General features: G+C 59.8%; 48 protein-coding genes and 2 tRNA genes (1 of these 50 cut by a window edge). 34 read left to right on the top strand and 16 right to left on the bottom strand.

The genetic code is table 11. The features are described 5' to 3' along the window. The 3 genes from ACESMZ_RS13555 to ACESMZ_RS13545 form a co-directional block, all read right to left on the bottom strand. Positions 1–63, bottom strand: a tRNA-Glu gene (locus ACESMZ_RS13555) (it extends 13 nt beyond the left edge of the window). Between the two features lie 108 nt (positions 64–171). After that, entirely contained in the window at positions 172–1086 is a 915-nt protein-coding gene (locus ACESMZ_RS13550) for a TIGR01777 family oxidoreductase (protein ID WP_372972776.1), read from the bottom strand. Further along, positions 1076–1456: a sirohydrochlorin chelatase gene (locus ACESMZ_RS13545; RefSeq protein ID WP_372957219.1), complete on the bottom strand. Its 381-nt coding sequence runs from the start codon at positions 1454–1456 to the stop codon at positions 1076–1078. Before ACESMZ_RS13545 ends, ACESMZ_RS13550 begins: the two co-directional genes overlap by 11 nt. 82 nt (positions 1457–1538) lie before the next feature. On the opposite strand from ACESMZ_RS13545, the gene ACESMZ_RS13540 reads away from it, so the two are divergent. The 4 genes from ACESMZ_RS13540 (at position 1539) to abc-f (ending at position 5204) form a co-directional block, all read left to right on the top strand. Then, positions 1539–2147, top strand: a complete 609-nt coding sequence (locus ACESMZ_RS13540; RefSeq protein WP_372957220.1) for a DUF924 family protein — start codon at positions 1539–1541, stop codon at positions 2145–2147. Between the two features lie 105 nt (positions 2148–2252). Next, a tRNA-Gly gene (locus ACESMZ_RS13535) sits at positions 2253–2328 on the top strand. 108 nt (positions 2329–2436) lie between these two features. After that, positions 2437–3237: an MOSC domain-containing protein gene (locus ACESMZ_RS13530; RefSeq protein ID WP_372957221.1), complete on the top strand. Its 801-nt coding sequence runs from the start codon at positions 2437–2439 to the stop codon at positions 3235–3237. A gap of 8 nt (positions 3238–3245) precedes the next feature. Then, entirely contained in the window at positions 3246–5204 is a 1959-nt protein-coding gene (gene abc-f, locus ACESMZ_RS13525) for a ribosomal protection-like ABC-F family protein (protein ID WP_372972775.1), read from the top strand. A 106-nt stretch (positions 5205–5310) separates the two neighbouring features. Here abc-f and ACESMZ_RS13520 read toward each other — a convergent pair whose 3' ends face one another. Together ACESMZ_RS13520 and ACESMZ_RS13515 are read right to left on the bottom strand one after the other, a co-directional pair. Further along, entirely contained in the window at positions 5311–5742 is a 432-nt protein-coding gene (locus tag ACESMZ_RS13520; protein WP_372957223.1) for a universal stress protein, read from the bottom strand. A 179-nt stretch (positions 5743–5921) separates the two neighbouring features. Further along, positions 5922–6734, bottom strand: a complete 813-nt coding sequence (locus tag ACESMZ_RS13515) for a hypothetical protein (protein ID WP_372957224.1) — start codon at positions 6732–6734, stop codon at positions 5922–5924. Positions 6735–7124: 390 nt separating this feature from the next. On the opposite strand from ACESMZ_RS13515, the gene fadB reads away from it, so the two are divergent. The 3 genes from fadB to topA all read left to right on the top strand — a co-directional run bounded on the left by fadB (position 7125) and on the right by topA (position 13423). Continuing rightward, positions 7125–9272: a fatty acid oxidation complex subunit alpha FadB gene (gene fadB, locus ACESMZ_RS13510; RefSeq protein WP_372957225.1), complete on the top strand. Its 2148-nt coding sequence runs from the start codon at positions 7125–7127 to the stop codon at positions 9270–9272. 82 nt (positions 9273–9354) lie between these two features. Next, the gene (gene fadA / locus ACESMZ_RS13505) at positions 9355–10530 is read left to right on the top strand and encodes an acetyl-CoA C-acyltransferase FadA (RefSeq protein WP_372957226.1); all 1176 of its coding nucleotides are present in this window, start codon (positions 9355–9357) and stop codon (positions 10528–10530) included. Between the two features lie 259 nt (positions 10531–10789). Continuing rightward, positions 10790–13423, top strand: coding sequence for a type I DNA topoisomerase (gene topA, locus ACESMZ_RS13500; RefSeq protein ID WP_372957227.1), 2634 nt, complete (start codon positions 10790–10792; stop codon positions 13421–13423). Positions 13424–13749: 326 nt separating this feature from the next. Here the strand turns inward: topA and ACESMZ_RS13495 are convergent, their stop codons facing one another. Together ACESMZ_RS13495 and gltA are read right to left on the bottom strand one after the other, a co-directional pair. Beyond that, complete coding sequence (locus ACESMZ_RS13495) at positions 13750–14619, bottom strand: NAD(P)-dependent oxidoreductase (RefSeq protein ID WP_372972774.1); 870 nt, start codon at positions 14617–14619, stop codon at positions 13750–13752. 430 nt (positions 14620–15049) lie between these two features. Continuing rightward, positions 15050–16324 carry a citrate synthase gene (gene gltA / locus ACESMZ_RS13490; RefSeq protein WP_372957229.1) on the bottom strand — a complete coding sequence of 425 codons (1275 nt, stop codon included), beginning with the start codon at positions 16322–16324 and terminating at the stop codon, positions 15050–15052. Between the two features lie 510 nt (positions 16325–16834). Between gltA and sdhC the strand changes: the two genes are divergently transcribed. The 13 genes from sdhC (at position 16835) to rluB (ending at position 32211) form a co-directional block, all read left to right on the top strand. Further along, positions 16835–17212, top strand: coding sequence for a succinate dehydrogenase, cytochrome b556 subunit (gene sdhC / locus ACESMZ_RS13485; protein ID WP_091848249.1), 378 nt, complete (start codon positions 16835–16837; stop codon positions 17210–17212). Further along, on the top strand, positions 17197–17550 hold the full coding sequence (gene sdhD / locus ACESMZ_RS13480; RefSeq protein WP_091848248.1) for a succinate dehydrogenase, hydrophobic membrane anchor protein: 354 nt from the start codon (positions 17197–17199) through the stop codon (positions 17548–17550). The genes sdhC and sdhD overlap by 16 nt, the downstream gene beginning before the upstream one ends. Positions 17551–17553: 3 nt before the next feature. Next, entirely contained in the window at positions 17554–19326 is a 1773-nt protein-coding gene (gene sdhA, locus ACESMZ_RS13475; RefSeq protein ID WP_372957230.1) for a succinate dehydrogenase flavoprotein subunit, read from the top strand. Positions 19327–19341: 15 nt separating this feature from the next. Beyond that, the gene (locus ACESMZ_RS13470) at positions 19342–20046 is read left to right on the top strand and encodes a succinate dehydrogenase iron-sulfur subunit (RefSeq protein ID WP_372957231.1); all 705 of its coding nucleotides are present in this window, start codon (positions 19342–19344) and stop codon (positions 20044–20046) included. Between the two features lie 316 nt (positions 20047–20362). Beyond that, positions 20363–23197, top strand: a complete 2835-nt coding sequence (locus tag ACESMZ_RS13465; protein WP_372957232.1) for a 2-oxoglutarate dehydrogenase E1 component — start codon at positions 20363–20365, stop codon at positions 23195–23197. A gap of 26 nt (positions 23198–23223) precedes the next feature. Further along, positions 23224–24480: a 2-oxoglutarate dehydrogenase complex dihydrolipoyllysine-residue succinyltransferase gene (odhB, locus tag ACESMZ_RS13460; protein WP_372957233.1), complete on the top strand. Its 1257-nt coding sequence runs from the start codon at positions 23224–23226 to the stop codon at positions 24478–24480. Between the two features lie 73 nt (positions 24481–24553). After that, positions 24554–25996 carry a dihydrolipoyl dehydrogenase gene (gene lpdA / locus ACESMZ_RS13455; RefSeq protein ID WP_372957234.1) on the top strand — a complete coding sequence of 481 codons (1443 nt, stop codon included), beginning with the start codon at positions 24554–24556 and terminating at the stop codon, positions 25994–25996. A 237-nt stretch (positions 25997–26233) separates the two neighbouring features. After that, positions 26234–27400 (top strand): ADP-forming succinate--CoA ligase subunit beta, encoded by a 1167-nt coding sequence (gene sucC / locus ACESMZ_RS13450; RefSeq protein WP_372957235.1) that lies wholly within the window; start codon positions 26234–26236, stop codon positions 27398–27400. Further along, positions 27400–28272 (top strand): succinate--CoA ligase subunit alpha, encoded by an 873-nt coding sequence (gene sucD / locus ACESMZ_RS13445; RefSeq protein ID WP_372957236.1) that lies wholly within the window; start codon positions 27400–27402, stop codon positions 28270–28272. Before sucC ends, sucD begins: the two co-directional genes overlap by 1 nt. Positions 28273–28419: 147 nt before the next feature. Beyond that, positions 28420–29634: a tryptophan--tRNA ligase gene (locus ACESMZ_RS13440; RefSeq protein WP_372957237.1), complete on the top strand. Its 1215-nt coding sequence runs from the start codon at positions 28420–28422 to the stop codon at positions 29632–29634. A 20-nt stretch (positions 29635–29654) separates the two neighbouring features. Continuing rightward, entirely contained in the window at positions 29655–30497 is an 843-nt protein-coding gene (locus ACESMZ_RS13435; protein WP_372972773.1) for a segregation and condensation protein A, read from the top strand. Between the two features lie 11 nt (positions 30498–30508). Then, positions 30509–31228 (top strand): SMC-Scp complex subunit ScpB, encoded by a 720-nt coding sequence (scpB, locus tag ACESMZ_RS13430; RefSeq protein ID WP_372957239.1) that lies wholly within the window; start codon positions 30509–30511, stop codon positions 31226–31228. Between the two features lie 17 nt (positions 31229–31245). Further along, positions 31246–32211: a 23S rRNA pseudouridine(2605) synthase RluB gene (rluB, locus tag ACESMZ_RS13425; protein ID WP_372957240.1), complete on the top strand. Its 966-nt coding sequence runs from the start codon at positions 31246–31248 to the stop codon at positions 32209–32211. Positions 32212–32225: 14 nt separating this feature from the next. Here rluB and ACESMZ_RS13420 read toward each other — a convergent pair whose 3' ends face one another. Next, the gene (locus ACESMZ_RS13420) at positions 32226–33158 is read right to left on the bottom strand and encodes a GGDEF domain-containing protein (protein ID WP_372957241.1); all 933 of its coding nucleotides are present in this window, start codon (positions 33156–33158) and stop codon (positions 32226–32228) included. Between the two features lie 266 nt (positions 33159–33424). Between ACESMZ_RS13420 and smc the strand changes: the two genes are divergently transcribed. From smc to ligA, 3 genes are all read left to right on the top strand, one after another. Continuing rightward, on the top strand, positions 33425–36922 hold the full coding sequence (gene smc, locus ACESMZ_RS13415; protein WP_372957242.1) for a chromosome segregation protein SMC: 3498 nt from the start codon (positions 33425–33427) through the stop codon (positions 36920–36922). Between the two features lie 122 nt (positions 36923–37044). Further along, on the top strand, positions 37045–38118 hold the full coding sequence (gene zipA / locus ACESMZ_RS13410) for a cell division protein ZipA (protein ID WP_372957243.1): 1074 nt from the start codon (positions 37045–37047) through the stop codon (positions 38116–38118). A gap of 75 nt (positions 38119–38193) precedes the next feature. Beyond that, positions 38194–40209, top strand: a complete 2016-nt coding sequence (ligA, locus tag ACESMZ_RS13405) for an NAD-dependent DNA ligase LigA (RefSeq protein ID WP_372972772.1) — start codon at positions 38194–38196, stop codon at positions 40207–40209. A 220-nt stretch (positions 40210–40429) separates the two neighbouring features. Here ligA and ACESMZ_RS13400 read toward each other — a convergent pair whose 3' ends face one another. The 6 genes from ACESMZ_RS13400 to flgA all read right to left on the bottom strand — a co-directional run bounded on the left by ACESMZ_RS13400 (position 40430) and on the right by flgA (position 45512). Continuing rightward, entirely contained in the window at positions 40430–41062 is a 633-nt protein-coding gene (locus tag ACESMZ_RS13400) for a CBS domain-containing protein (RefSeq protein ID WP_372957245.1), read from the bottom strand. Between the two features lie 80 nt (positions 41063–41142). After that, entirely contained in the window at positions 41143–43038 is a 1896-nt protein-coding gene (mnmC, locus tag ACESMZ_RS13395) for a bifunctional tRNA (5-methylaminomethyl-2-thiouridine)(34)-methyltransferase MnmD/FAD-dependent 5-carboxymethylaminomethyl-2-thiouridine(34) oxidoreductase MnmC (RefSeq protein WP_372972771.1), read from the bottom strand. Between the two features lie 3 nt (positions 43039–43041). Next, positions 43042–43674 carry a peptidylprolyl isomerase gene (locus ACESMZ_RS13390; RefSeq protein WP_372957247.1) on the bottom strand — a complete coding sequence of 211 codons (633 nt, stop codon included), beginning with the start codon at positions 43672–43674 and terminating at the stop codon, positions 43042–43044. Positions 43675–43826: 152 nt separating this feature from the next. Then, positions 43827–44297 (bottom strand): flagella synthesis protein FlgN, encoded by a 471-nt coding sequence (locus ACESMZ_RS13385; protein WP_372957248.1) that lies wholly within the window; start codon positions 44295–44297, stop codon positions 43827–43829. 8 nt (positions 44298–44305) lie between these two features. Beyond that, positions 44306–44635 carry a flagellar biosynthesis anti-sigma factor FlgM gene (gene flgM, locus ACESMZ_RS13380; protein ID WP_372957249.1) on the bottom strand — a complete coding sequence of 110 codons (330 nt, stop codon included), beginning with the start codon at positions 44633–44635 and terminating at the stop codon, positions 44306–44308. A 172-nt stretch (positions 44636–44807) separates the two neighbouring features. Continuing rightward, positions 44808–45512, bottom strand: coding sequence for a flagellar basal body P-ring formation chaperone FlgA (flgA, locus tag ACESMZ_RS13375; protein ID WP_372957250.1), 705 nt, complete (start codon positions 45510–45512; stop codon positions 44808–44810). Positions 45513–45805: 293 nt separating this feature from the next. Here flgA and ACESMZ_RS13370 point away from each other — a divergent pair, with 293 nt between their 5' ends. From ACESMZ_RS13370 to ACESMZ_RS13330, 9 genes are all read left to right on the top strand, one after another. After that, entirely contained in the window at positions 45806–46735 is a 930-nt protein-coding gene (locus ACESMZ_RS13370) for a chemotaxis protein CheV (protein WP_372972770.1), read from the top strand. Between the two features lie 51 nt (positions 46736–46786). Continuing rightward, positions 46787–47617: a CheR family methyltransferase gene (locus ACESMZ_RS13365; protein ID WP_372957252.1), complete on the top strand. Its 831-nt coding sequence runs from the start codon at positions 46787–46789 to the stop codon at positions 47615–47617. An 82-nt stretch (positions 47618–47699) separates the two neighbouring features. Beyond that, positions 47700–48599, top strand: coding sequence for a LysR family transcriptional regulator (locus tag ACESMZ_RS13360; protein ID WP_372957253.1), 900 nt, complete (start codon positions 47700–47702; stop codon positions 48597–48599). 116 nt (positions 48600–48715) lie between these two features. After that, entirely contained in the window at positions 48716–49087 is a 372-nt protein-coding gene (locus tag ACESMZ_RS13355) for a hypothetical protein (RefSeq protein WP_372957254.1), read from the top strand. A 100-nt stretch (positions 49088–49187) separates the two neighbouring features. After that, positions 49188–50132 (top strand): sodium-dependent bicarbonate transport family permease, encoded by a 945-nt coding sequence (locus tag ACESMZ_RS13350; protein ID WP_372958615.1) that lies wholly within the window; start codon positions 49188–49190, stop codon positions 50130–50132. Between the two features lie 133 nt (positions 50133–50265). Further along, positions 50266–51327, top strand: a complete 1062-nt coding sequence (locus ACESMZ_RS13345; protein ID WP_372958616.1) for an endonuclease/exonuclease/phosphatase family protein — start codon at positions 50266–50268, stop codon at positions 51325–51327. Between the two features lie 53 nt (positions 51328–51380). Continuing rightward, positions 51381–51923, top strand: a complete 543-nt coding sequence (locus ACESMZ_RS13340) for a lipocalin family protein (protein WP_372958617.1) — start codon at positions 51381–51383, stop codon at positions 51921–51923. A gap of 11 nt (positions 51924–51934) precedes the next feature. After that, the gene (locus ACESMZ_RS13335; RefSeq protein WP_372958618.1) at positions 51935–52141 is read left to right on the top strand and encodes a DUF2905 domain-containing protein; all 207 of its coding nucleotides are present in this window, start codon (positions 51935–51937) and stop codon (positions 52139–52141) included. Between the two features lie 4 nt (positions 52142–52145). After that, positions 52146–53063, top strand: coding sequence for an ROK family protein (locus ACESMZ_RS13330; protein ID WP_372972769.1), 918 nt, complete (start codon positions 52146–52148; stop codon positions 53061–53063). A 6-nt stretch (positions 53064–53069) separates the two neighbouring features. On the opposite strand, the gene ACESMZ_RS13325 is transcribed toward ACESMZ_RS13330, so the two are convergent. Further along, positions 53070–54020, bottom strand: coding sequence for an AEC family transporter (locus ACESMZ_RS13325; protein ID WP_372958620.1), 951 nt, complete (start codon positions 54018–54020; stop codon positions 53070–53072). A 178-nt stretch (positions 54021–54198) separates the two neighbouring features. Between ACESMZ_RS13325 and ACESMZ_RS13320 the strand changes: the two genes are divergently transcribed. Next, positions 54199–54981 carry a fructosamine kinase family protein gene (locus ACESMZ_RS13320; RefSeq protein ID WP_372958621.1) on the top strand — a complete coding sequence of 261 codons (783 nt, stop codon included), beginning with the start codon at positions 54199–54201 and terminating at the stop codon, positions 54979–54981. A 5-nt stretch (positions 54982–54986) separates the two neighbouring features. On the opposite strand, the gene ACESMZ_RS13315 is transcribed toward ACESMZ_RS13320, so the two are convergent. After that, positions 54987–56003, bottom strand: a complete 1017-nt coding sequence (locus ACESMZ_RS13315) for an acyltransferase family protein (protein ID WP_372958622.1) — start codon at positions 56001–56003, stop codon at positions 54987–54989. Between the two features lie 138 nt (positions 56004–56141). Between ACESMZ_RS13315 and ACESMZ_RS13310 the strand changes: the two genes are divergently transcribed. Next, positions 56142–57038: an alpha/beta hydrolase gene (locus ACESMZ_RS13310; protein WP_372972768.1), complete on the top strand. Its 897-nt coding sequence runs from the start codon at positions 56142–56144 to the stop codon at positions 57036–57038. The last annotated feature ends 251 nt before the right edge of the window (positions 57039–57289 follow it).

Raw genomic sequence — 57289 nt, 5'->3', positions numbered from 1 at the left:
GGGGTTCGAACCCCTGTTGCCGCCGTGAAAGGGCGGAGTCCTAGGCCACTAGACGAAGGGGACGCATTTCTCGAAAACCTTGCCTCGTCGAGGTGGCGCGTATATTAAGAATGCGCCCTGCGGGTGTCAACTGTTGCCTGCAAAAAAATTCTGCCGGATATCCGGTAACGTTCAGGCCGGCCGGGCCAGCGCCTCCCGAAGTGCTTCCTCGAGATCCGGGAGATCGAATTCAAAGCCTTCTGTCTGCAGCCGCTCTGGCAGGGCCCTCTGGCCTGTCAGCAGCAAGCGGGACATTTCCCCCAGGGCCAGTTTGAGGACGGGAGCGGGTACCGGGAACAGTGCCGGCCGTCCCAGTACCTTCGCCAGGGTCCGGGTGAACTCCCGGTTGGTGACCGGATTGGGGCTGACCACGTTGTAGGCTCCACGGGCGTTGCCGTTCTCTGCCATCCACCGGATGGCCCTCACCACATCCCGCCGGTGTACCCAGGGCATATACTGTTGGCCAGAGCCGATCCGGCCGCCAAGACCGAGGCGGAAAGGCAAAACCATCCGCTCCAGGAAACCGCCGTCACGACCGGCTACAACGCCGGTGCGGGAATAGCAGACCCGGACCCCCTTTTCGGCGAGGGGCGAAGCCGCTTTCTCCCAGTCGGCACAGAGCCGGTGACTGAATTCGTCGTTCGGTGGTGTGGTTTCCGTAACCGGCTGGTCTCCCTGGTCCCCGTAAAAGCCAACGGCTGAACCGGAGACCATCACTTCCGGCAGTCGCTCGCAGCTCAGAAGGCTGGTAACCAGTTCCCGGGTCAGGGCGATCCGGCTGTCCCGTAGCGCCTGTTTGCGCGCCTCGGTCCAGCGCTTCTCCGCAATACCTTCGCCGGCCAGGTTGATGACCATGTCATACCCCGGGCCACCGCTGATGGCCGTCAGATCACCAATGGGCGTGACCCGGCCACACAGCGCGCGAACAGCTTCCGGGCTTTGCCGGCTCAGTACGTCCAGCTTGTACCCCGCCTGCAGCAACTCCGGACATAGCACCTGGCCGATAAATCCGGTACCACCGGTTACCAGTATGGATTTATCGGCCATGGGACGCCTCCAGTGAATCCGTGACAATCTCCTTCAGTGCCTGACCCAGACGAGGGTCTTCACCGATCGGTGGCAACAGGGTGACTTCCACACCAAACCGTTCCCGGTAGGCATCGAGCATGGCGGGCACGTCCTTGCGGAGGTGGCGACCGGCGGCCAGGAACAGGGGTACTACCCGAATATCGGTTATTCCGTCCTCAGCGGCCTGTTCCACTTCCGCTTCCAGTGATGGCTCGGCCAGCTCCATATAGGCCACCCTGGCCTCCGGAAGGCTGTTCAGGGTCGGCCGGGCGAGGGCTTCGAAGGTTTCACACCAGCGGCGGTCACTACTGCCGTGGGCGAGTAACAGAATCCGTGTTTTGGCCGTCATGGATCAAGGCTCCTTTGGGTATGATCAGAATCAGTGTATAACTGCGCAATCCTGACTGCGAATCTCAACAGCCGGAGACGTTATGTTCGCTTGGCATGAACTTCTGGATTTCTGGTTTGGCCCGCTGGATGAACATGGACTGCCTGACAGGGACCACCGGGAGCGATGGTTCCGTTCTTCCAGGGCCTTCGACCAGGAGATCCGGCGACGTTTTATTTCCATGGTCCTGTTCGCCTCCGAGAACGGACTGGATCACTGGCGCCAGGAGCCCGGTGGGCGGCTCGCGGAAATTATCCTGTTGGACCAGTTTACCCGTCATATTCACCGGGGCGGCGAGCTGGCTTTCTCTAACGATCGTCAGGCGGTCACGCTATGCCTTGAGGGCCTCGAAGCGGGGGCCGATACAAGGCTGGTGCCGATTCACCGCGCGTTCTTCTATATGCCTCTGCAGCACTCAGAAAAGCTGGTACACCAGGATCGTTCCGTGGCGCTCTACGAGCAACTCGCCGCAACCGGGGATGGTCCATTGGGAGAATTCCTGGCCAGCTTCCTTGAGTCAGCCCGGGATCACCGATCGGTTATCGGCCGGTTTGGCCGCTTTCCCCATCGAAATCGGGCACTGAAGCGTCGCCCGACCCCGGAAGAGGAAGCCTATCTGGGAGGCGGCGGCAAGACCTATGGTCAGGGGTGAGCCGCCAGCGCCGGTGAGGCTTCGAAATTTTTTCACAAAACGGTTGACGGTTCCGGTCCGATCAGTAGAATACGCAGCCGTTGAGAGGCCAAGTGCCTTTGACAAGCGGGAATAGCTCAGTTGGTAGAGCACAACCTTGCCAAGGTTGGGGTCGCGAGTTCGAATCTCGTTTCCCGCTCCAGATTCCGAAAACCCGGTCCGAAACGACCGGGTTTTTTCGTCTCAGGCCCCTCACTGTGGCCGAACTTCAGTATACTGGCGCGGTTCCTGTACCCAGGCCCGGAAGCCCATGAAGATCAGATCCCTGTTTTACTATCCCGTCAAATCCCTGGCCGGCATCGCCACCGATACCCTGCCGCTGGACCGTTTCGGGCCGGCAGCCGACCGTCGCTGGATGCTGGTGGATGATCAGGGCCAGTTTGTAACCCAGCGGAAACACCCGGCCCTCGTGCGCATCAGGCCGTCCCTTGCTGGTGATCAGCTGCTGCTGGATATACCCGGGCATGGAGCTGTCGCCGTTACTGCGGGTAGCCGTGAGCGGGAAGTGACTGTCTGGCGTGACCATGTGGCCGGCGTGCTGGAGGCTCAGGGCGGCGCATCTGCAGCGATATCGGCATTCCTTGGAAAGCCGGTTTCGCTGGTTTACATGCCTGAGAGCGTCACCCGACCGACCAGGCACCAGGACCTTGCCGGGATTCATCCAGTCAGCTTCGCCGACGGTTTCCCGTTTCTGGTGACCAATCAGGCGTCGCTGGATGACCTGGCCCTGCGATTGCCGGGTTATGGTGATATGCGTCGTTTCCGGCCGAATGTGGTGATCGAGGGCGCCGCAGCGTGGCAAGAGGATGACTGGCAGACGCTGCTGCTGGGCGAGGTCAGGGTTCGCATGGTCAAGCCCTGTAGCCGCTGCATCATGACAACGGTGGACCCGGACACCGGTGAACGCTGTTCTGGCGGCGAGCCCCTGAAAACCCTGGCAGGCTTCCGGCGCACCGGTGACGGCGTGATGTTCGGCGTTAATGGTGTGCACGATAACACGGGTACCCTGCGTGTCGGGGATCCGGTTACGCTAATTGATTCAAAGGAGTAACACCGGCGATGCCATTGCTGACCCTTGAAAATATCTCCCTGGCGTTCGGCATGCAGCCACTGCTGGACCAGGCGTCCCTGGTTATCGAGCCCGGCGAGCGAGTCTGCCTGCTGGGGCGCAACGGTGAAGGCAAGTCCACGCTGCTGAAGATCATAGCCGGTGACGTGACTCCCGATGGCGGGGTGGTACGTCTCGACAGCGGTGCGAAGCTAGCGGTACTGCCCCAGATGCTGCCCTCGGATGATACCCGTACGGCCTACGACGTGGTTTCCGGTGCCTTTCCGGAAACCGGCGAACTCCTGGCGAGGTTTCACCACCTTTCCCATCAGGCGGATGAAGCCTCCCTCGATGAGATGATGAAGGTGCAGGAACGACTGGAAGCTCTGGATGGCTGGCGCCTGGACCAGAAAGTAACGGCGATTCTGCAACAGTATCGCATCGATCCCGACCAGACCCTGGACACATTGTCGGGTGGCTGGCAGCGCCGGGTACTGCTGGCAAAGGCATTGGTGGCCGAGCCTGATATCCTGTTACTGGACGAGCCCACGAACCACCTGGATGTACCGGCCATTGCCTGGCTTGAGGATGCACTGGCCCAGTTCCGCGGCGCCATTGTGTTTGTCTCCCATGACCGCGCCTTTATCCGTCGCATGGCTACCCGGGTGGTGGAGCTGGACCGGGGGCACCTGGTCAGCTTTGCGGCCAGCTACGACAAGTATCTGGAACTTAAAGAGAAGGCCCTGGAGGAGGAAGAACGCCAGAACGCCCTGTTTGACAAGCGCCTGAAACAGGAAGAAGCCTGGATTCGCCAGGGCATCAAGGCTCGCCGTACCCGCAACATGGGTCGGGTGAGGGCGCTCAGGGCCATGCGGGAGGAGCGTCGCCAACGCCGTGAGCGGGTTGGTACCGCGAGCTTCTCGGTGGAAGATGCATCCCGATCCGGCAAACTGGTGGTCGACGCCGCCCATGCCGGTTTCCGGTACCAGGATGGCAAGGAAGTTATCCGCGACCTTACCCTGACCATCCTCCGGGGCGACAAAATCGGTCTGGTGGGTGAAAACGGCACCGGCAAGACCACACTGGTTCGACTTCTGCTTGGCGATCTCGAACCCACGGTGGGGCGCATTCGTCTGGGCACAAACCGCCAGGTAGCCTACTTTGACCAGCTTCGTGGTGAACTGGACCTGGACCGGAACGCGCTGGATAACCTCTCGGAGGGCCGGGAGTTTATCGAGATCAATGGCCAGCAGAAGCATGTGCTGGGTTATCTGCAGGAGTTTCTGTTCTCCCCGGAACGGGCCCGGTCTCCGGTGCGGGTTTTCTCGGGCGGCGAACGGGCCCGCCTGCTACTGGCAAAGCTGTTCAGCAAGCCTGCCAACATCCTGGTGCTTGATGAGCCGACCAACGACCTGGACGTGGAAACCCTGGAGCTTCTTGAAGCCCGCCTGGTGGAGTTCGCCGGCACGGTGATCGTCATCAGCCACGACCGGGAATTCCTCGATAACATCGCGACCGACACCCTGTTCCTGGACGGCTCCGGACGGGTGCGGGAATACGTTGGCGGGTATTCGGACTGGCGCCGGCAGGGCGGTCGTTTTCCGGCAGAAGTGGAACCGGCAGGTTCTCGGGACGCCGGAAAAAAGGGCGACAGCAAGGGTGGCGGTGCACGGACGGCCACCGCTCCGGACTCCGGCAAGGCCGCCGCACAGCCGCCAGCATCTGCTGACAAGCGCGCGGTCAAGCTCAGTTACAAGCACAAGCGTGAGCTCGAGCAGCTGCCAGGGCAGATTGAGGAACTGGAATCGAGGCTGGAATCCCTGAACGAGAGGGTTTCGGCACCGGATTTCTATCAGCAGGGCACCGATGGGGTAAACGCGGTGCTGAAGGAGTTGGCGGATACGGAGGCGAGCCTGGAGCAGGCCATGGAACGCTGGATGGAACTCGAAGAAATGCAGAACGGTGGCTGACCTCCGCTGACGCCATTCCGAAGTTCAGCCACTGAGCCGGGATCAGGCCACCGGCGCCCGGAACAGCTTGGTTCCGGACGCCGGCAAGAGGCTGGCAACCGGAGCGTCAGTGAATGCGCACTGCCAGTACGTCACACTTGGCGCCGTGCAGCACGCCATTGGCCGTGGAGCCGAGCAGTAACTGGATGCCGCTGCGGCCATGGCTGCCTACCACAACAAGGTCCACCTCCTTGTCTTCAGACAGGTGGTGAATCTCGGACTCGGGCCGGCCCACGGTCACGATCTGGTTTTCCTCGGAGATACCGTACTCCTTGCCGTAGGCAGCCAGTTGTTCCCGTGCGGCCTTGTCGAGCTGGTCCTGCAGTTCGCTCAGGTCCATCGGGATATCGCCCCCATAGGCATAGCCAACCGGTTCCACCACGTGAGCCAACAACAGTTGGGCATTGTGCTGTTCACTCAGGGCGACGGCTTTCTTGAGCACCTGGGGAGCTTCCTCGGTAAGGTCGATCGCTACCATGATTTTGCTGTAGACAGACATAGACACTACTCCTTGTTCACTGGGGAGTGGGGCACGGGTTTAGCGTTGCTCACTCCGGGATAATTACCAACACTTTAGGCAAGTTTACACCACTGTAAACTGACTGGGGTCAAATAACGAAAAACGGGCCACCCGAAGATGGCCCGTTTATCATCAAACTGTGCCGGCAAAGAGCGTGGTCAGGCGTTTTCCAGCGACGAAACGGCTGAATCCAGTTCGTCCAGGATGGACCGGGAGTACCGTTCGATCACGAATACCACGTTCTGTTTGTTGTAATTGATGTAGGAATCGCGGATAAAACCCCACTTGGTCTTGATTTCTACGGCGGTGCCCCTCAGGTCTCCTTCACCGGTGGACATGACGAAGTCGCCGAGCAGGTCGTCGAGTTCGCGGGCCTGCTCATCCAGTGGCGCAAGGCCGGAGGCGCCTTGGAACGTCTGGGTAACAGGGCTGTATGAGCGTGCGGCATAGCGCGAAAGCATCTGGGCCATGAGCACGGATGCTGAGCGGGCGGTTTCCACTTCCGGCTTGACCGGGGTCTGGGAACTGTCGCGGGCCTGGGCGTAAAGCTCCTGGGCAACGTTGCTCAGGGCGACCGCCTGGTTGGCCATCTCACCCACCAGACGCAGGTCCGGGTAGCCGATTTCGGTAACGTCGCTGACGTTCTGGGCCATCAGTTCACTAAAGGTGCCGAACTCGGAGCGCAGGGAGGCAATCTGCTCGTCGGTCAGTACGTTGGCACCGCTTTCGGAAACGGCCTGCAGGTTACGGGTGGCTTCACCCATGAGTTCCCTGATGGTGTCCCTGGCGGCGGAGTCATTTGTCGCGCTGTAACGGTAGTAGTTACTGAGCGCCATAAAGTTGTTCACGCGGAACTCGTGGAGGTTACGCAGAAAGGCAGCACCTTCGTCGGCATGGACCGGGAACGAGCTGGCCAGCAGCAGAACCAGCGCTGCCAGCACAGAAGGTAAGCGGAGGTGAGTGTTATTCATCGGGGCAGTACTCCATGGCGATGCGCTTTCTTGTTGGAATGGACTGGATCCGGTTCACAAAGCTAAATTAAGGCTTACGGCCGATCAAGCGCTACGTTACAGATTGCGACGCTGTTCCGCGATTTTACGGAATTTTGCAGTTTCCCCATTGGGTTTCAGCCCGGCCCCAAGGCCGGCGTGACGGGCCGTCGTCACAAACTCATTGACAAAATCGCCGTTTTTTCACAAGGTGTGCCCTCGGGATTCAAACGACTGTATGAATTTTTGGTCCTGACGCTGACGCCCTGCTGTCACAGGGGTGTCAGGGCAGTGACCGACAATCCGCTGTCAGACCGGTTCCGCGGACTGCGGAGCAGGGCACAGCAATCAACACAGACTGGAGATCAGTTGATGATTTACGAAGGTAAAGCCATCACCGTAAAAGAGATCGAAGGCGGAATTGCGCAGCTGAACTTTGACTTGCAGGGCGAGTCAGTCAACAAGTTCAATCGCCTCACCATTGAGGAACTGCGTGCTGCCACCGACAAGCTGAAGGCGCAGGACAACCTCAAGGGGCTGGTGGTCACCAGCAGCAAGGACAGTTTCATCGTCGGTGCAGATATCACCGAGTTTACCGACCTGTTCGCCGGCCCTGAGGAAGAGCTGATCAACAATAACCTCACGGCCAACGCCGTTTTCAACGACATTGAGGATCTGCCGTTCCCGACGGTCACCTGCATTAACGGCATGGCCCTGGGTGGCGGCTTCGAGATGGGCCTGGCCACCGATTACCGGGTCATGGACAGCAAGGCAAAGGTTGGCCTGCCGGAAGTGAAGCTGGGTATTTTCCCGGGTTTCGGCGGTACCGTTCGCCTGTCCCGCCTGGTGGGTGTGGACTACGCCATCGAATGGATCTGCATGGGCTCCGAGAACCGTGCTGACAAGGCCCTGAATGTGGGCGCTGTAGATGCGGTCGTGGAAGCGGACAAGCTGGTTGACGCCGCCCGTGCCATTATCGACCAGTGCAATGAAGGCAAGCTGGACTACCAGGCCCGCCGTGAAGAAAAGAAGGGCAAGATCCAGCTGAACAATATGGAAAGCATGATGGCCTTCGAGACCGCCAAGGGTTTCGTGGCTGGCCAGGCCGGCAAGAACTACCCGGCACCGGTAGAAGCCATCAAGGTCATGCAGAAACATGCCAGCCTGCCCCGTGACAAGGCCATTGAAGTGGAAGCGAAAGGCTTCGCCAAAATGGCCAAGACCAATGTAGCGGCCTGCCTGGTGGGTCTCTTCCTGAACGATCAGAAGCTCAAGGCCAAGTCCAAGCAGTGGGAAAAGGAGGCCGCAGACGTAAAACAGGCAGCCGTGCTGGGTGCGGGCATTATGGGTGGCGGTATTGCCTACCAGTCTGCCTATAAAGGCACACCCATCCTGATGAAGGATATTAATGAAGACGGCATCAGCCTGGGTCTGAAAGAGGCCAAGAAGCTGCTGTCCAAGCGTGTTGCCAAGGGCAAGATGAAGCCCGAGCAGATGGCTGACGCCCTCAACAACATCCGTCCGACCCTGAGCTATGGCGATTTCGGCAACGTGGACATCGTTGTGGAAGCCGTGGTGGAGAACGTCAAGGTCAAGGATTCGGTGCTGCGTGAAGTGGAAGACCAGGTGGCTGAGGATGCAATCATCACCTCCAACACCTCGACCATTTCCATCGATACCCTGGCACAGAACCTCAAGCGCCCGGAAAATTTCTGCGGTATGCACTTCTTCAACCCGGTACCGATGATGCCGCTGGTGGAGGTTATCCGTGGTGAGAAGTCCAGTGACCGCGCTATCGCCACCACCGTGGCCTACGCCAAGGCCATGGGCAAGACCCCCATCGTGGTCAACAACTGCCCGGGCTTCCTGGTGAACCGTGTGCTGTTCCCGTACTTCGGTGGCTTTGCCGGCCTGGTTCGCGATGGCGCCGACTTCCAGCGCGTCGACAAGGTAATGGAAAATTTTGGCTGGCCCATGGGCCCGGCCTACCTGCTGGACGTGGTGGGCATGGACACCGGCAAGCATGCCAATGAGGTGATGGCAGAAGGTTTCCCGGACCGTATGAAGACCGACTGGAAATCCGGCATCGACGTGATGTACGAGAACAACCGTTACGGTCAGAAGAACGGCAAGGGCTTCTACGCCTACGAGGAAGACCGCAAGGGCAAGCAGAAGAAGGTGGTCGACGAAGAGGCCTACAAGCTGCTTGAGCCGGTCGTCCAGGGCAAGAAGGAGTTTACCGACGAGGACATCATTGCCCGCATGATGATTCCCCTGTGCATGGAAACCGTTCGCTGCCTGGAAGACGGCATTGTCGAAGAGCCTGCAGATGCGGATATGGGCCTGATCTATGGTATCGGCTTCCCGCCGTTCCGTGGTGGTGCCCTGCGCTACATCGATGACATGGGCGTCGACAAGTTCGTCGAGCTGGCAGACAAGTATGCAGACCTGGGTCCGCTCTACCACCCGACCAAGAAGCTGCGTGAAATGGCGAAGAACGGCGACAAGTTCTTCGGCTGAACCCGGTAGCCTCTGAGCGCCAGACATTATCCGGCGCGGGTTCAGAGGCACCTGAACGAGATTTCCGAACGGAGAAAGATCTATGAGCCTTAATCCGAGAGACGTTGTCGTAGTGGATTGCGTGCGGACTCCGATGGGTCGTGCCAAGAACGGCTGCTTCCGCAACGTTCGCGCCGAGAACCTGTCTGCCGCGCTGATTGATGCACTGCTGGACCGTAATCCCAAGCTGAACCCCAAGGACGTGGAAGACGTGATCTGGGGCGCGGTCAACCAGACCAAGGAGCAGGGCTTCAACGTGGCCCGTCACATTTCGCTGTTGACCCGCGTGCCCCACGAAGCTGGCGCCCAGACGGTGAACCGCCTGTGCGGTTCTTCCATGACCGCGATCCATACCGCCGCCCAGGCCATTCAGACCGGCAACGGTGACGTGTTCGTGATTGGTGGTGTCGAACACATGGGCCACATCCCCATGACCGAAGGTTTTGACCATAACCCGGCGTCGTCCAAGTATTCCGCCAAGGCCTCCAATATGATGGGTCTGACTGCGGAAATGCTTGCCAAGATGCACGGCATCAGCCGCGAGCAGCAGGACGAGTTTGGTGCCCGGTCTCACCGCCTGGCCCATGAAGCGACCCAGGAAGGCCGGTTCAAGAATGAAATTGTGCCCATCGAAGGCCACGACGAGAACGGCTTCGTCAAGCTGATCGAAGAGGACGAGACCATTCGCCCGGAAACCACCGCGGAGTCCCTGGGCCAGCTGAAGCCGGCGTTTGATCCGAAAAACGGCACCGTGACCGCGGGTACTTCCTCTCAGCTCACGGATGGCGCTTCCGCCATGCTGATGATGTCTGCCGAGAAGGCCCAGTCACTGGGGCTGACCCCGATCGCGAAGATTCGTGGTATGGCGGTGGCCGGTGTGGATCCGGCCATTATGGGCTATGGCCCGGTACCGGCTACCAAAAAGGCCCTGAAGCGTGCCGGCCTGACCGTCGATGACATCGATTTCTGGGAGCTCAACGAAGCCTTCGCCGGGCAGTCCCTGCCGGTGCTGAAGGATCTCAAGCTGCTGGATGTGATGGACCAGAAGGTCAACCTTAATGGCGGTGCTATCGCCCTAGGCCACCCACTGGGTTGTTCCGGTGCGCGGATTTCCACCACCCTGCTGAACATCATGCAGGCCCGTGGCGGTAACCTGGGCGTTTCCACCATGTGTATCGGCCTCGGCCAGGGCATCGCAACGGTCTGGGAACGGGTATAACCCCGCACTGAAAGCAAGCCCGATAGAGCCCGGCCCAGTGCCGGGCTTTTTTGATGGTGGTGCTGCCAGGGCGATCTTTCGAGATATGCTATAGCTTTACCAAAAATCAAAGTATGGGTTGTCTTGACTTTGCTGACACTGTAAAACAGTGCACCTATGCGCTCCGGCCAGCCACCGCAGGCACTCCAGTTGGCTGATTTTTCTTGCGGTTTGAAGTCTGGCTGTTTATTGAACTGTTTCCAGGGGTAATGTCTCTGATATGGGTAAAAGTCTCGTTATCGTCGAGTCGCCAGCCAAAGCGAAGACCATCAACAAGTATCTGGGCAACGATTTCATTGTAAAGTCCAGTGTTGGTCATATTCGCGACCTGCCCGTCAGTGGCAGTGGCTCCACCTCAGACCCCAAGGAGCGTGCCCGCCAGGCCGCCCAGACCCGGAAGATGAATCCGGACGAAAAGGCTGCCTACAAGAAGCGTAAGGCCCGGGAACAGCTGATTGCCCGTATGGGCGTCGACCCCGACCATGACTGGCAGGCCCGCTACGAGATCCTGCCGGGCAAGGAAAAGGTGGTGAGCGAGCTCAAGCGGCTGGCGAAGAATGCCGACCACGTCTACCTCGCAACGGATCTGGACCGCGAAGGGGAGGCCATTGCCTGGCACCTGCGGGAAACCATTGGCGGAGAGCCAGACAAATACCGTCGCGTGGTGTTCAACGAGATCACCAAGCGGGCCATCCAGGCAGCCTTTGAAGACCCCGGCAGCCTCGACACCAACCGTGTAAATGCCCAGCAGGCGCGCCGGTTCCTGGACCGGGTAGTGGGTTACATGGTCTCGCCCTTGCTGTGGTCCAAGATTGCCCGTGGACTTTCTGCGGGCCGGGTCCAGTCGGTCGCCGTGCGCCTGATCGTGGAGCGGGAGAAAGAGATTCGCAGCTTTGTACCGGAAGAGTACTGGCAGCTGCATGCGGACCTGAAGAAAAAGGACACTCCGGTCCGGTTCGAGGTCACCCGCTACCAGGACAAGGCCTACCGACCGGAAAACGAAAAGCAGAGTAGTGAGCATGTCGCCCGCCTGAAGCAGGGCGAGTTCCGGGTGGCGAAGCGTGAAGACAAGCCCACCCGCTCGCGGCCGTCTGCCCCTTTTATTACCTCGACCCTGCAGCAGGCGGCCAGTAACCGCATGGGCTTCAGTGTCAAGAAAACCATGATGCTGGCACAACGCCTGTACGAGGCCGGCTACATCACCTATATGCGGACTGACTCCACCAACCTGAGTCAGGATGCGGTCAGTGGTGCCCGGGACTATATCGCCAAACAGTTTGGTGACCGGTACCTGCCTGACTCGCCGCGGGTGTACGGCAGCAAGGAAGGCGCCCAGGAGGCCCACGAGGCTATCCGGCCTACTGAGGTTACCCGGAAGCCAAGTGATATCAGTGGTCTGGAGAAGGATGCTGAGAAGTTGTATGAACTGATCTGGCGGCAGTTCCTGGCCTGCCAGATGGCTGACGCAGAGTTCCTGAGCACGTCCATCGTGGTCGCCAATGGCGACTACGAGCTGCGCACCCGTGGTCGTATTATCAAGTTTGAGGGTTTCCTGAAGGCGGCGCCCCAGTCTGCCAAGAAAGACGAAGACGTGGCCCTGCCCGACATCAAGGTGGACGAGGTGCTGGACCTCGCGAAACTGGACCCGACCCAGCACTTCACCAAGCCGGCCCCCCGATATACGGAAGCGAGCCTAGTCAAGGAGCTGGAGAAGCAGGGTATCGGCCGGCCGTCTACATACGCGTCTATTATTTCCACCATTCAGGACCGTGGGTATGTCCGGCTGCAGAATCGTCGTTTCTACGCGGAGAAAATGGGTGACATCGTCACCGAGCGGTTGACCGAGTCCTTCCCGAATCTGATGGACTTCGATTTCACGGCCCGCATGGAAGACGAGCTGGATGACATTGCCGAGGGCGAAGAGGACTGGAAAAAAGTCCTCAACGACTTCTACGCCCGCTTCCGCAAGCAGCTGGAAGAGGCGGAAAAGCCTGATGGTGGTATGCGCACCAATGCGCCCACGGAGACGGATATTCCCTGTCCAACCTGTGGTCGCAATATGCAGATCCGGGTGGCCAGCACCGGGGTCTTCCTGGGCTGCTCCGGCTACTCATTGCCACCGAAGGAACGCTGCAAGACCACCATCAACCTGGTTTCCGGGGACGAAGTGGTCAGCGCCGATGATGATGTGGAAGGTGAGGGCGAGAGCCGTCTGCTGCGCAAGAAGCGCAGGTGCCCGAAATGCGGTACGGCCATGGACAGCTACCTGATCGATGAGAAGCGCAAGCTGCACATCTGTGGTAACAATCCGGATTGCCCCGGCTACGAGGTGGAAGAGGGCACGTTCCGCATCAAGGGCTATGACGGACCCACCCTCGAATGCGACAAGTGTGGTTCTGAAATGCAGCTGAAGACCGGTCGTTTCGGCAAGTACTTTGGCTGCACCAACCCGGATTGCAAGAATACCCGCAAGCTGCTCAAGAGCGGCGAGCCGGCGCCCCCCAAGATGGACCCGGTGCCCATGCCGGAACTTAAGTGCCAGAAGGTGGACGACACCTATGTGCTGAGGGACGGGGCCTCCGGCCTGTTCCTGGCGGCCAGCAAGTTCCCCAAGAACCGGGAAACCCGTCCGCCCCTGGTGATGGAGCTCAAGCCCCATCGCAAGGAAATCGACCCCAAGTACGATTACCTGATGGACGCGCCGGAGAAGGACCCCGAGGGCAACCCCACCGTGATCCGCTATAGCCGCAAGAGCAAGGAGCAGTACGTCATGTCCGAGAAGGACGGCAAGGCAACCGGCTGGTCAGCCTGGTACGAGAACGGCCGCTGGGTGCCTCGGGACAAGAAGAAGTAGGTCGTATTGCCGCTGGAGGCACGGCCCCTCCGACAGACGCCCTTCGACAGGCTCAGGGCGATCGGTAGTTTGTGAGAGGTTCCCTTCGACAGGCTCAGGGCGATCGGTAGTTTGTGAGAGGTTCCCTTCGACAGGCTCAGGGCGATCGGTAGTTTGTGAGAGGTTCCCTTCGACAGGCTCAGGGCGTTCGGTAGTTTGTGGGAGGCTCCCTTCGACAGGGTCAGGGTGATCGGTCCAAAGATGCCTGCTCGCGGCTTTAGCGACTAAAGACCTTTTTTCCGTTCGCCCTGAGCTTGTCGAAGGGCCGTGGATTCTGTGGCTAAAAATCAGTTCTTCCGCAGTCTTTGTACCAGTGACGAGGTATCCCAGCGCCGTCCGCCCATCTCCTGTACATCTCCGTAGAACTGGTCCACCAGCGCCGCCACTGGCAGCTTGGCGCCGTTGCGGCGGGCCTCTTCCAGGCAGATGGCCAGGTCCTTGCGCATCCAGTCTACGGCAAATCCATGGTCGAACTTGCCGGCGATCATGGTGGCTGAACGATTCTCCATCTGCCAGGACTGGGCGGCACCCTTGGAGATCACGTCAATGACCTTCGAAACGTCCAGGTCTGCCTGTTCAGCAAAGTGAATGGCCTCTGACAGGCTCTGCACCAGCCCGGCAATGGCAATCTGGTTCACCATCTTGGTCTTCTGGCCGCTGCCAGCGGGTCCCATCAGGTTCAGGGCCCTGGCATACAGGCTCAACGTCTTGCTGACCCGGGTAAAGGCATCCTCCTCGCCGCCGCACATGATAGTGAGTTGCCCGTTCTCCGCCCCTTGCTGGCCACCTGACACAGGCGCATCGATAAAGTGCTGGCCTGCGGCAGAGGCCGCTTCGCTGAGTTCCTCCGCGATGCCGGCGGACGCCGTGGTGTGATCCACCAGTACGGCGCCTTTCGGAGCGTTGGCGATAATGCCATGATCACCCAGATACACCTCCCGAAGGTCCGGGTCGGCGCCCACGCAGGTCAACACCACATCGGCGCCATGGACGGCGTCTGCAATGGTGATACAGGCCTCACCGTCATACTCGTTAGCCCACTGACTGGCCTTCTCGGGACTGCGGTTCCACACATTCACAGTCAGCCCGGCGTTAGCCAGGTGCCCGGCCATGGGGTAGCCCATCACTCCAAGGCCTATAAACGCAATGTTCTTCATCCGCCGTTCTCCTGATATACAGCTTGTTGTTCGGTTCAGGCATCGATGATTACAGATGTATTCAGGATGTCAAAGGCGGGAGCGATTCAATGTCGGTGGTATTTATCGCCTAATTCAGTGGATTGGGGTTGGCGCTACCAAGAGGACTGGGGTGGGCGGGTAGTGGGGTGGTCTTTCAGAGCAGGGCCATGGATGGCCCGGAGCAAGGCCGGTCCAGGGAGGGGCCGTGAATTGCGGCGGCGAAAGACCACCCCACTGGCCGGCCGCCTTCTACCCGAACAAGCAGGCCCGGGCGGAACGAACACCGCAACCTGGCCAACGAGCCTTTCAGCCGTGACACACGGAAAAGTCTGAGTTCAGGCAAACAAAAAGGCCGTCAGGGAAACCCCGACGGCCTTCGAGTGACACATGCCCGAAAGGGCAGGGATCGTTACTTCTTCGGATAATCCCGCTTGTCGGAGCCGGTATACAGCTGACGGGGACGACCGATGCGGTAGTTGCCGGAAACCATCTCGTTCCAGTGGCTGTACCAGCCAATGGTGCGGGCCAGGGCAAAGATTACCGTAAACATGGAAGTCGGAATGCCAATGGCCTTCAGGATGATGCCGGAGTAGAAGTCCACGTTCGGGTACAGCTTGCGCTCCACGAAGTACTCGTCTTCCAGGGCAATCTTCTCCAGGCGCTGGGCAATCTTGAGCAGGGGGTCGTTCTCCAGGCCAAGCTCCTGCAGTACCTCGTGGGCAGTCTCACGCATAACCTTGGCACGGGGGTCGAAGTTCTTGTAGACCCGGTGGCCAAAGCCCATCAGACGGAAGGGGTCGTCCTTGTCCTTTGCCTTGGCGATAAACTGCTCGATGTTCTTCTCGTCACCGATCTCGGCCAGCATATCCAGCACCGCCTCGTTGGCGCCACCGTGAGCCGGGCCCCACAGGGCAGCGATACCGGAAGCGATACAGGCATAGGGATTGGCGCCAGTGGAGCCGGCAAGGCGTACAGTAGAGGTGGACGCATTCTGCTCATGGTCAGCGTGCAGAATGAAGATCTTGTCCATGGCCTTCGCCAGAACCGGGTTCGGCTTGTACTCCTCGCAGGGCACACCAAACATCATCTGCAGGAAGTTCTCTGCATAGTTCAGGTCGTTGCGGGGATACATGAACGGTTGACCGATGGAGTACTTGTAGCACCAGGCCGCAATGGTCGGCATCTTGGCGATCAGGCGGTGGGCGGTAATTTCACGCTGACGGGGGTCGGCCACATCCATCTGGTCATGGTAGAAGGCGGACAGGGCGCCCACTACGCCGCACATGATAGCCATCGGATGCGCATCCCGGCGGAAGCCGTGGAAAAAGTTGCGCATCTGGTCGTGCAGCATGGTGTGGTTCTTGATAGTGGTGTGGAACTGCTTGTTCTGTTCCGGTGTGGGCAGTTCGCCGTTCAGCAGCAGGTAGCACACTTCCAGGTAGTCGGAATGCTCGGCCAGCTGGTCGATTGGGTAGCCGCGATGCAGGAGGGTGCCCTTGGCGCCATCAATATAGGTGATGGCAGACTCACAGGCTGCTGTGGATACAAAGCCTGGATCGTAAGTGAAAACGCCTTCCTGGACGAGGCCGCGAACGTCGATGACGTCAGGGCCGACGGTGCCTGAATAAACCGGAAGCTCAATGGATTTGTCACCCACCGAGAGCGTTGCTTTCCTGTCGGTCATGGTGCTCTCCTGTTATCAGCGTTAGTAGCGCGGGAAGGCGCGTATTATTGGTAAACCGGCGGCAAAATATAGGGTGTTGGCTTTTTTTGTCAATGCGCGGCGAGATAAAACATTGTGAATCAATCCGGGCATGATACCCGATTGTTCGGAGAATGGCAGGCACCGGTCCTCCCGAGGCGGTTGTTTTCCGTCCCGAAGGCTTGATGAGACTGTTGTTTTTTCAGTCTCAAATTGCATTTGTCAATCATCCCAATAGCTGAGTCCGCGGCCTGATGTATCAGGGTTTTCCAGACTTGCCGGTTTGTAATTCCGGGGGGCACTCCTTATAATCCGTAGCCCGGAAACGGGGACATGCCAAGCCGGAACGCCGGCAACGACGTCGGCGGTTATGTTCTCCCTCCCGAATAACCTGTGCGGCCACAACGGTGTGCCGACAAGGTCATCCTTCATACCAACCATCCGCTCCGGTCCGTCCGGAAAAGCGGAGCAACGAGAGAGTGTGAGAGCGCTGTGAATAGCAAACGACCAGTTAATCTCGATCTCGGCAAGTTTCATTTTCCGCTACCTGCCATTACTTCCATATTGCACCGCATCAGCGGCGTCATCATGTTTGTTGGTGTTGCCTTCCTGTTGTACGGGCTGGACTTGTCATTGTCCGGGGAAGAGGGCTTTGCTCGCGTCAATGAACTGCTGGACAGCTTCCTGGCGAAGCTGATCATCTGGGGCATCCTGTCCGCCCTGCTGTATCACCTGGTAGCCGGCATCAAGCATCTGCTGATGGACATGGGTATTGGTGAGGAGCTCAAGAGCGGTCGTCTGGCGGCGAAGCTCACGATCGTTATTTCGGTGATCCTGATTGTTCTTGCGGGGGTATGGGTATGGCAGTGAACAGCGTAACGAATCTCGGCCGCAGCGGCGTTTATGACTGGATGGTCCAGCGTGTCAGCGCGTACCTGCTTGCACTTTATACAATCTTCCTGCTCGGTTTCATGCTGACAACCGACCTGGATTACGAGGCGTGGGCCGGGCTGTTCAGCCAGACCTGGTTCCGTATCTTCAGTCTCGGCACCCTGATTGCGCTTGGCGGACATGCCTGGGTCGGCTTGTGGACGGTTTCCACCGACTACATCAAGGCAACGCTGCCGCGGTTCCTGTTCCAGGCTATCTGCGGCACTGTGATGTTCGTATATGTTGTCTGGGGCATTCAGATTCTTTGGGGGCTTTAATAGATGGCTAATATCAAGACCATTTCCTACGACGCGATTGTTATCGGTGGTGGCGGTTCCGGCATGCGTGCTGCGCTGCAGCTCACCGAGTCAGGGCTGAACACCGCCTGTATCACCAAGGTATTTCCGACGCGCTCCCACACCGTCTCTGCCCAGGGTGGCATCACCTGCGCGATCGCCAGTGCGGATCCGAACGATGACTGGCGCTGGCATATGTATGACACCGTCAAGGGCTCCGACTACATCGGTGACCAGGACGCGATCGAGTATATGTGTTCCGTGGGGCCCCAGGCGGTATTCGAGCTTGAGCACATGGGTCTGCCGTTCTCCCGCACCGAGCAGGGTCGTATCTATCAGCGCCCGTTCGGTGGCCAGTCCAAGGGCCCGGATAACCCCACCCAGGCAGCGCGTACCTGCGCCGCTGCGGACCGTACCGGCCACGCCCTGTTGCACACCCTGTACCAGGCCAACCTGAAGGGAGGCACCACCTTCCTGAATGAGTGGTACGCCGTCGATCTGGTGAAGAACAGCAAGAACCAGGTAGTGGGTGTTGTTGCTATTGAGATTGAAACCGGCGAAGTAGCCTACATCAAGGCCAAGGCGACCGTTCTGGCCACCGGTGGTGCAGGCCGTATCTACGCCTCGACCACCAATGCCCTGATCAATACCGGTGACGGCATCGGCATGGCGCTGCGCGCTGGCTTCCCGGTTCAGGACATGGAAATGTGGCAGTTCCACCCCACCGGTATCCACGGTGCCGGTACCCTGGTGACTGAAGGCTGCCGGGGTGAGGGTGGTTACCTGATCAACTCGGAGGGCGAGCGCTTCATGGAGCGTTACGCGCCCAATGCCAAAGACCTGGCGGGTCGTGACGTTGTCGCCCGTTCCATGGTACTGGAGATTCTCGAAGGCCGCGGTTGTGGTCCCGACAAGGACCATGTTCTGCTGAAGCTGGATCACCTGGGTGAAGAGACCCTCAACCTCCGTCTGCCGGGTATCTGTGAGCTGTCCCGCACTTTCGCCCATGTGGACCCGGTTAAAGAGCCGATTCCGGTGGTTCCGACCTGCCACTATATGATGGGTGGTATTCCCACCAATGTGGGTGGCCAGGCGCTTACCCAGGACGAAAATGGCAATGACAAGCCGATCGAAGGCCTGTTTGCCTGTGGCGAAGCCGCCTGTGTATCCGTCCACGGCGCCAACCGCCTGGGTGGTAACTCCCTGCTGGACCTGGTGGTCTTCGGTCGTGCGGCCGGCCTGCATATCGAGAAGATGATTCGCGATGGCTTCGAGATTGACGCTGCCACCGACGAGGAAATCCAGAAGGCCATGGCCCGCCTGGATCGCCTGAACAACACCGACGAAGGTGAAGAGGTGGCCAAGGTCCGCAAGGACCTGCAGAACTGCATGCAGCTGTACTTCGGTGTGTTCCGTGACGGCGAAAGCATGGAGAAGGGTCTGAAACTGCTGGACGAAATTGGTGAAAGGGTGCGCCGCACCAAGCTTGCCGACCGTAGCAACGCCTTCAATACCGCCCGCATCGAGGCGCTGGAACTGGACAACCTTTATGAGGTTGCCTATGCGACAGCGGTTTCCGCGGTAGAGCGCAAGGAAAGCCGCGGTGCCCACGCCCGCAACGACTTTACCGAGCGTGATGACGAAAACTGGCTCAAGCACTCTGTCTACTTCCCGCTCGAGAAGCGGGTGGGCAAGCGTGACGTCAACTTCGCGCCAAAGACGGTTCCGACCTTCGAGCCGAAAATCCGGACTTACTAAGGGGGATAGATCAAGATGTTGGTAAGCCTTTACCGTTATAACCCGGAAACTGACAACGCCCCTTACATGCAGGATGTTGAGCTGGAGCTTCCGGAAGGCAAGGACCTTATGGTGCTGGACGTGCTCAATCTTCTCAAGGAGAAGGATCCGTCACTGGCGTACCGTCGCTCCTGCCGCGAGGGGGTTTGTGGCTCCGACGGCATGAATATGAACGGCAAGAATGGCCTGGCCTGCATCACTCCGGCATCCGACGTGGTCAAGCACGGCAAGCTTGTGTTGCGTCCGCTGCCGGGCCTGCCCGTCATCCGTGACCTGGTGGTGGACATGAACCTGTTCTACCAGCAGTACGAGAAGGTACAGCCTTACCTGATCAATAATACGCCGGAGCCGGCCATCGAGCGTTTGCAGAGTCCGGAAGACCGGGAAAAGCTGGACGGTCTGTACGAATGTATCCTGTGCGCCTGTTGTTCCACGTCCTGTCCGTCGTTCTGGTGGAATCCGGACAAGTTCATCGGCCCGGCCGGTCTGTTGCAGGCCTACCGCTTCCTGGCAGACTCCCGTGACACGGCGCAGGCCGAGCGCCTGTCCAACCTGGACGATCCATTCAGTGTCTTCCGTTGCCGAGGCATTATGAACTGTGTCAGCGTATGTCCCAAGGGTCTGAATCCGACCCGGGCGATCGGGCATATCCGCGACCTGTTGCTGCAGCGGGCCACCTGATCTGCGGTTTTCTGCAAGACCGCTATACTGTTCTGGAAGTGTCAGGCCGCCGGCCTGTATTCCGCCTGACTGAATAGCCTTCTACCAAAGGCGCATTGGCAGGCGGGGGCCGGTAAGGCAAGCTATCGAGCCGCAGCAAGTGCCCAAAAAGCGCTGCTGCGGCCCGATTCAGTATAAAAAACCACCGGGGAACGGAAAACATCCGTGTGCATTGTGGTGGCTACAGTCGATCCCGTAAAAACCCGTATTGACTGAGAAATACCCCTGGCCGACCATGATGAGCTCCCCCGCACCAGTCCAAGGTGAGCTATTCAAAATGCATGAAAGCATAATGGAGCAGTTATGGCAGACCTCCCATCTACAGGGTGGGAATCTGGCCTATGTTGAGCAGCTTTTTGAAACCTACCTGACCGATCCGAATGCCATTCCAGAAGAGTGGCGGAGCTATTTTGACAAGCTTCCGGGCGTCGACGGCAATACCCGTGACATTGCCCATTCCACCATCCGCGAACAGTTCGAACACATCTCCCGAAACCAGCGCGTCTATAGTGGCGCCGGTGTTCCCGCCTCCGCCACGTCTGACGCTGATCGTAAACAGATCCGTGTGCTCCAGATGATCAATGCCTACCGTTTCCGCGGACACCAGGAAGCGCAGCTTGACCCTCTGGGCGTATGGCAGCGGCCGAAGGTGGAAGATCTGGATCCGGGCTTCCATGAACTGTCAGATGCGGATCGTGACCTGGAGTTCCAGACCGGTTCCCTGAACTTCGGCTCCGAGAAAATGAAACTCGGAGACATCGTCGATGAACTGCGCAAGACCTACTGCAGCAGCATCGGTGCCGAATACATGCATGTGGTGGATACCCGCATCAAGCGGTGGTTCCAGCAACGCATGGAGCCCGTAAGGTCCCGCCCGGCCTATGAAGCGAAGACCCGCAAGCACCTGCTGGAGCGGCTTACCGCTGCGGAAGGCCTTGAAAAGTACCTGGGCTCCCGCTACCCGGGGGTCAAGCGTTTCGGTCTTGAAGGTGGCGAAGCACTGATCCCCTGTCTCGACGAACTGATCCAGCGTGCCGGCAGCTACGGCGCCAAGGAAATCGTTCTGGGCATGGCCCACCGGGGTCGCCTGAACGTGCTGGTCAACACCCTGGGCAAGAATCCGAAAGACCTGTTCGACGAGTTCGAAGGCAAGAAGATGGCGGACTCCGGCTCCGGTGACGTCAAGTATCACCAGGGCTTCTCCTCCAACGTGATGACCGAGGGTGGTGAGGTTCACCTGGCACTGGCCTTTAACCCGTCACACCTGGAGATCGTCTCTCCGGTTGTGGTTGGCTCTGTTCGTGCACGGCAGACCCGTCGTAATGATACCGACGGCAGTCAGGTGGTCCCGATTATCATGCACGGTGACGCCGCTTTTGCCGGTCAGGGCGTGGTAATGGAAACCTTCCAGATGTCCCAGACCCGGGGCTTTGGTGTGGGCGGCACCATCCACATCGTGATCAATAACCAGGTCGGCTTCACCACCAGCAAGCAGGAAGACGCCCGGTCCACCGAATACTGCACCGATGTGGCCAAGATGATCCAGGCCCCCATCCTGCACGTGAACGCCGACGATCCAGAAGCGGTCATGTTTGTCACCCAGATGGCCATGGACTACCGCAATGAGTTCAAGCAGGACGTGGTGATTGACCTGGTCTGTTACCGTCGCCGTGGGCATAACGAGGCCGATGAGCCGTCCGCGACCCAGCCGGTGATGTACGACAAGATCCGCAAGCTCAAGAGCACCCGTCACCTCTATGCCGGCCAGCTGGTCGACGAGGGTGTTCTCTCGGAGGACGACGCCAAGAAGATGGAGACCGAGTATCGGGATGCCCTCGATAACGGTGAACACGTGGTGAAGTCCCTGGTCAAGGAGCCGAACACCGAACTTTACGTGGACTGGACGCCGTACCTGGGCCACGAGTGGACCGCCAAGTGCAAGACCAGCGTGACCCTGAAGAATATCCAGCGTCTCGGCAAGAAACTGACCTGGGTGCCGGAGGGCTTCTCTATCCAGCGCCAGGTCCAGAAAATTGTCGAGGACCGCAAGAAGATGACCGCTGGTGCCCTCGGTCTGAACTGGGGTTACGGCGAGATGATGGCCTATGCCTCCCTGCTGGATGAAGGTCATCCGATCCGCATTACCGGGCAGGACGTGGGTCGTGGCACCTTCTCTCACCGCCATGCGGTGCTGCATAACCAGAAAGGCGGCGATACCTGGACTTCCCTGGCCAACCTCTCCGAGAAGCAACCCTCGTTCGAGATCTACGACTCACTGCTGTCTGAAGAAGCGGTGATGGCGTTCGAGTATGGCTACTCCACCACCACCCCGAATGCGCTGATCGTCTGGGAAGCCCAGTTCGGTGATTTTGCCAACGGCGCCCAGGTGGTCATTGACCAGTTCCTCACCAGTGGTGAGCACAAGTGGGGCCGCCTGTGTGGGCTGACCCTGCTGCTGCCCCATGGTTATGAAGGGCAGGGACCGGAGCACTCCTCCGCGCGTCTGGAGCGTTTCCTGCAGTTGTGTGCAGAGCATAATATCCAGGTCTGTGTGCCCACCACGCCGTCTCAGGTGTTCCACATGCTGCGCCGCCAGGTGAAACGCCCGCTGCGGAAGCCTCTGGTAGCCATCACCCCCAAGAGCCTCCTGCGCCATAAGGAAGCGACGTCCGATCTGGATGACCTGACATCAGGTACCTTCCAGACCGTGTTGCCCGAGAAAGAGCCTTCTGACCCGAAAAAAGTTACCCGGCTGATCCTTTGCAGCGGCAAGGTGTACTACGATTTGCTGGAGAAGAAGAAAGCCGACGGTCGTGACGACGTTGTCATCTTCCGGATCGAGCAGCTTTACCCGTTCCCCGGTGACGACCTGGACGAACTGCTGGCTCCCTACACCAAACTCAAGCATGCCGTCTGGTGTCAGGAAGAGCCGATGAACCAGGGTGCCTGGTATTGCAGTCAGCATCATATGCGTGCTGCGTTGCACCGCCTGAACCCGAAGCTGTATCTGGATTACGCAGGTCGCGACGCCTCTGCAGCGCCGGCAGCGGGCTACATGTCCGTGCATGTCGAGCAGCAGAAGAAGCTGGTAAATGACGCCTTTGAACTGTGACGAGCTACCGAACGTAAGGAATTGAAATGTCAATAGAAATAAAAGCCCCCGTTTTCCCTGAGTCGGTCGCTGAGGGCACCGTTGCCACCTGGCACAAGAAGCCAGGCGAAGCCTGCGAACGCGACGAACTGATTGTCGACATCGAGACCGACAAGGTAGTCCTGGAAGTCGTCGCGCCCGCGGATGGCGTGGTCGAGGAAATTATCAAGGACGAGGGCGACACCGTTGAGAGTGGTGAAGTGATTGGCAAGTTCAAGGAAGGCGCTGCCGGTGAAAGCAAGTCTGACGCCAAGGCGGATTCCGGCGAGGAAAAACAGGCTGAACAGAAGGATGAAGCCGCTTCCTCTGATGACTCCGACAAGGGCAGTGCTGCAGCGTCCGGCGATGCCATCCTGAGCCCGGCAGCCCGCAAGCTGGCTGAGGAAAACAGCGTTGACCCGGATTCCGTCAAGGGAACAGGCAAGGGTGGTCGCGTTACCAAGGAAGACGTGCAGGCTCATATCGAGGGTGGCAAGTCATCTGCTGGCAGCCAGAGCGCTCCCCAGCAGGCCGCAGCTCCCGCCGCAGACATACCTGCCGGCGAGCGCCCGGAGAAGCGGGTGCCCATGACCCGTCTGCGTGCCAGCATCGCCAAGCGCCTGGTGCAGGCGCAGACCGATGCCGCCATGCTCACCACGTTCAACGAAGTGAACATGAAGCCGGTAATGGAGCTGCGCAAGCAGTACAAAGAGTCCTTCGAGAAGCGTCACGGCGTCAAGCTGGGCTTCATGTCCTTCTTCGCCAAGGCTGCCACCGAGGCCCTCAAGCGCTTCCCGGCGGTGAACGCCTCTATCGACGGCAATGACATGGTCTACCATGGCTACCAGGATATCGGTGTGGCGGTTTCCACCGATCGCGGCCTGGTGGTTCCGGTTCTGCGTGATGTTGACGCCATGGGCCTGGCGGATATCGAGAAGAAGATCATCGAGTACGGCCAGAAGGCCAAGGGCGGCAAGCTGGGCATCGACGAGATGACCGGCGGCACCTTTACCATCACCAATGGTGGTATTTTCGGCTCACTGATTTCCACGCCGATCCTGAACCCGCCGCAGACAGCTATCCTGGGCATGCACAAGATCCAGGAACGCCCGATGGCGGTGAACGGTCAGGTCGAGATCCTGCCAATGATGTACCTGGCGCTGTCCTATGACCATCGTATGATCGATGGCAAGGAAGCGGTACAGTTCCTCGTCGCCATCAAGGAAATGATCGAGGATCCGACCCGCATCCTGCTGGACGTCTGAACCTATCAAACTCATTCCGGAGCCCCGGAGGCGTCACGCCTTCCGGGGCTTCCGCCAGATAACGGGATAGAACATGTCTGACAAGTACGATGTGATCGTCATTGGCGCCGGCCCCGGCGGCTATGTGGCTGCCATCAAGGCGGCTCAGCTGGGTCTGAAGACGGCCTGTGTGGAATCCTGGACCTCCGCGGACGGCAAACAGCAAGTGCTCGGCGGCACCTGCCTGAATGTTGGCTGTATTCCGTCCAAGGCGCTGCTGGAGATTTCCCACAAGTATGAGGAAGCCCAGCACGGCTATGCGGACCAGGGCATCGAGCTGAAAGATCTGAAGATCAATGTCGGCAAGATGATGGAACGCAAGGAAGGTATCGTCCAGCAGCTTACCGGCGGTATTGCCGGCCTGTTCAAGTCCAACGGTGTCACCTCTATCCATGGTCACGGCAAGCTGCTGGCCAACAAGCAGGTGGAAGTCACCGACCCCGACGGCAACACCAAAACCTACGAGGCGGACAACGTCATCCTCGCCAGCGGATCCAAGCCCATCGAGATTCCGCCGGCGCCTTTTGATGGTGACTATATTGTCGACTCCGAGGGCGCACTGGCGTTTGATGAAGTGCCCAAGCGCCTGGGTGTGATCGGTGCTGGTGTCATCGGCCTTGAACTGGGCTCTGTATGGGCCCGTCTGGGGTCCGAGGTGACCGTGCTCGAAGCCATGGATACCTTCCTGCCGGCGGTGGACCAGCAGGTGGCGAAGGACGCCCTCAAGCATTTCAGGAAGCAGGGGCTGGACATCAAGCTTGGCGCCCGCATGACCAATGCGGAAATCAAGCGCAAGCTGGTGTATGTGGACTATGAAGACGGCAAGAGCAAGGAGCAGGTCAAGTTCGACAAGCTGATCGTAGCCGTTGGCCGTCGTCCGAACACCGAAAACCTGCTGGCGGCGGATGCCGGCATCAACATGGATGAGCGCGGGTTCATCTATGTGGATGACCAGTGCAAGACCGATGTACCTGGCGTCTGGGCTGTTGGCGACGTGGTCCGCGGGCCGATGCTGGCCCACAAGGCCTCGGAAGAGGGCATCATGGTCGCCGAGCGTATTGCCGGCCATAAGCCCCAGGTCAATTACGACGCCATTCCCAACGTGATCTACACCTCCCCGGAAGTGGCCTGGGTTGGCAAGACCGAAGAGCAGTTGAAGTCCGAAGGTGAGGCCTACAAGGTGGGCACCTTCCCGTTCGCTGCCAATGGTCGCGCCATGGCGGCGAACTCCACCGGCGGCCTGGTGAAGATCATAGCCGACGAGAAAACCGACCGGGTTCTGGGCTTCCATGTGGTGGGTCCCCAGGCATCCGAGATCGTGGCGCAGGGTGTGATTGCCCTGGAATTCGGCTCCAGCGCCGAAGACCTGGCACTGACCTGCTTCGCGCACCCGACCCTGTCGGAGTCTGTGCACGAGGCAGCCCTGGCTGTCGACGGTGGCGCCATCCACAAGGCCAACCGTCGCAAGAAGAAATAGCGCCGGTGGTGTCGGCGGGGCAGGTCAGGAGGACCTGCCAGTGCGGCGTACACGTGCCGTGTCGACACCCGGCGTTTAGGCGCGCTGAGGCGATCCCCGGCGTGCCGTAGCGAATTCGCATGAAGGAGTGCATCGGAGTCAGGCTGCAGGCGTACTGCGCAGGCTTCATTCCGATGGATTCCGGCGGGTTCATTTCCGTATGTGGTTATCCTCCATCAAAAAGCGGGACACTTGACTATGAATTTGCACGAATATCAGGCCAAGCAGCTGTTTGCTGAATACGGTCTGCCTGTATCCAAGGGCTATGCCTGTGATACTCCTGAAGAGGCCGCTGCGGCGGCGGACAAGATCGGCGGTGACGGTTGGGTCGTGAAGGCCCAGGTACACGCCGGTGGCCGCGGCAAGGCCGGCGGCGTCAAGCTCGTCAAGAGCAAGGACGAGATCAAGGCGTTTGCCGAGCAGTGGCTGGGCAAGAACCTGGTGACCTTTCAGACCGACGAGAAGGGCCAGCCGGTCACGAAGATTCTGGTCGAGTCCCTGACTGATATCGATCAGGAGCTGTACCTGGGTGCTGTGGTTGACCGTGCTACCCGTCGTATCGTTTTCATGGCGTCCACCGAAGGTGGTGTTGAAATCGAGACCGTCGCCGAGGAGACTCCCGAGAAGATCCTCAAGGCCGAAATAGACCCGCTGGTCGGCGCACAGCCTTACCAGGGCCGTGAGCTGGCCTTCAAGCTGGGCCTGAAGGGTGCGCAGATCGGTCAGTTTGCCAAGATCTTCGTTGGCCTGGCCAAGTTGTTCGAAGACAAGGACCTGGCCCTGCTGGAAATCAACCCGCTGGTAATCACCAGTGAAGGTAACCTGCACTGCCTGGACGCCAAGATCAACGTCGATGGCAACGCCCTGTACCGCCAGAAGCAGATCCAGGAAATGCACGATCCTTCCCAGGAAGACGCCCGCGAAGCGGAAGCGGCCAAGTGGGAACTGAACTACGTGGCACTGGATGGCAACATTGGCTGTATGGTCAACGGTGCCGGCCTGGCCATGGGTACCATGGACATCATCAAGCTGTCTGGTGGCCAGCCGGCCAACTTCCTGGACGTTGGTGGTGGTGCGACCAAGGAGCGCGTCTCCGAGGCGTTCAAGATCATCCTGTCCGATGACAACGTGAAGGCGGTTCTGGTGAACATCTTCGGTGGTATCGTTCGCTGCGACATGATCGCCGAGGGCATCATCGGTGCCGTCAAGGAAGTGGGCGTTAAAGTTCCTGTGGTGGTACGCCTGGAAGGCAACAACGCTGAACTGGGCACCAAGGTCCTCGAAGAGAGTGGCCTCAACATCATCGCTGCAACCAGCCTGTCCAATGCTGCAGAGCAGGTCGTTAAAGCCGCAGGGGGTAAGTAATGAGCATCCTGATTAACAAAGACACCAAGGTTATCTGTCAGGGCTTTACCGGTGCCCAGGGTACCTTCCACTCCGAGCAGGCCCTTGAATATGGCACCAAGCTGGTTGGTGGTGTAAGCCCCGGCAAGGGCGGCACCGAGCACCTGGGCCTGCCGGTGTTCAACACCGTGCGCGAGGCGGTCGAGAAGACCGGCGCAGAGGCCACCGTGATCTACGTGCCGGCCCCGTTCTGTAAGGATGCCATTATTGAAGCAGCCGATGCCGGCATTCAGCTGATCGTCTGTATCACTGAGGGTATCCCGACAATCGACATGCTGTACGCCAAGGAGTATGTCGACAAGAAAGGCGCCCGCATGATCGGTCCTAACTGCCCGGGTGTGATCACGCCGGACGAGTGCAAGATTGGCATCATGCCCGGCCATATCCACAAGAAGGGCAAGGTGGGCATCGTTTCCCGCTCTGGTACCCTGACCTACGAAGCGGTCAAGCAGACCACTGACTACGGCTATGGTCAGTCCACCTGTGTGGGCATCGGTGGTGACCCGATCCCTGGCTCCAGCTTCATCGACATCCTGAAGCTGCTGCAGGAAGATCCGGAAACCGAGGCCATCGTAATGATTGGTGAAATCGGCGGTACCGCCGAGGAAGAAGCCGCCGCCTTCATCAAGGACAACGTGACCAAGCCGGTTGTTTCTTACATCGCTGGTGTTACCGCGCCTCCGGGCAAGCGGATGGGCCACGCTGGTGCCATCATCTCCGGTGGCAAGGGTACCGCGGACGAGAAGTTTGCTGCCCTGCAGGACGCCGGTGTGAAAACCGTGCGTAGCCTGGCCGAAATCGGCAAGGCCCTGAAGGAAGTGACTGGCTGGTAACCCCCGCGTTTCCGGCTGATCAGTCCAGAACCCCCGCCCGGTGTGACCGGCGCGGGGGTTTTGCGTTTTGAGGGTGGCTAATTCTGTCATCCGGGAACGGTCTGATTTATCATGACCGGTCAATTATGACCATAAGGAGTTCATGCTTTGGGTTCTGTTGATTCCCAGCAACGGGTGTTGTCCGGCATGCGGCCCACAGGGCGTCTGCACCTGGGGCACTACCACGGTGTACTGAAGAACTGGGTGAAACTGCAGCATGAATTCGAGTGCTTTTTCTTTGTGGCAGACTGGCACGCGCTGACCACTACCTATGATGATCCTTTCCATATTCGCGAGAACGTCTGGGAAATGCTCATCGACTGGCTGGCGGCCGGCGTCAACCCCGGATCTGCGACGCTGTTCGTGCAGTCCCATGTGCCAGAGCATGCTGAGTTGCACCTCCTGTTGTCCATGATCACACCGCTGGGGTGGCTGGAAAGGGCGCCAACGTATAAGGACCAGCAAGAGAAATTACGTGAGAAAGATCTCGCAACTTACGGATTTCTTGGATATCCATTGCTCCAGAGCGCGGATATCCTGCTGTACCGGGCCGGCAAGGTACCGGTGGGAGCTGACCAGGTCTCCCATGTGGAGATCACCCGGGAAATTGCCCGTCGCTTCAACCACCTATACGGACGTGAACCGGGCTTTGAGGAGCAGGCCGAGGCCGCCATCGTCAAGATGGGCAAGAAAAATGCCCGCCTGTACCGGTCCCTGAAGCGCCGGTATCAGGAAGAGGGTGATATGGAAGCGCTGGAAACGGCCCGGGCCTTGCTGGGTGAGCAGCAGAATATCTCCCTTGGCGACCGTGAGCGCCTTTACGGCTACATCGAGGGGGGTGGGAAGGTCCTGTTGCCCGAGCCCCAGGCGCTGCTGACGGACGCTTCGAAAATGCCCGGCCTCGATGGGCAGAAGATGTCCAAGTCCTATGGTAATTTCATCGGGCTGCGGGAGTCGCCGGATATGGTGGCGCAGAAAATCCGGACCATGCCCACTGACCCGCAGCGGGTACGCCGGACCGATCCGGGGGAGCCGGAAAAATGCCCCGTGTGGGAATTCCATAAGGTCTACTCTGATGAGGCTACCCGCGAATGGGTGCAGACCGGCTGCCGTAGCGCCGGGATTGGCTGCCTCGACTGCAAGAAGCCGGTCATTGACGCCATCGTAGAAGAACAAAGGCCTCTGCATGAGCGGGCCAGGGAGTACGAGTCAAGCCCGGACCTGATCCATGCCATTATCCAGGAAGGGGCGGACCAGGCCCGTGACGCCGCCCGGGACACCCTGGAGGATGTCCGGGACGCCATGGGCATGGTCTACCGTTGAAAACACCCCGGGGGTGATGTGTGACTGAACCGGAAACCGGCTCGGAAGAATTGCAGGAACAGCCAGCGGTAGCGCAGGACGCGGCACCAGCGCCGGTTGCCCGGGTGGAAGGCAAACCGGTTTCTGACCTGCCACAGGACCTGTACATTCCCCCGGATGCCCTGGCGGTCTTCCTGGAAGCTTTTGAAGGTCCGCTGGACCTGCTGCTGTATCTGATCCGTCGCCAGAATATGAATATTCTGGACATTGACGTCAGCGAAATCACCCGTCAGTACATGGAATACATCAGCGCCGCAGAGGCCATGCGCTTCGAACTGGCCGCAGAGTACCTGGTGATGGCCGCCACCCTGGCCGAGATCAAGTCACGCATGCTGCTGCCCAGGCAGGAGGTGGAGGAAGACGAGGAAGACGATCCCAGGGCGGAACTGATTCGCCGTCTGCAGCAGTATGAGCGCTTCAAGAAGGCGGCTGAGGATGTGGACTCGCTGCCCCGTATGGAACGGGATACGTTCCCCGGTTCCGCGGCGTTGCCGGATCTTCCCCGGGGCGACGCCCACCCGTCGGTGGAACTGAGAGAGGTGCTGCTGGCGCTGCAGGGCGTACTGCAGCGTGCCGACCTGTTTACCAGCCACCATGTGGAGAGGGAGCGCCTTTCCACCCGGGAGCGCATGTCGTCGATACTGGCAATGTTACCGACAGACCGTTTCATGCCTTTTGAAGCCCTGTTTACCCGGGAAGAGGGACGCCTCGGCGTGGTCGTCACGTTCCTGGCCATGCTGGAGCTGGTCAAGGAGGAGCTGATCGAGATCGTACAGGCAGAGACCCTGGGTGCCATCCATGTGCGGGCGCGAACCAGCAACTGAGGCGGGAATCCATGAACGAAGAAAATCTCAGGCGTGTGCAGAACATTGTCGAGGCGGCCCTGCTGGCGGCAGGACGTCCGCTTACCCTGGACCAGCTCAGGGATCTGTTTGAGGAACATGAACGGCCGGCGCGGCAGGTGATGGAGCATGTCCTGATGCTGTTGGACGAAGCCTGCATTGGCCGCGGCTTCGAACTGAAAAGGGTGGCCAGTGGCTATCGTTTCCAGGTTCGCCAGGACGTTGCTCCCTGGGTAGGTCGCCTGTTCGAGGAGAAGCCGCAGCGGTACTCCCGGGCCTTGCTGGAAACCCTGGCGCTGATTGCCTACCGTCAACCCATCACCCGGGGTGAAATCGAGGATATCCGGGGCGTTACGGTAAGCAGCAATATCATTCGCACGTTGCAGGAACGAGAATGGGTGCGCGTGGTCGGGCATAAGGACGTACCTGGTCGTCCCGCCATGTACGCCACAACCCGGCAGTTCCTGGACTATTTCAACCTGACCAGTCTCGATGAACTGCCGCCCCTGGCGGAAATCCGCGACCTGGAGGAAATCGGCCGCGAGATCGAGCAGGAGATTCAGGCCGAGATACAGTTCGATGCGCCCGAATCTGCGGGGGCAGACGAAGGCGCTGAGGCCGGCAGCCAGCAAACACCGGTTAGCCACGATGAGTCATCGCCGCTGACACCACCAGACGATGACCCGTCGCAAAGTAATACCACACTTCATTAAGCCAACAAGGATTCATCATGGCGTCTCAACGCCCCCCAAAGCAGTCCCGACAGGGCGCGGGTCCGGTTTCCGGAGAACCCGAACGCCTGCAGAAACTCCTGTCCCGTGCCGGGGTGGGTTCCCGGCGTGAAGTGGATGCCTGGATTCAGGCCGGTCGCGTTACCGTCAATGGCGAGGTGGCCCAGCCGGGTGACCGCGCCCTGTCCACGGACCGCATTGCCGTGGATGGCAAGCCGGTGGAAAGCCGGTCAGCGGACGCCGTCGTGCGCCGGGTGCTGATTTACAACAAACCCGAGGGTGAGGTGACCACCCGCAATGACCCGGAAGGGCGCCCGACGGTATTTGACAGCCTGCCACGCCTGAAAGACCAGCGCTGGGTCGCGGTAGGGCGGCTGGACATCAACACCACCGGCCTCATGCTTTTCACGACCGATGGTGAGCTGGCAAACAGGCTGATGCACCCGTCCAGTGAGATCGACCGGGAATACGCGGTGCGAATCTTCGGTGAAGTCAACGACGAAATGATTCAGCGCCTGCTGGACGGCGTGTTGCTGGAGGATGGTTCGGCGTCGTTTTCTGACATATCCCCGGCCGGTGGCAAGGGTCATAACCAGTGGTTCCATGTCACCCTGCTGGAAGGCCGGAACCGGGAAGTGCGGCGCCTCTGGGAATCCCAGGGCGTGCGGGTCAGTCGCCTCAAGCGGGTTCGCTACGGACCGATCTTCCTCCCCAGCAGGCTGAGCGTGGGCCGTTGGGAAGAGCTGGACCAGAAAGCCGTGGATACCCTGAGCCGTTCGGTCGGCATGACCCCGGTGGATGTGCCGGTCAAGACCCCCGGCGAGCAGGCGGAACACGAACGTCGTCGTCGCAAGGCGCCCTCCAGGGGGAACAAGAAGCCGTCGGGCGGAAGAAAATGGCAGGTGGACGACAGCAAACCGTCCCCCGGCAGTCGCCGTACCCATCCGCCCCGTGGTAAATCCTGACTCCTGGCCGCCGATCAGGCAATAACCCGTGCGATATGGGTGCGGTTACGACCTGCATCCTTTGCCCGGTAAAGGGCATCATCCGCCCGGGCCAGCCACTGGTCCGGAGTTTCTGCCTTGCGGCGGGTCGCTACGCCGGCGCTGGCAGTTACCCGTACCTGGCGGTCACCGCAGGGAATGCAGATATCGTGAATGGCGGCCCGGATGCGGTCCGCCACCTGTTGGCCGTCGCGGGAGTCCGCGTGGGGCAGCAGCGCCGCAAATTCCTCGCCTCCGAACCGGAAAATGCTGTCGCCGTCCCGGGTCGCTTCCCTTAACGCCTTCGCCGTGGCTTTGAGAATATGGTCACCGACCACATGACCGAAGGTGTCGTTAACGTCCTTGAAGTAGTCCAGGTCGCAGAGAATCAGGGTAAAGGCGTCCCCGTGCCGGTCACCGATACTGCAGTCCCTGGTCAGGGCCATGTCCAGCGCCCGCTTGTTGGGGATTTCTGTCAGTGAATCAGTCAGTGCCGCCTGTTCCACCAGGGCATACTGGCAGGCGTTGCGAAGCGGACAGATTAGTATTCCCAGCAGGAACTCAATGGCTTCGAGTTCATCCTGGCTGAAGCGGGTGCGGCGGGTCAGTGACAGGGCACCGTAATTGGTTCCCTCCAGATTGAGCTGGTAGTCACAGCGGTGAGCACCCCCCATGCCGGAGGTGTAGACAAAGTCCTGGTGTCCCAGCCGGTGGCGGTAGACCAGTTGGCCGAATGGCAGAACCTGGCCCAGCTCTTCGGCGAAGATGCCCAGCAGATGCTCCAGTGACAGGGTCATGCTGACCCGGCGATAGAGGCGCGCAACCGGGTCATCCGCCTGGGTCCAGGCTTCCCGGGCCTGTCGCAGGGCGATGATGCGGTCCGGGTGTGCCGACCGGGTATCAAGGTAGGTGCGGTTATTTCCTGCCATAGGTATGCCTTTCCGGGATATTTTCCATGGTTAAGCAGGCTTCATGCCACTCTTATAAATGTGATATTAAACAACAGGATAAAGTATCATGGTGGGACTGGTTTGCAGGTGTGTAGCCTGAATCGGCAATTTTCCGTCACCGGGATTGCCGGTCGGCGGATCCGGCCGGAAATGGGAGGTAATCGCGCTGGGCACCGGTCAGGGGTATGGTACACTTCGCCGCTTGTAACCCACGCCAACAGGGCCAGAGGTAGATACAGAAGAACATGCGCCTGAAGTCCATCAAACTCGCGGGTTTCAAGTCCTTCGTTGACCCGACCACCGTGCCGTTCCCCTCCAACATGACGGCAGTGGTTGGCCCCAATGGTTGTGGCAAGTCCAATATCATCGACGCCGTTCGCTGGGTCATGGGGGAGAGTTCCGCCAAGTACCTGCGGGGCGAGTCCATGACCGACGTTATCTTTAATGGCTCCAGCGCCCGCAAGCCCGTAGGCCAGGCGTCCATCGAGCTGATCTTTGACAATTCCGACGGTTCGGCACCGGGTGAGTTCGCCCGCTTCAATGAAATCTCCGTGCGGCGCCGTGTGTCCCGGGAGGGGCAGTCCGACTACTTCATGAATGGCGCCAAGTGCCGCCGGCGGGACATTACCGATCTCTTTTTGGGTACCGGGCTGGGCCCGCGCAGTTACGCCATTATCGAGCAGGGCATGATCTCCCGTCTGATCGAGGCCAAGCCGGAAGAGTTGCGGGTCTATATCGAGGAAGCCGCAGGGATCTCCAGGTATAAGGAGCGCCGCCGGGAAACCGAGAACCGCATTCGCCGGACCCAGGAAAACCTGGAACGGCTGACCGACCTGCGTGACGAACTCGGCCGCCAGCTCCAGCATCTTCAGCGTCAGGCCCAGTCCGCTGAACGTTATAAGGAACTCAAGGCCAGCGAACGCCAGTACCGGGCGGAACTGACCGCCCTGAAGTGGCAGGGGCTTGACCAGGAGCTGGCCCAGCGTCGCGAGCAGCTCCGGGAGACCGAGCTGGAACTGGAAAAGCACCTCACCGACCGGGTGAACCTCGAGACCGCCCTGGAACGACTGCGGGATGATCACCAGCAGCGCACCGATGAGTTCAACCGGAACCAGGCACGGTATTACGAGGCGGGTGCGGATATCGCCCGGGTGGAACAGAGCCTGGAGCACCAGCGGGAGCGCAGTCGCCAGGTGGCCACAGAGCTTGAACAGGCCCTGGCCAGCCGTTCGGAGACTGCCCGGGAGCTGGCCCAGGACGAAGACAGGCTGGCCGCCATCAACGAAGAGCTGGCAGCCATTGAGCCTGAGCAGGAAAGCCTTGCGGCCCAGGCGGAAGAGTCCGCCATGCAGCTGCAATCCGCCGAAGAGGCCATGAGCGACTGGCAACACCAGTGGGAGGCCTTCAGCGCCCGTTCCTCGGATACCAAGCGGGAGGCGGAACTGGCCCAGAACCGTATCCGGAACCTGGAGCAGGAGATCGAAAACCTGATCGCCCGCCAGCGGCGTCTGCAGGATGAACAGGCGTTACTTGACGGGCAGCTGGACCGGGCTGAGCTGGATGAACTCCTGGCCATGGAAGAAGTGCTGAATCTGCGCCGGGAAGAGGCCGCCGAAGCCATCGAGGACGCCGGGGACCGGCTCCAGGCGCTTCGGGGGGATCTGCGGGAACAGGAGCAGCAGGTCAGTGAGCTGAGCCAGCGGGACCAGTCCCTGCGGGCTTCGCTGGAATCCCAGCAGGCCATGCTGGACGAGCAGTTGGGGGCGGATGACCAGGCCCTGCAACAATGGCTGGGCCAGTCAGGCCTGGACCAGGCGCCTCGTATTGCCCGTCAGCTACAGACAGAACCCGGCTGGGAATTCGCCGTGGAAGAGGTGCTGGGCAACCTGCTGCAGGGGGTCCAGGTGGACAGCCTGGCGGTACTGGCCCGCGAACTGGGCGAGGCCCCCACAGGGCTGGCATTGGTGCAGGCTGGCTCTGCCTCCGGTAGCCCTGCGACAGACAGTCTCGCCGCCAGGGTCAGTAATGCCGGTGGGCTCACACACTGGCTTGGCCAGATTCGTACTGCCGGGACGCTCGCCGAGGCCCTGGCGATGCAGGATGGCCTCGCAGAGCATCACTCCGTGATTACCCCGGATGGTATCTGGCTGGGCCGTGGCTGGCTGAAAATGCCGGCGTCGGACCGTTCCCGCACCGGAGTGATTGAACGCCAGCAGAAGGTGGAAGAACTGGCGGCAGCTCTGGATGACGCCGGAACCCGTCTGGCCGAAGGTCGCGAGAGACTTGCCGAACTACAGGAGCAGACTTCGGAAGCCGAGCTCCAGCGTGACCAGGCTCAGCAGACCGCCAATGATATCCAGGGGGAACTGTCGTCACTGACCTCCCGCGTCAGCGGCCTGAAAGCCCGGGCTGAACAGATCAATGAACGTCTGCAGCGGATTGAGGAAGATGCGGCCGAATTGCGTGAGCAGCTCGCCATGAAGCAGGAGGAGCTGGAAGAGGCGCGGATGCGCTGGGACCAGTCCCTTGCCGAGAATGAGGACACCGAAGAAGAAAAGGAGCGCCTGCTGGGTCAGCGGGATGACCTGCGTGGCCGCCTGGATCATCTTCGCCACCAGGCCCGCAGTGATCGTGACCATGCCCATCAGCTGCAACTGCAGATCCAGTCCCTGAGCAGTCAGCAGGATGGTCTGCGCCAGACACTCGAGCGCACCCGGCAGCAGGACCAGCGGCTGGAGGAAAGGCTCGAGATTCTCCGGGAGAACCGGGAAAGTGCCGAAGCGCCGATTGAAGACCTGGAAATGCAGCTGGAAGGATTGCTGGACCGGCGCCTGGCCGAAGAGGAAAAACTCTCGCTGGCGAGGGATGCCCTGGAAGATATCGATCGCCAGGTCCGGGAGAAAGAACAGTTTCGTAGCCAGGCTGAACATCGTGCCCAGGAAATCCGCGGCCAGCTGGAGAAACTGAGGATGGAGTCCCAGGCACTGGAAATCCGCTCTGCCAACCACCTTGAACAGCTTGAAGAGCTGGATGTGAAGCTTGCTGACATTCTGGGCCAGCTGCCGGAGGAAGCCACCGAGCAGGGCTGGTCAGAGGAGCTGGAAAAAATCGGCAACCGCATCCAGCGCCTGGGTGCCATCAACCTGGCGGCCATCGAGGAGTACCAGGTCCAGAGCGAACGCAAGACCTATCTGGACAGTCAGCACGAAGACCTGATGGAAGCCCTGGAAACCCTCGACAGTGCCATTCGCCGTATCGACCGGGAGACCCGTCAGCGTTTCAAGGAAACCTTCGACAAGGTCAACGGCGGGCTGCAGGCCCTTTTCCCGAAGGTGTTCGGCGGGGGTAACGCCTGCCTTGAGCTTACCGGGGAAGACCTGTTGGAAACTGGTGTAACCATCATGGCCCGTCCCCCGGGCAAGAAGAACAGTACCATCCACCTGCTGTCCGGTGGCGAGAAAGCCCTGACCGCCATTGCCCTGGTGTTTTCCATTTTCCAGCTGAACCCGGCGCCGTTCTGCATGCTCGACGAAGTGGACGCGCCGCTGGACGATGCCAACGTTGGCCGTTACGCCAATATGGTGAAAGAGATGTCATCTCAGGTTCAGTTCATCTACATTACCCATAACAAGATCGCCATGGAAATGGCCGACCAGCTGATGGGCGTCACCATGCACGAGCCGGGCTGTTCAAGGCTGGTGTCGGTGGATGTGGATGAAGCAGCGGCCCTGGCAGAGGCCTGATCGCGCCGCTGTTCCGTTGCCCGACATGAAAAATCTGCCACCTGGTCGTCCATTGCGTTGTATTCAAGCCGGTCTTTTCATAGAGTTACCGCTTTAAGGACCACAGACAGGATCAGGTTGTTATGTCACTTCGGGAATGGTTGCTTGCCATTGGTGCCCTGATTATCATCGCCATCGTTCTGGATGGCCTGCGGCGGATGCGCCGAGCCCGCAAGGATGCCATCACCATCTCGAAGGGGATGGGTGCCGACGATATTGAAGGCTCCCCGCTGGACGACGACTTCAACCCTGAACTCCCCAACGGCGGGGCCCGCCCTGTATCCCGGGACACCCTGGAAGAGCGGGGCTACTTCAAGTCTGCACCGGTGGCCGATGAACGGGCAATGCCAGAGGCGGAAAGCGAGCCCGGCGAGCCCCGGCCCCGTGCCGTGGCTGCAGAACCCGTGCCCGAAAGAGAGCCCGGGCCCGAACCGGAGATGCCGTCTTTCACCGCTGAGCCGGATCCTGAGCCGGAACCGGAAGCTTTCCGTGAGCCCGGGCCGGAAGCACTGACCGGAGATCCGGCGGATCAGGTTCATGAAGAACTGCCCGGCGAAGCGAGGCCGGTCCGCGCTCCGCAGCGCCCCGCGAAGAAAAAATCCTTGTTTCGCAAGAAGTCGGAGCCGCCCACCGTTACCGAAGTTGAGGAAGACACAGCCAGCCGTGGTGATCGCCCTGAAGTCACCGATGCTCAGCAACCCAAGGCCGGCGCCAACCGTCCGCCGGCGGAGGAGGTTATCGTTATCAACGTGCTGGCCTCCAGGGAGCAGGGGGACTTCTCCGGAACCGCACTGAAGAAACTGTTTGAGGCCTGCGGTCTGGAACACGGGGACCTGGATATCTACCATCGCCATGAAACAGTGGACCCCACCAGTCCGGTCCAGTTCAGTGTAGCCAGTGCCGTGGAGCCCGGTACGTTCGTGCCCGGTGAGATGGAAAAAATGTCAACGCCGGGCATCAGCTTTTTCATGAGTCTGCCTGGTCCCACCAACTCCATGCAGGCCTTCGATTTCATGCTGGAGACAGCACAGGCTGTTGTGCGCAATCTTGGCGGAGAACTGAAGGACGAGCGCCGCAGTGTGATGACCGCCCAGACCATCGAGCACTGTCGCCAGCGCATCCGTGAATACGAGCGCAAGCGCCGCTTCAAACGCTGAATGCAGGCTGGTGAGCCCGCGCCCGGTGCCTGTCCGGGCGTTGGCTCAGAGCCCTGACTCCCGGAACCGGAGAACATGAGCCAGACCCCTTCCCCTGAACGTCGTATCCAGGAACTCCGCCAGGTCATTGACGACCATAACTATCGGTATTACGTGCTGGACGAACCCGCCGTTCCGGATGCGGAATATGATCGTCTGATGCGGGAGCTCCAGACACTGGAATTGGAACACCCGGAACTGGTAACGCCGGATTCGCCCACCCAGCGGGTAGGGGCGGGCGGCGACAACACCTTCGCCGAAGTGGTCCATCGTCTGCCCATGCTGTCGCTGGATAATGCGTTCTCCGACGATGAGCTGAGGGATTTCGATCGACGGGTCAGGGAGCGGCTGGGCCGTGAGGATCCGGTAGAGTACGTCTGTGAGCCGAAGCTGGACGGTCTCGCGGTCAGCCTGCATTACGAAAAGGGCCTGCTGACCCAGGCCGCTACCCGGGGTGACGGGTACAGTGGTGAGGACATCACCGCCAATATCCGCACCATCGAGTCGGTGCCGTTGCGGCTGCGGGGCAGGAGTGTTCCGGAGATGGTGGAGATCCGGGGCGAGGTTTACATGCCCCGGGCCGGCTTTGAAACCCTGAACCGCAAGCTGGCTGACCAGGGGGAAAAGACGTTTGTGAACCCCCGTAATGCCGCAGCTGGCAGCCTGCGTCAGAAAAATCCCCGCATTACCGCGAAACGTCCATTGGAAATGTGCGCCTACAGTGTCGCGGTTCCCGATGAAGGCATACTCCCGGACACTCATTACGAATCGCTGCAGATGGTTCACGGCTGGGGGTTTCGTATCAACCCGGAAATGAGCCTGGCCACCGGGCCGGACGAGTGCCTGGAAGCCTATCAGAGCCTGCTGGAAAAGCGTGATAGCCTGCCCTATGAGATCGACGGGATCGTCTTCAAGGTCAACCAGATCGGCCTCCAGCAGCAGTTGGGCTTCGTTTCACGCGCACCGCGCTGGGCCATCGCCCACAAGTTTCCTGCCCAGGAAGAATTGACGGTACTGGAGTCGGTGGAGTGGCAGGTGGGTCGCACGGGCGCGGTCACCCCGGTTGCGCGCCTGAAACCGGTCTTTGTCGGCGGGGTTACTGTCAGCAATGCCACACTGCACAACATGGACGAAATTCGTCGCCTGGATGTACGCATTGGCGATACGGTTTTTGTTCGCAGGGCAGGGGACGTCATACCCCAGGTGGTCAAGGTTGTCCGGGACAAGCGCCCGGACAAGGCTCCCGAAGTTAAGATGCCGGAACACTGCCCGGTCTGTGGCTCGGATGTAATCCAGATCGAAGGTGAGGCGGTGGCCCGTTGCAGTGGTGGTCTTTACTGCCCGGCCCAGCGCAAGGAGGCTATCCGTCACTACGCGTCCCGCAAGGCCATGGATATCGAGGGTCTGGGAGAAAAATGGATTGATATGCTGGTGGAGCGGGAGATGGTCCGCACGGTGGCGGACCTGTACCAGCTCCGCAAGGCTGACCTGGTGCGGCTCGACCGAATGGGTGACAAGTCGGCAGATAATCTGCTGAAGGCCATCGATGACTCCCGGAAACCGGAGCTCTGGCGTTTCCTCTATGCCCTGGGCATCCGGGAAGTGGGAGAGGCCACTGCAAAGGCGCTGGCGATGCACTTCGGCACCCTTGAAAGGATTGCCGAGGCTTCGCAAGAGGCCTTGCAGGAGGTTCCTGATGTGGGGCCGATTGTGGCGGGGCATATCTACAGCTTTTTCCGGCAGCCTCATAACCAGGAAACCATCGATGAGTTGCGGGAGCGGGGCGTTCGCTGGCAGTCGGTGGATGTTCCCGAGCCGGAGGAGATGCCGTTAAAGGGTGAAACCTGGGTGTTGACAGGCACTCTGTCTGAGATGACCCGGGAGGAGGCGAAGGAGAAGCTGGAGCGCCTGGGGGCGAAGGTGGCCGGAAGTGTCTCGAAGAAGACCACTTGTGTGGTAGCCGGTGAGGCAGCGGGGTCAAAACTGGCCAAGGCCGAGTCACTGGGTGTCCGCGTTATGAGCGAAGAAGAGTTTGTGGGCTTTCTTGGTTAAGTATCAAACCAGTTAAACGAGTTAAAGTCGACACGACTTGCGGGCACGTAGAGAGATGGAAGCACGTGGGGTGGGGGCCTTTTTCGGGACCTTCAAAAACAGGGACGTTTTTGAAGAGCCTCCATGGATGGATTCACGGCGTGCCCCGAAAAAGGCCCCCGCCCCTCGTGCCGGAACCTGGTTGCCGTTCGCGCAAAAAGATCTCGCTTGGTTGACTTGCCTAAACCTCGCCTTCCTGTTTGCTCAGGCTCGCATAGAGCCGTAAATAATCGGTACTTGTAATAATCCCCGCAGGAGTGCTGTCAGCCCCTACCACCAACGCAGCATCAAGCTGGTGGGCCAGCATTAACCGGGCCAGCTGGTGGGCGTCAGTTTCCGGGGATGCGGTCAGGAAGGCGGGCAGCTCGATGTTCAGGAAGCTGCGGGAGGCATGCTGGTCGCGGTTTTCGTGGAGCCAGTTCAGAATCCAGCGCATATCCACCAGGCCACCGACCACGCCGTCTGACGTGATCACCAGGTGATGGACACCGTGCTCGTCCATCGTTGCCAGCGCTTCCGCCAGGGAAGCTTCTGCCGGAAGGGAATGAATCCAGGGGCTGCAAACGCGGCTTACTGGCAGGTAGGCCCGCTCCGGTTCGGGCCTGGCCTCCTCTGCCTGGCTGTACCGAGCAACCGCGCGTCGGGCAGTGACTTCCCGTGCCTGCTGGAATTCGCCGTCGGATATTTCCTCGCTGCTTTTTCGCAGAGCGTGGGATTCCGCCATTTCGTCAAGGCCGCCCACGCGCCGGTTACGGAAGATTTCCGGTAGCCGGGTTCCGGTGGGTCTTCCGGGTTCGCTTACGTGTATGGCCATGACTGCTCCAGGGGCTCGATAACAAGGGTATACCAGTTATACCCATTTATCGGCCGATTGTGTAAAAACTGTACCGCAAATCAGGCAGGTGTTCGGGGTTGTTTCTGTGTCGTGGCAAGGCATCGTTCGGGGCTGACCCGGCGGGCCAGGGCGTGGGGCAGGGCCAGGGGCTCTCCGGTGATGAGGTCGGCCAGGTACTCCGCCATCAAGGGCGCCCACATCAGCCCCTTACTTCCAAGGCCAGTAAGCAGCCAGGCACCGCCGAGGGTGTGGCCCTCACCGTTGACCAGCGGTCCGGCGACGGGCTGGTAATCGTGGGTGGTACAGCGGAAGGCCACCCGGCCGGTAATATCGCCAGTCAGGTCGATCGGGGTGTCCAGCAGGCCCGGCAGCATGGAATCGAGGCCAGAAAGGTTCTCCCGGTGGCTGTCCGGCCGTACTTCGGGATCCGTGTCTCGCAGGTCGAAGGTTGCGCCAGTGACGATCTGCCCATCATTGGGTGGGTTCAGGTAGCGGGCCCCTGTAATAACTGCCCTCGGCGTGCGGGTCAGGTGAGTTGCTGGCAAGCGGGTGATCTGGCCCCGGATGGCTTTCATGCGGAACTCGCCGTTTACCGGCATGAGCTGGCGGGTCAGGTGGCCGGCGGCGAGGATGACGGTGTCTGCCACCAGGTCCTGGCGCCCGTTCCCTGACAGGCACCAGTGATTGTTGCAGGGTAACAGGCGGGTGGCACGGAAGCCGAACTCGGTCTGTATACGAGGGTGGTCCAGAAGCTGGCTGCACAGCAGGGCAGGTTCCAGCCAGCCGGAACCGGGAAACCACAATCCGCCCTGAGGACATGGAACGCCGGTGAGGGTGCTGGCTTCTTCCTTGACCAAGGGGCGCAGCACGCTCTCCGGGTAATGTTGGGCTGCCAGGAATTTTTGTTGTCGTTCCCGTTCCTGTTCCGAAAAGCCCATCATCAGCAAGCCGGTTTGGTGCCAGGCGTCCGGGGTTTGTGCCGGGTAAAATCGTTGGGCGTGGAGTAAGGCGGCGAGTGCCAGTCGGGTCTGGTCGTTAAGCTGTACTCCCAGCTTGGCATACAGGGCGCCTTGTGGATTACCGGAGGCACCGGCGCCCGGGCCTTCTCCCTGGTCAGCCACCGTGACCTGGTACCCGCGCACGGCAAGGTTACGGGCGATGGAAGCCCCGGCAATGCCAGCTCCCACCACCAGTACGTGGCCGGGCTCTGTGGCTGCCCGGTCTGCCCCGTGTTCCAGAACACCCCGTATCATATCCCGCTTGGGGCCAAACCCGTCCACCCGCTCCATGCGGAAGCCCGTTTCAGCCAGTGCCCGCCGGACTCTGCCTGCCGCAGTAAACGTCGCCAGCGTTGTGCCCTGGTGGCTGTGTTCGCGTACCTGCCGGATCAGCTGGTCCTGCCAAAGGCCGGGGTTACATGCCGGAGCAAAGCCGTCAAGGAACCAGGCATCGGCGTGGAAGTCCATCGCATCGAAGCCTTCCACTGCATCACCGAAATACAGGGTCAGGCGTACGCGGCCCTCATTGAGCACCAGGCGGTGGCATCCTGTGACCGGCTGAGGATAGTTGTTCACCAGTTGCCGGGCATAGGGTGCCAGTTCTGGCCAGAGTGCCAGGGCCCGTTCGAGGTCTTGGGTACCAAGGGGGTAGCGTTCAACAGAAACAAAGTGCAAGCGGGCGTTCGCGGGTGCCTCCTGACAGAAAGCCTGCCAGGCCGTGAGAAAGTTGAGGCCGGTGCCGAAGCCGGTTTCGGCAATCACGAAGGCGTCGTTGCTGCTGAGCTGGCGGAACCGCTCCGGGAGGTGGTTATGGCGCAGGAAAACGTAGCGGGTTTCCTCGAGGCCGTTTTCGCGACTGAAATAGACGTCGCCAAACTGTTCGGATACCGGCTGGCCATCCCGCCAGATCAGTCTGGCGGTTTTTATGGATGGCTCATGGGTAGGGTTGTTCGCCATGATCTACTGACCGGTTTCGACACGCTTTATGGACTCAATGACAACCGGCTTGACAGGGACGTCGCCCATGCCGTTGCGCCGCGTGGTTTCGACCTTGCCTATGGCATCGATTACGCCCATGCCCTCGGTCACCGACCCGAAAACGGTGTAACCGGTGCGGGCCCGGGTGGCGTCCAGGTGGGGATTGTCAACCAGGTTGATGAAGAACTGGGCCGTGGCGGAGTCCGGGTCGGCGGTGCGGGCCATGGCGATCGTGCCCCGCAGGTTCCTGGCGGTCTGGCTTGACTCGTTCTCGATCGGGTCGCGGGTATCCTTGCGGTTCATGTTCTGATCAAAACCACCGGCCTGCGCCATGAAGCCGGGAATCACACGATGAAACAGGGTGCCGTCGTAGAAACCGTCATCCACGTACTGGAGGAAATTTGCCACGGTCTTTGGGGCAATATCCGGACGCAGGCGGATGTTGAAGGCCCCTTCGGTAGTGGATACCCGAACCTGCGGCATCGGTTCGTCGCTGGCACCGGAAGACTGAGCATGGGCGGGAAACATTGCCGAGAAGGTGAGAATCGCGCCGAGAACCACGGGCAAGGCCCCGGAAAACAGGGGAAACAGTTTGATGCGCGGGCAGAAATCCATGAAAGACTCCGGTTCGTGTTTGGTTGTGCGGAGTCTAACAGAACCTGCGCGGAAGGGGACCGGCCACCGTCGTGGATTAACAGTCTGTATTGTATCAGCAGTGGCCGGTGCCAGGGCGGGCGCGGTTAGTCCCGGTCAGGGATGGGCCAGCCTCAGGCGCTGGCGAGGATGTTCCTTTGTCCGACCGAGGTTTGCTGGCCGGTTGCGCCGTAGAGCTTTTGCTGCCCCGAGCTGCCCCGGAAGATATCGGTAAGGCGGGACAGACGGCTTTGCAGGTGGCTTACCACCTTGCTGTTCTGCTGATTGATCGAGTGACAGTCGGCCAGCACAGCCTGGGCAGCCTCCCAGCTATGATACAGCTCGGTCAGCCCGGCGCTGCGGATAAAGCGGGAAGGGTGGCCCTGGTCGGGGCGAAACCCCATTTCAACCAGCAGGTGGACCTTCTGGCGGGCCCGCTCGCGGATATCCCCGAGCAGGGCATTCTTGCGACTGGTGAGGGGCTCGATGGCCCGCACATCAGCATTGCCCAGCAGGGCCTTCTCTTCTTCCAGCAGGTCTTTAAGCTGCCGGAGTTGTTCCAGATCGTGATTCAGTAACGCCTGAAGTTTGTCTGTGGCGGACATGGACTACCTCACCCGAAAATGCTTTTATCCATCTCAAGCATTTTCTGGGCCACTTTCTCGGCGTCTACTTTATAGGAACCATCGGCGAGGGCCGCACGGATCTGCTCAACCCGACTGTCATCCACCTCAGGGGCGCTTTCAAGCTTTTCACCCATCTGACGGATTTCCCGGGCCTGCTTGCTGAGGTTGACGTTCTCGCCACGGGCTGCAGGCGCCTGGCTTTTTGCCTGCTCTGCGGGAGGCTGCTGGGCCGGCTGCTTGCTGGCAGCGCCCTTGTCGGTGGACGTTCTCGGGTTGTTAACCTGACTGTTGCCGATTCCGTTGAAGTCAACTGTCATGACGATTACCTTCTGTGTCTCATGCCGCTCCATGGCGGTCAAAATGTGTCTCTGACCCGTTTATCGGCCGGGCTGGCCCTTACTTTAGTTAAAACTTTGTTCATCTTGCGGTGGTTCCGGTGAACCAGGGCGGCAAACCGCTGCCTTCCGCCGGCAAGGCTCTGCCGGACCTTCACATGGTGATTTCAACCTGCCCCGGCCCCGTTACCCGTGCGCGTATCTTGCGTGCTGAAGAAAGGTTCTCCACCAGCACCTGTTCACCCACGCGGGCATTGGCGAGCGCCTTGCCCCGGGTCTTGACCGCAAAGGAGCCGTTTCTGGCGGTGATCATAACATGGTCCCCCCGGGCGACGGCATCCGGTGCGGTTACCAGGTCCGGCGTGAAGGGAGTACCAGCGTTCACCGGACGCTTCATCTCCAGTCCCAACAGATTATCCGTATCGGTTATGGCGCCCCGTCGAATGGCATTCACCACCACCCGGTCGGTGGCCACCATGGCTTCCGTGACCCGGTCACCGCGGCTCAGGGGGCGGGCTGCCACCAGGGCGTCGCCGTAGATATCCAGCGCTACCGACAGGTACATTCGCCATGGGCGCTCGCCCTGGCAGGAGACCATCAGGGAAGGCTGGGTGGTTTTCCAGGGGTCGCTGCTGAAAGCGACGTCGATGCCGCCGTCAGGGCAGGGTGCGAGCGCCAGTCTCGGGTCCAGGCTGCCAAGGGTATAGTCGGCGTCAAAGCCCTTGCCAGCCTGTGTTTCAGCAAACGCCTCCATGAACTGGCGACCGGCCCCGAGGATGTCCTCGGCGCCGGTCTTTTCCGACGCCAGGGCGGCAGTGCTGCTGAATAGTGTGAGCATGAGCGGTATCAGAATGCGCATTTGCCCGACGTTGTCCTATGCTGTTGATGAGCAGGCAGATCTGTGACCTGTTCTGCAGGGGTTGTGTGATTGATCGCGCGGCCCGTTAAACTTATCCGGATACCAGCCGTTACATACGCCATGACAAAGCGGCGGTACAATGCTGGAGAAACCATGGTTGCCAGTAGGGCGACGGAATCTCGTCGCTGGACTGGTCCAGACTGTCGCTTCAAGACAATAATGCAACTACCGTGCCCGCCCGGTTTCTGACATAACCCGGTGGATGGGCAGTACCGTTTTCGGAGACTATTGCGATGGCAGGCGTCCTTGACAGTGTTAACCAACGCACCCAGCTGGTGGGTGAAAATCGCCTGGAACTGCTGCTCTTCCGGCTGCGGGGGCGGCAGATGTACGGCATCAACGTCTTCAAGGTCAAGGAAGTACTGCAGTGCCCCAGGCTGACATCCATCCCCAACAGCCGGTCGGTGGTTCGTGGCGTTGCCCATATCCGGGGAGAAACCATCCCCATTATCGACCTGTCCATGGCGATCCGGGGTCCGGGCATACCGGCTGAAGAGCTGGCCACCAGTTTCGTGATCATTACCGAATACAATCGGCGGACCCAGGGGTTCCTGGTCACCGGCGTGGATCGTATCGTGAACATGAACTGGGAAGATATCCTCCCGCCGCCCAAGGGAGCCGGTAAGGATGTCTACCTGACCGCCGTCACCCGCATGGACGACGCGCTGGTGGAAGTGATTGACGTGGAAAAAATCCTGTCGGAGGTCTCACCACTCAGCGAAGACGTTACCGAGGCGGTGCTCTCCAAAAACACCCAGGATCGCAGTGCTTCCAGACCAGTGCTGGTGGTCGACGACTCGTCCGTTGCCCGTCGCCAGATGATTCGCTGCCTGACCGCCATCGGGCTGGAGGTTGAGTCGAAGAACGACGGTAAGCAGGCACTGGACTACCTGAAAGGGCTGGTCGCCGATGGCAGCCGTATCACCGACCATGTCTCCATGGTGATATCGGACGTGGAAATGCCCGAAATGGACGGCTATACGCTGGTGGCGCGGCTGAAGAATGACCCCGCCCTGAAAGACCTGTACATTATGCTGCACACCTCCCTGAGCGGTATTTTCAACCGGGCGATGGTACAGAAAGTGGGAGCCGATGACTTTATGGCCAAGTTCAGCCCGGACGAACTGGCTGAACGGGTTATGGAAGTACTGGACCGTGAATAAGGCCGGCAGCCGGCGCCGCTGTTTCACCTTTCGGGTAACTGCAGAGAATCGATGAAAGCTGATATTACGCCACAGGAATACGAGGCCTTCAAAAAGTTCCTGCAGGATGCGTCCGGCATTTTGTTGGGGGAGAACAAGCAGTACCTGGTCAAGAGCCGCCTGCGTCGCCTGCTGGAAGACAACAGCCTCGACTCCCTCGGCGACCTGCTGACCCGCATGCAGCGGCCTGGCTCTGCACAGCTCAGGGAAACCGTCATCGATGCTATGACCACCAACGAGACCCTGTGGTTCCGCGATACCCATCCGTTTCGTATCCTGTCGGAAAAGCTGTTGCCGGAGCTGGCTGCCCGCAATAGTGCCCAGCCTTTGCGAATCTGGTCAGCGGCCTGTTCGACAGGTCAGGAGCCCTATTCCATTGCCATGGCCATCGAGGAGTACAAGCGCTTCCAGCCCGGGCGCCTGAAGGGTGAGGCCAGGATCGTCGCCACTGATATTTCCCGGTCGGTACTGGATACTGCCAAACGGGGTGAGTATGAAATGCTCGCCCTGGGAAGGGGACTGTCTCCGGAGCGTCAGCGCCACTTTTTCACAGCACTGCCCGGTGGTGGCTGGAAAGTGAAGCCCCAGGTGCAGCGCATGGTGGAGTTCCGGGAGCTGAACCTGCTGGATCGTTACATGTTGGGCAAGTTCGACCTGGTTTTCTGCCGTAACGTACTGATCTATTTCTCGGCTGAACACAAGAAAGATATCCTCACCCGCATGCACGCCTGCCTGAACCCCGGAGGCTACCTGATTCTGGGGGCGTCGGAATCCCTGAATGGCCTGTCCCATCTGTACGAGATGGTCCAGTGCCATCCGGGTATCATTTACCGCAAGAAATAGACGCCTGTGGGGCCTGGCTTACCGGGTGCCGGTATCACGGTAACCGTCGGCCTCCGTACCAGGGCGCGGCTGAGGTAACGCAATGAAGGACCTGAACTTCCGCCATCTCTACTATTTCTGGATGATAGCCCGGGAAGGCGGTCTCAACCGTGCTGCTGAACAGCTGGGGCTCACTCCGCAGACCCTTAGCGGGCAGCTGGCTTCGCTGGAGAACCAGCTGGGTGGGGCCCTGTTCCAGCGCCGTAACCGCCGGCTGACTCTTACGGACTTCGGTGAGACCGTTTTCCGGTATGCCGACGAGATGTTCACCACCGCAGAGTCGTTGTCGGAATTGCTGCAACAGCCCCCCGAACACCGCCCCCTGAGCCTGTCAGCCGGTCTGTCCGCCTCTATTCACAAGCTCATCGGATATTACCTGCTGGAGCCGGCACTCGGTCTGAGCCGGGAGGTACGCCTGCATTGCCAGACCGGGGATACGGATAGTCTTCTCGACAGGCTGGCCCGCAAGGAGCTGGATGTAGTGCTGACCGACCGGCAGCCTCCATCTGAGCGGGCAGGCGCGTTCCGGGCCTATCGGCTGGCGAGCTCGTCCATCTCCCTTTTTGCAGCGCCCGAGCTGGCGAAAACCCTTCGCGAGGGCTTCCCGGACAGCCTGGACGGCGCACCCTTCCTGGCTACCTCCCTGGACGCGCCCTACTTTACCGAGTTGATGAACTGGTTTTCCGGTAACCGGGTGCGGGTGAGGGTAACCGCCCAGGTAGACGACAGCGCGCTGATCAAGGTATTCGGGCGCCAGGGCCTCGGGTACTTCGCCGCGCCGACGGTTATCGGGGCCGAGGTTTCCCGGCAGTACCAGGTGGAATCTATCGGCAGTATCGACGATGTCCGTGACGTGCTCTATGCGGTTACCCGCGCCGGACGGATACACCATCCCGCCGTCGATGCGATTATCAGGCCCAGAGAGAGCGTGGATCAGGGATGACCCGGCAGGTGGCCGGATAGTTCGATAAAACCGAACTTTCTGCGTTGTGAAAGTTGATTCATTGCCAAACCTGGTCGGGAGACACTGGCAGCGTAGTCCACAGAGGAGGACCTGCCATGAAAACCATCCACAAATTCCGTATCGACATGTCCCGGGAGCCGACCCGCCTGACGCTGAAGCAGGGCTTCCGGGTGGTCCGCTGCGAGTACCTGGTTCCGGACAAGGGTGTTTACCTGTGGGTTGAACAGCCGCTGAATGTAACCACCCCTACCGTGGAGCGTCAATTCGCGGTGGCCTTCTCTGGTGACCCCGTGCCAGACAGCTTCAGCTACCTGGACACTGCCCTTGACCCCTTCGGACCAGAGGCCTATCACGTTTTCGCGGTGCCTGCGGACTCCGGCACACCGTTGTTGGGTAGCCACGTAAAGAATGAAGTAAGCTCCGCGCTCCTCGGCGAAGCCAGGTACCATCGCGCTACAGCCAACTGACTGCACAGTTGTGCACCCCTTTGGGCCCTCCGGGGCCTTTTTTTTGCTCCGATTCCTGCTTACATCCCTAGCCGCTACCACACCGACAAGAGGGTCGTTTATGCCAGATATTGTTGTCATGTTTTTTCTGCTTGGCCTGATAGCCGGTGCCCTGAAATCAGACCTCGAAATACCCAAGGCGGCCTACGATATTCTCAGCCTGCTGCTGATGCTGACCATCGGCCTGAAAGGGGGTATGGCACTGTACGGCAACCTGGATGCGACCCTGCTTATTCAGCTGGCCTCGGTGGCGGCTCTTGGTTTTGTGCTGCCTTTTGCTCTTTATCCGGTATTGCGGTTTGTGATCGGGCTCAACGTGCCCAACGCTGCCAGTCTTTGTTGCCATTATGGTTCAGTAAGCGCGGGTACCTTTGCTGTCTCGCTGGCCTGGGTGGAGGCACGGGCATTGCCTACCGGGGGCGAGGTCACCTTGTACCTGGTATTGCTGGAGTTGCCGGCGATTCTTGTGGGACTGTGGTTCTTCCAGAAGTTCTCCGACGGGCAAAGCCCTGGCCGGAAGACCACCCCGATCTGGCAGGAAACCCTCACTAACCGAAGTGTCATCCTGCTCGTGGGTGGCGTTGTTATCGGCATGTTGTACGGTCAGTTTGAGGGTGAGAAAGTCACCGCGCCGTTGACCGAAGCCTTTGCTGTCATCCTGGCTCTGTTTCTGCTGGAGATGGGGCTCGTTGCCTCGGAAACCCTGCGTCGGTTGCGCTGGGAACACTGGCGCCTGCTGGCGTTTGCTCTCCTGGCCCCGCCCATACTGGCGCTGCCGGGATTACTCGTGGGGGCCTGGATCGGGCTGGAAGCCGGCAATATCGTGATCCTGGCAACGTTGACGGCCAGTGCGTCCTATATTGCGGCCCCTGTCGCTGTCAGGCACGCCATTCCGGAGGCGGATATCGGCCTGGCGATGCTGGCATCGCTGGGCGTTACCTTCCCCTTCAACGTGATGGTGGGCATCCCCCTGTATGGTTACTTCGCCAGCCAGTTGGTGGGGTGACAAACCGGACGCTGTCAGCCATGGTTAGTGTCCCGCTCTGGTGTTTCGTGGACCGGGCAGGTTAATCTGGAAAAAGCGCGGTAATGGCGCAGGTCGTCCAGTATGTCGACCGGAATCCAGGGCAGGAGTGTTCATGACCGAAATCATTCTCGCTGTATTCGCCACGGTCCTCGTCGTGGTGACGGTACTGGGAAAAGTCCCGGTCCACGACTGGTGGGTACGAGCCTGCGAATTTCCCCGCCTCCAGATTGCGGCCGCCGGCCTGGTGCTGGCCTGCCTCTCTCTGCTGGCGGAGGGGACCTGGCGCTGGTGGATTCTGGCACTGGCCCTATTGGTAGTTGTGGTGCAGGCTGCGAGAATTCTGCCCTGGACCCGCCTCTGGCCATATCAGGTCCAGTCTGCGGAGCCGGGCTTCGAAGAGCGCTGCTTCACCCTGATGGTAGCCAACGTGCTGACCAGTAACCGCGACAGCGACGGTCTGATTCATCAGGTGCGTGAGCGGCAGCCGGATATTCTCCTGACACTTGAGTCTGACCAGTGGTGGGAAAGTCGCCTGGACGAAGCGTTCGGTGACTGGCCCTGCATTATCCGGATTCCCCTGGACAATCTGTACGGGATGCACCTGTACTCCCGGCTGCCTCTTGAGGAGTCCGAGGTAAAGTACCTGATACAGGACGATATTCCCTCAATTCATGGCTGGCTGCGCCTGCGCAGTGATCACCGTGTCCGCTTTCATGCCCTTCATCCCCGGCCACCAGCGCCGAGCGAGAGCGAGGAGTCCCTGTGGCGGGACGCGGAACTGTTGCTGGTGGGTGAGACTATCCGCCAGAAAGGAGCTCCTTCGATTGTGGCCGGAGATCTCAACGATGTGGCGTGGTCCCGCACAACACGGTTGTTCTGCAAGGTCAGCGGTATGCTGGATCCGAGGCGGGGGCGGGGCATGTTCAGCACCTTTCACGCCGGGCACTGGTACCTGCGGTGGCCGCTGGACCATGTTTTCACCAGCGAGCACTTTACCCTGCGCCGGATGGAGAGGCTGGACTATTTCGGTTCCGATCATTTCCCGATACTGGTTACCCTGTGTTACCGGCCATCCCGTGCTGATGAACACGACACGCCAGAAGCTGATGCCGACGATCGCGATACCGCCCGGGCAACCATACGCGAAGGCAAGGTACGGGAGCAGGAAACCTGACGCCCGGGAGCAGCGTATCACTCAGCCTGAGTCAGACAATGTCGGGAGTAATCATGAAACCGAAATCCGTCCTGCGCGCTTTGACTATTACCGCTCTTGTTGCAGCCGGGGCCGGCTGCACCGGAATACCCGAGGGCATCGAACCGGTCAGCGGCTTCAGTGCCGATCGCTACCTGGGTACCTGGTATGAGATTGCCCGCTATGACCACTCCTTCGAGGAGGGCCTGGAGAACGTTACCGCAGAGTACGAGCTGAACAGCGATGGCAGCCTCAAGGTTATCAACCGCGGCTATTCACCGGAGGATGGTGAATGGCAGGAGGCAGAAGGCAAGGCCCGATTTGTGGAAGACGAGGATAAGGCACACCTGAAAGTGTCGTTCTTCGGGCCGTTCTATGCCTCCTACGTGGTCTTTGGCCTGGATCACGACCAGTACCAGTACGCCTATGTTACCGGCTACGACCGGGACTATCTCTGGTTCCTGGCCAGGACACCCACTGTCAGTGAGCAGGCCATGGAGGATTTCCGGGAGACCGCCCGGGCCAATGGCTTTGACCTGGACGAGCTGATCATCGTGGAACAGAGCCGTAATGAATGAACGGAGTTGATATGGCACGTTGGTTTATCATTGCCGGCATCGTTTTACTGATCATTGGCCTGATACTCCACTTCGCACCGGGGCTGGTGCAGTGGTTTGGCAAGCTGCCCGGCGATTTACACTGGCGTTCCGAGCGAACCCAGGTGTTCGTGCCCATCACTTCGATGATCGTTGTCAGCATTGTGCTGACCATTTTGCTTAATCTCTTCAACCGGTAGCCCCATGAATTCAGACTGGCTGATCGGCGTCGACCTGGGCGGGACCAAGACCGAGGTGATCCTGTTGGATTCAGGCAGTCGGGAGCATTTCCGGATGCGCCTGGCAACACCGAAAGGGGACTACCAGGGCACTCTGACAACCATCGTGAAGCTGGTGCAGGAGGCGGAATTCCGTGCTGGCTGCAGTGGCCTGTCGGTGGGTGTTGGCATTCCCGGGTCAGTGTCCCGACTCACGGGGCGGGTTAAAAACGGCAATTCCACATGGCTGAACGGCAATCCAATGGCGGATGACCTTGCCGGTTTACTGGGGCGCCCGGTCACCCTCACCAACGACGCCAATTGCCTGGCCCTGTCTGAAGCCACCGACGGTGCAGGCGCCGGTTATGGGGTGGTGTTTGCGGCCATCCTTGGTACCGGATGCGGGGCAGGTATCAGCGTCAAGGGGCAGCCTCTCACTGGTCCCAATGGCGTAGCGGGGGAGTGGGGCCATAATCCCTTGCCCTGGGCCAGCCAGGCGGAACTGGACCAGCGTCCCTGTTTCTGCGGGCGCCGGGGTTGCAACGAAACCTTCCTGTCCGGTACCGGTCTGGCGTTGACCCATCAGTTATTGTGGCAGGAAACCCTCACCAGCCTGGAGATTGCATCAGCGGCTGATGCTGGTGACTGCCGGGCCCGGCAGACGCTGGATCTCTATCTGGACCAGCTGGCCCGGGGGCTGGCATCGGTGATCAACCTGATCGACCCGGATGTCATTGTGCTGGGTGGAGGTCTGTCCAACGTGGGGGCAATCTACCAGCAATTGCCTGAACGCCTGCCGGCCCGGGTGTTCGGGGGCGAGTGCGACACCCCCGTGATCCGGGCGTGGCACGGTGATTCCAGTGGAGTGCGTGGGGCCGCCTGGCTGGCCCGGGCGAACGTCTGACGCGGATCAGATCAATCCGGCACTTTGCAACACGAATACCCCCAGGGTGACCGTCACGCTGGCCAGCAGGGTGGTAATGGCAACGATATTGGCCGCCATGCGCGCATTTCCGCCAAGCGCCTTGACCATTACGAAACTGGCCGCCGCAGTGGGACTCGCAAAGTACAGGAACATCAGTCCCAGTTCCCGGCCCTCGAATCCGACAGCCCAGGCCGCCAGGGTGCAAAGCGCCGGCAGGGTGACCATCTTGAAGATGCTGGCCCCCATGGCGGGACCACTTTCCTTGCGAATCGAGCTCAGGGAAACCGTTGCGCCGATGCAGAGCAGCGCCAGCGGCAGCGTGAGAGACGCGAAATAGTCGCCACTGGTCATCACCCATTCCGGAAAAGAAACCTCCCACCACGCGAAAGGCACGGAAACGAGCACGGAGAGAATCAGCGGGTTGCGGGCAATATCCACCAGAATTTTACCCCACCGGAGCTTCTGGTCAGACTGGTAGGTCAGTAGCACGACGACCGACAGAATGTTGTAGCAGATGATCACCAGCCCCAGCAGAATCCCTCCTGCAGACAGGCCATAGTCGCCATACAGACTGGCTGCAAGCGCCAGGCCGACGATACCGCAGTTGCCGCGGAAGGCGCCCTGCACATAGACCCCCCGGTCCGACCGGGATACGCGCCACACCGCCCAGGCCCATACCATCGCAAAGCTGCCTGCTGTAGCCAGTGCAAAGAAGGCCAGCAGTTTCGGGTTAAAGGCAGTGTCCAGGTCCGCCCGCAGAATGCTGAGAAAGATCAGGGTTGGCAGTGTCGCCTTGAAGACCAGGGCGGAGGCCGTGTTTACAAAAGCCGCGTCGATCCAGCCGAGTTTGCGCAGGCCCAATCCGATAAACACCATGGCAAAAACCGGAAGTGTCGTGGCCAGCGTTTGCAGGAAAATCTCGATAACCGTATACAAACTGAAGATTCCTTAACTTCTCACCGACCCAGGGAACGGCGTTAAATGGGCAGGTGTGCCATTAATGTATTTCGCCGGCCTGTAGCGAGTTACCCGGACGGGACACCGGCGTGCCAGGCAGAGATCGTTGAATGCTATCACGTTCTGCCCCGGACGATTCCCGTAGCATGTGTTGAGGATGGTCCTCCAAATAGACTCAGGGGTGGTTGCTGTGTACACCAAGAAAAATGAAACCGGCTATGCTGATGCGCTGATCCGCGAGGCTGAAGGTCTTGAGCTACTCCGCGACGCACTGGAGACGGCCGGGGTAACGGGTGTCCGTGTCCCCCGGGTCTATTCGGTCAGTGAGGAGCGGATGGAAATGACCGCCATAGCGCCACACCGGCAGACGGACGAGCTGCTGGCCAGGCTTGGTGACGGACTCGCTGCCGTGCACGGCCTTCCGCAAACTTGCTATGGCCTGGCGATGGATAACTATATCGGACTGAACCCCCAGAAAAACCGTGAAACCGACAACTGGGGCGCGTTCTTTGTGGACTATCGCCTCGCCTACCAGGTAAGCCTGATCAAAGATGCGTCCACACGTACCCGGTTCATGAAAGTGCTTGAGAGCCGCCGCCAGATACTGGTGGACTGGCTCAACGAACATAGCCTGGGCCCCAGCCTGCTTCATGGTGACCTGTGGTCCGGTAACGCGATGTTCGATGATGATACCGCCTGGCTGATCGACCCGGCGGTCTACTACGGCGACAGTGAGGCGGACCTGGCCATGACCGAGATGTTCGGCGGCTTCGGACCAGCCTTCTATGAAGCATACCGCCACGCCCGGCCACTGAGTGATGAGTATGGGAGTAAGCGGGAAATCTACAACCTCTATCACTTCCTGAATCACTACAACCTGTTCGGCGGTTGGTATCTGGGTCCCTGTGAGAAGGGGTTTGCGCTGATCAATCGCCTATAGGTTTGTCAGGCTACCTTCAGTTGCCGCCCGAACATCATTGCGCTCCAGTCGCTCCGGTTCGCAAGGTAATTGAGTGCCAGCGAGCCCGTCATGCCAACCACCAGCAATGCGATGACGTAAGCCCACAGTGGCACATCCACCTGCCAGGTCACGAAATCCACGACGGAAAAGAACAGCGGATGGGCCAGGTAGATTCCGAAGGATGCCTGATTGACCTTCTTTACCAACGGCGTGGCAGTACGTCCTGCCAGACGCGGAAGGGACCAGAGCAGGGCAAGGATAAACAGGGGGACGACCCAGGTTTCCTTGGATGAATACTCCAGCGTTCCTGCCAGCGTGAAGGCTACTACGCCCGCCAGAAAAAGTAACAGCAGGAGGGGGTTGGACAGCCAGCGGAACCAACCCTGCGACTGAAGGTCCGGATAGTGCCGGACCAGCAGGAGTGCAAGAAAGAACAGGTAAATCCATCCCAGCGGCGCAATCCAGTGCAGATACCCCGGTGGCTCCACAGAATGCCAGCGGAAAAAGCCCCACCAGGCGATGCTTACCAGGGCACCGGCCACCAGTGATGGCCCGGCTGGCAGCCAGCGCCAGAGACGGAAACGGTTGTAGCACCAGAAAAGCACATAGAACTGCATGGCAACGATCAGGAAATAACCGTGCCAGCCGGCGAAGACCAGGTATTCCATCAGGTGGGGCAGCAAGGGCACCGGCTCACCGGACATCCACAGCCGCACATACTCCGCAACGCAGTATATGACCCCGTACACGGCATAGGGAATCATCACGTACTTCAACCGCCTCGCCAGGAAATTGTGGGGAATCTGATCGCCGTAACGGGCCGAGAAAAGAAAAATGGAGATGAAGATAAAGATCGGGGTCCCGAGAACCGTTGGTATATAGGCCAGGTCGAGGATGGGGTGCTCGAGATAGTTGCGTTCGATACGATCAATCAGGTGAAAGGTAAACACAGCCAGGCAGCCGTAAAACCGTAGCCAGTAGATTTCCTGGATTTGCTTCATGGAGTCCTCTTGGTACAACGTATAGCCGGATTCCCTGAAGGAATAACCGATGAATCCACTGGTCCATCAGACGACAAAGCGCGTAACCCCGGGCAACGGAAGATATTGAGAGGGTGACACCTGCCGGAGAGCATTGAAATGATACGCTACCTCGCTGTTGTACTTCCAATCCTGCTACTCATGTTTCCGGGCAGACCCGCATTGGGTGACGGGGTTGTTGCTGAGGGGGCTTTCCACTCCGACCGTCTCAGCCGCAACTATCCCTACATGATCTATCTGCCCGACGGTTACCAGTCAGGGGCACAGCATTATCCTGTCGTCTATTTATTGCACGGTTCTTTCGGCAACCACCAGGACTGGGTAAAGAAAGGGCGGCTGAAGCGAACCGTTGATCGGCTCGTTGAGGAGGGAATCATCAAACCGATGGTTATCGTTACGCCCGGGAGCCGGTCCTGGTGGATTGACGGCCACAATGAAGATGCCGGGTCGGCGTTTATTGAGGATCTGATACCTCATATCGAGCAAACTTACCGGGTGGTGCCGGAGCGGGAATGGCGTGCTGTGGCGGGACTCTCTGCGGGGGGGTATGGTGCGATCAACTTCATGATGTTACACCCTGAGCGCTTTGTTGCCGCGGCCGCGTTCAGCCCTGCAATCTATGACCCGTTGCCGCCCTCCAATTCCACCGCCTGGCGGCACCCGGCGTTTCTCGACAATGCCATATTCGACCGGGAAATCTGGCGGCAGAACATGTACACAGCCCATCTTGACGATTACCTGTCCCAGAATCGGGTGGTGCCGCTGTACCTCACCGTGGGCGACCGGGATCCACTCAATGCAACGGGTAACGCAGCCCTGCTCAAGAGCCGGCTGGAACCCCACCAGCCAGGGCTGGTCACCAGGGAGGTGCTGCCGGGGGGGCACACCTGGGGGGTCTGGCGTCCGAGCCTGGTGCGCGGTCTTGAGTTTCTTACGCAGTACCTGAGGAAACCGTTGCCTGCGGCAGCTGAGAAGATTCTGGAGCGGGAGCCCTGAATGGCGGCACTCGAACCCGCGAGGCTTCTCATCCGCCCTCACGGCCAATAAAAAACCCCAGCATTTCTGCTGGGGTTTGATATTGGCGGAGAGGGGTGAGACGGGTTCCCGGCCCGAGCACTGCTCGGGCCCCGTCGAACGGGGCTGGCCTCTGGCCGGTCCCTGGACGGTCACCGACCGAGCCGGCAATAAAAAAACCCAGCATTTCTGCTGGGGTTTGTTATTGGCGGAGAGGGAGGGATTCGAACCCT

The sequence above is a fragment of the Marinobacter sp. genome, from assembly GCF_041690615.1.
Taxonomy (GTDB): Bacteria; Pseudomonadota; Gammaproteobacteria; order Pseudomonadales; family Oleiphilaceae; genus Marinobacter.
This window is presented reverse-complemented; position numbering and strand designations above follow the sequence as displayed.

Bases quoted from the DNA above. Each gene is read 5' to 3' on its own strand.
- ACESMZ_RS13495 (WP_372972774.1), bottom strand. From the start codon at position 14,619: ATGAAGAACATTGCGTTTATAGGCCTTGGAGTGATGGGCTACCCCATG.
- ACESMZ_RS13530 (WP_372957221.1), top strand. From the start codon at position 2,437: ATGAAGATCAGATCCCTGTTTTACTATCCCGTCAAATCCCTGGCCGGC.
- lpdA (WP_372957234.1), top strand. From the start codon at position 24,554: ATGTCTGACAAGTACGATGTGATCGTCATTGGCGCCGGCCCCGGCGGC.
- ACESMZ_RS13470 (WP_372957231.1), top strand. From the start codon at position 19,342: ATGTTGGTAAGCCTTTACCGTTATAACCCGGAAACTGACAACGCCCCT.
- ACESMZ_RS13345 (WP_372958616.1), top strand. From the start codon at position 50,266: ATGACCGAAATCATTCTCGCTGTATTCGCCACGGTCCTCGTCGTGGTG.
- ACESMZ_RS13515 (WP_372957224.1), bottom strand. From the start codon at position 6,734: ATGAATAACACTCACCTCCGCTTACCTTCTGTGCTGGCAGCGCTGGTT.
- topA (WP_372957227.1), top strand. From the start codon at position 10,790: ATGGGTAAAAGTCTCGTTATCGTCGAGTCGCCAGCCAAAGCGAAGACC.
- ACESMZ_RS13335 (WP_372958618.1), top strand. From the start codon at position 51,935: ATGGCACGTTGGTTTATCATTGCCGGCATCGTTTTACTGATCATTGGC.
- rluB (WP_372957240.1), top strand. From the start codon at position 31,246: ATGGCGTCTCAACGCCCCCCAAAGCAGTCCCGACAGGGCGCGGGTCCG.
- ligA (WP_372972772.1), top strand. From the start codon at position 38,194: ATGAGCCAGACCCCTTCCCCTGAACGTCGTATCCAGGAACTCCGCCAG.
- ACESMZ_RS13320 (WP_372958621.1), top strand. From the start codon at position 54,199: ATGGTCCTCCAAATAGACTCAGGGGTGGTTGCTGTGTACACCAAGAAA.
- flgA (WP_372957250.1), bottom strand. From the start codon at position 45,512: ATGCGCATTCTGATACCGCTCATGCTCACACTATTCAGCAGCACTGCC.
- ACESMZ_RS13365 (WP_372957252.1), top strand. From the start codon at position 46,787: ATGAAAGCTGATATTACGCCACAGGAATACGAGGCCTTCAAAAAGTTC.
- sucD (WP_372957236.1), top strand. From the start codon at position 27,400: ATGAGCATCCTGATTAACAAAGACACCAAGGTTATCTGTCAGGGCTTT.
- ACESMZ_RS13370 (WP_372972770.1), top strand. From the start codon at position 45,806: ATGGCAGGCGTCCTTGACAGTGTTAACCAACGCACCCAGCTGGTGGGT.
- ACESMZ_RS13465 (WP_372957232.1), top strand. From the start codon at position 20,363: ATGCATGAAAGCATAATGGAGCAGTTATGGCAGACCTCCCATCTACAG.
- ACESMZ_RS13540 (WP_372957220.1), top strand. From the start codon at position 1,539: ATGTTCGCTTGGCATGAACTTCTGGATTTCTGGTTTGGCCCGCTGGAT.
- ACESMZ_RS13390 (WP_372957247.1), bottom strand. From the start codon at position 43,674: ATGGATTTCTGCCCGCGCATCAAACTGTTTCCCCTGTTTTCCGGGGCC.
- flgM (WP_372957249.1), bottom strand. From the start codon at position 44,635: ATGACAGTTGACTTCAACGGAATCGGCAACAGTCAGGTTAACAACCCG.
- ACESMZ_RS13420 (WP_372957241.1), bottom strand. From the start codon at position 33,158: ATGGCAGGAAATAACCGCACCTACCTTGATACCCGGTCGGCACACCCG.
- ACESMZ_RS13385 (WP_372957248.1), bottom strand. From the start codon at position 44,297: ATGTCCGCCACAGACAAACTTCAGGCGTTACTGAATCACGATCTGGAA.
- ACESMZ_RS13340 (WP_372958617.1), top strand. From the start codon at position 51,381: ATGAAACCGAAATCCGTCCTGCGCGCTTTGACTATTACCGCTCTTGTT.
- zipA (WP_372957243.1), top strand. From the start codon at position 37,045: ATGTCACTTCGGGAATGGTTGCTTGCCATTGGTGCCCTGATTATCATC.
- ACESMZ_RS13520 (WP_372957223.1), bottom strand. From the start codon at position 5,742: ATGTCTGTCTACAGCAAAATCATGGTAGCGATCGACCTTACCGAGGAA.
- mnmC (WP_372972771.1), bottom strand. From the start codon at position 43,038: ATGGCGAACAACCCTACCCATGAGCCATCCATAAAAACCGCCAGACTG.
- sdhD (WP_091848248.1), top strand. From the start codon at position 17,197: ATGGGTATGGCAGTGAACAGCGTAACGAATCTCGGCCGCAGCGGCGTT.
- ACESMZ_RS13545 (WP_372957219.1), bottom strand. From the start codon at position 1,456: ATGACGGCCAAAACACGGATTCTGTTACTCGCCCACGGCAGTAGTGAC.
- ACESMZ_RS13330 (WP_372972769.1), top strand. From the start codon at position 52,146: ATGAATTCAGACTGGCTGATCGGCGTCGACCTGGGCGGGACCAAGACC.
- ACESMZ_RS13360 (WP_372957253.1), top strand. From the start codon at position 47,700: ATGAAGGACCTGAACTTCCGCCATCTCTACTATTTCTGGATGATAGCC.
- ACESMZ_RS13315 (WP_372958622.1), bottom strand. From the start codon at position 56,003: ATGAAGCAAATCCAGGAAATCTACTGGCTACGGTTTTACGGCTGCCTG.
- sucC (WP_372957235.1), top strand. From the start codon at position 26,234: ATGAATTTGCACGAATATCAGGCCAAGCAGCTGTTTGCTGAATACGGT.
- fadB (WP_372957225.1), top strand. From the start codon at position 7,125: ATGATTTACGAAGGTAAAGCCATCACCGTAAAAGAGATCGAAGGCGGA.
- gltA (WP_372957229.1), bottom strand. From the start codon at position 16,324: ATGACCGACAGGAAAGCAACGCTCTCGGTGGGTGACAAATCCATTGAG.
- sdhA (WP_372957230.1), top strand. From the start codon at position 17,554: ATGGCTAATATCAAGACCATTTCCTACGACGCGATTGTTATCGGTGGT.
- ACESMZ_RS13400 (WP_372957245.1), bottom strand. From the start codon at position 41,062: ATGGCCATACACGTAAGCGAACCCGGAAGACCCACCGGAACCCGGCTA.
- ACESMZ_RS13350 (WP_372958615.1), top strand. From the start codon at position 49,188: ATGCCAGATATTGTTGTCATGTTTTTTCTGCTTGGCCTGATAGCCGGT.
- ACESMZ_RS13355 (WP_372957254.1), top strand. From the start codon at position 48,716: ATGAAAACCATCCACAAATTCCGTATCGACATGTCCCGGGAGCCGACC.
- odhB (WP_372957233.1), top strand. From the start codon at position 23,224: ATGTCAATAGAAATAAAAGCCCCCGTTTTCCCTGAGTCGGTCGCTGAG.
- smc (WP_372957242.1), top strand. From the start codon at position 33,425: ATGCGCCTGAAGTCCATCAAACTCGCGGGTTTCAAGTCCTTCGTTGAC.
- abc-f (WP_372972775.1), top strand. From the start codon at position 3,246: ATGCCATTGCTGACCCTTGAAAATATCTCCCTGGCGTTCGGCATGCAG.
- ACESMZ_RS13310 (WP_372972768.1), top strand. From the start codon at position 56,142: ATGATACGCTACCTCGCTGTTGTACTTCCAATCCTGCTACTCATGTTT.
- fadA (WP_372957226.1), top strand. From the start codon at position 9,355: ATGAGCCTTAATCCGAGAGACGTTGTCGTAGTGGATTGCGTGCGGACT.
- scpB (WP_372957239.1), top strand. From the start codon at position 30,509: ATGAACGAAGAAAATCTCAGGCGTGTGCAGAACATTGTCGAGGCGGCC.
- ACESMZ_RS13550 (WP_372972776.1), bottom strand. From the start codon at position 1,086: ATGGCCGATAAATCCATACTGGTAACCGGTGGTACCGGATTTATCGGC.